Raw genomic sequence first — 57,671 nt, 5'->3', positions numbered from 1 at the left:
GCCGGTTCTCTGTACCGACCAGCCCGATCGCACGTAAGACCCCGGCGCTGATTGCCCGTGGTGTCCGCCATGCCGGCACCGTCACAAGGTCATTGGGTGCCAACGGCCCGCCCGACCATCCAACCGCAAGACCCAAGTAAACGATGGCTGTTTTCCGGGGCGCGAACAGGGCCCTCTCAAACGCTTTCCAACGGGCGTCGGTGCTTTGTGTCCTCAGCCACTCCTCGACCAGATTAACGATCTCCGTATCTTCTGCGGACAGTTCGCCCTGGACAGAGAGGACTGAATCCAGCCCCCATTGAACCGCAGCTTTGGGTTGTAGCGCAAACGCGGTAAAGGTCACTGCATCTTCGGGGGTTTGCGACGCGCGCAGCAGTTCAAGAAAGCTGCGGTAGCCGTCTTCATCGTCCGGGCTGCGATGCAGAAGTTCACCGCATTGAGGGACTTGGCCGAACAAATCGGTCAAACGGTCAAAGCGTATCGCGCGCGCCGGAGGCAATGTTTTTTCAGAATTCAGATCGTCCATTTAGGCCGTCATATGAGTTGCACCATAATCTTGTGAAATATAGTGCGATGAGTGCTGCCACAGGTCAATCTATTACTGTTGCTTCGACAGGCTGATTTAACTGGGTTTTTACGCTGCATGGCAGCATCTGGCGCGGCGTCTGCGACCGTGCTTGGTGGCCGTTTGGTCGCGATCAGCCTGTTGATGCAGTGCTCAACCTTCGCATGTAATGCGGGTCAGTTTGGTTTTATGATCGCATCGGCTGGCGCGTTCGTCTGGATCCAAGGCCGAACTCGAGCTCAAGTCCTTGTGCCTCCACACTTTCACTTAAAATCCGATCAATTCGTTTACCTTCTTTCTATAGCCAAACGCAATTCTTGTGATAAGATCACGCAACGTAAAGTGGTTGCCACTTTCAGAAGATTGCGCGTCGGGGGAAAATTATGGACATCGAAATGCTCCTTCAGAGTCGCGGGGAAGATGAGCCCAGCGGTGAAGATCTGGAGTATGATCCCGAGTTTACGGAGCTTGAGATTGTTGCCCAGCCGGGAGAGGAACGCCAGGTTGGCGATGAAATTCTCGCGGCCGAGGACCCGGACTACAAGGACGTGTCCGTAAAAGCCTTGAACATTCTGGAACGGAGCCATGATTTGCGCGCCGGAGTTTTCCTGGCTGAGGCGCAGTTGCGCCTTAACGGGTATGTCGGTTTCGCCAAGGCGACCTCGTATATCGCGGGCTGTCTGGAGCGGTATTGGGACACTTGCCATCCGCAGCTTGATGCCGATGACGACGATGACCCCACGATGCGGATCAACGCGGTTCTTGCGCTGACCGACGACAACCGGATCCTGCGCGGCGTGCGGCGTGCGCCGCTGACAAAAAGCAGAACGTTCGGCGCACTTTCCCTGCGCGACATTGCGGTTGCCGAGGGTGAGATAACGCCCACGTCCGACATGGATGTCGTGCCGGATGCGGGCCAGGTTTCAGCGGCATTTCAAGACACCAACGAGGACGAGCTGCGCGAAATCGCGGCTGCAGCGGCGCAGGCCCTGGCCGATATAACGGCGATCGACGCGGTGTTCGCCGAAAAGACGCCCGGTTCAGGGCCCGATCTGGACCCGCTTTTGAAATTCCTCAGGCAGGCGAACAGCAAGCTTTCCGCAGCATTAGGCGGTGAAGTCGAAGTGGCCGAGGAAGCAGAAGCCGACAGCAATCAAGGGGCCGGTGCGCGTGTCGGCGGTGGGCCTGTGGCTGGCGGTGGCGGGGGGATCAACTCTCCGACTGACGTGCAAAATGCGCTGGACCGGATCATCGGATATTATGAACGATGTGAGCCCTCTAGCCCCTTACCTTTGTTGCTTTTGCGGGCGAAAAAGCTTGTAAACGCAGATTTTTTGACCATCGTGAGGAACATGGCCCCGAGTGGCATAGAAAACGTAAACCTCATTGGTGGTTTGGAAGACGACGACGACTGATTTAGCTTTGACTCGCATTTCGAGATCATTGGAAAATATATTAATTTAACAGGAGACCAGACTGATGGCCGGGAGTTCACAGAAATTCATTGCGCGTAACCGCGCGCCACGTGTCCAAATCGAATATGATGTAGAATTGTACGGTGCGGAAAAGAAGGTTCAGCTGCCGTTTGTCATGGGTGTCATGTCCGACCTGGCCGGAAAATCCGAAGTCGCACAGCCTGCCGTTGCGGATCGAAAATTTCTCGAAATCGACGTCGATAACTTTAGCGACCGGATGAAGTCTATGGCACCGCGGACGGCGTTCACCGTGCCGAACACACTGACCGGCGAAGGCAACATGGCGGTCGATATCACGTTCCAGTCGATGGATGATTTCAGCCCGGCGGCGATTGCGAACAAGGTCGAACCGTTGAAGGAACTGCTGGATGCGCGCACGCAGCTGAGCAACCTGATGACCTATATGGACGGCAAGACCGGCGCAGAAGAGCTGATTGCGAAGATCACGCAGGACCCGACCCTACTAAAGACGCTCGCTGCCCAGCCGGCACCAAAAGCTGACAGCGAAAACCAGGAGTAAGAGATGGCCGAATCAGAAACAGAAGTCGCCTCTGGCGCAGGAGCAACGGCGTTCGGTTCCTCAGATTTTGAGAACCTGCTCAAGAAGGAATTCCGCCCCAAGTCGGACCAGGCAAAGACTGCAGTCGAACAGGCGGTAAAGACCCTTGCCGAGCAGGCCTTGGCAAACACCGCGCTGGTCAGTGACGATGCATTGCGGACCATCGAAAGCATCGTTGCTGCGATTGATAAGAAGCTGACGGAGCAGGTGAATTTGATCCTGCACCACGAAGAATTCCAGCAACTGGAATCGGCGTGGCGCGGTCTCCACTATCTCGTGAACAACTCCGAGACGGACGAGATGCTCAAGATCCGCGTCATGAACATCTCCAAAAAGGACATGCACAAGACGCTGCGCAAGTATAAGGGAACTGCCTGGGATCAATCGCCGATCTTCAAGAAGGTCTACGAAGAGGAATTCGGCCAGTTCGGCGGGGAGCCTTATGGCACCTTGGTCGCGGATTATCACTTTGACCACAGCCCGCCCGATGTCGAGCTTTTGGGCGAGATGGCCAAGATTGCCGCCGCCGCCCACGCGCCTTTGATCACAGGTGCAAATCCGACGCTGTTCCAGATGGACAGCTGGTCTGAGCTTGCCAACCCGCGTGACCTGACGAAGATTTTCCAGACCCCGGAATATGCATCGTGGCGGTCGCTGCGTGAAAGCGAGGATTCCAAATATGTCGGTCTGGCGATGCCCCGCTTCCTGGGCCGTTTGCCCTATGGGTCAAAGACCGATCCGGTCGAAGGTTTCGCCTTTGAAGAGGATACCGACGGGACGGATCACAGCAAGTATGGCTGGGTCAACGCCGCCTACGGCATGGCCGTTAACATCAACCGTTCGTTCAAGGAATATGGCTGGTGTTCGCGTATCCGCGGGATCGAAAGTGGTGGTGCGGTCGAAGGCCTGCCGACACACACGTTCCCCAGTGACGACGGGGGCGTGGATCAGAAATGCCCGACCGAAATCGCGATTTCGGATCGCCGTGAATCCGAGCTGGCCAAGAACGGCATGATGCCGTTGATTCACCGCAAGAACTCGGACATTGCGGCATTTATCGGGGCGCAATCGCTGCACAAGCCTGCGGAATACGATGATCCGGATGCGACAGCAAACGCGAACCTTGCGGCACGTCTGCCGTATCTGTTCGCCACCTGCCGCTTTGCGCATTATCTGAAATGTATCGTTCGCGACAAGGTCGGTTCTTACAAGTCGCGCGATGACATGCAGTCGTGGCTACAGGAATGGGTCAATCAATATGTTGACTTCAACTCTGCAACCTCACCGGAAGAAGTGAAGGCGCGACAGCCTCTCGCTGCTGCCGAAGTGGTGGTCGAAGAGGTCGAAGGCAACCCAGGTTATTATAGTTCAAAGTTTTTCCTGAAACCACATTACCAGTTGGAAGGTCTGTCCGTATCCTTGCGGCTCACTTCCAAGTTGCCTAGCGAGAAGGGGTAGAACCCCCGAATTTTAGACGAAAATCCAGTCACTTAACTCCATGAAAGGAATTTACCATGGCATTTGACGCATTTGCATACTTTAAAGGTTCAGACGTTGTAGGGGAAACCCAGGACGACGCGATGAAGAAGGAAAAAGCCTTCGAAATCATCAGCTTCGAAATTGGTGCTGAAAACAACATCAATATCGGGTCCATGACCTCTGGCGGTGGTGCCGGTAAGGCAACGTTCAAGGAATTCACCATCACCAAGAAGACAGACACGGCTTCTTGCGCGATGTTCTCCAAGTTGTGCGAGGGTGCACACTTTGATGATATGGTCGTCGAACTGCGCCGCTCGGGTGGTGCTGCCGGTGTGTCCGGTAAGACATTCCTGAAATGGGAATTCAAGCTGGTGATGATCCAGGACATCAGCTGGTCGGGTTCTGACGGCGATGACATCTGCGAAGAAACAGTTGTTCTTCAGTATGGTGCGATGAAAGTCACCTACACACCGCAGGACAAGCAGGGCAAAGACGGTACGCCAAAGACCGGCGAATGGAGCCGCGTTCTCAACAAAGCCAACCTGGCTGTCTGATACTGTCATCTTTGATGCCATGAAATCTGAACAAGCCTCTTAAGGGGCTTGTTCAGGCTTGCCCTATGCCCAAACAGGAGATTGACCGTGCAAGCTGATGACCTTTTGAAAGCCGGTGATCTGGATGGGGCATTGGCCGCTCTTCAGGACGACGTGCGCAAATCCTCTGCGAACCCTGCGCTGCGCATTTTTCTGTTCCAGTTGCTATGCGTCCGCGGCGATTGGAAACGTGCGATTGCACAGCTGAAATTATCCGCTGAACTGGATGCGCTGGCGACACCGATGGCGCAGACCTATCGCGAAGGGATTATCTGCGAAGTCTACCGCGAGAAAGTATTCGCCGGCGAAAAAGACCCTCTGATTTTTGGCGAACCGCAAGAGTGGATTGCGTTGATCCTGGAAGCCCTCAAATCGAATGCCGCAGGACGTCATGACGAGGCTGCAAAGACGCGGGATCTTGCCTTTGAGGCTGCACCTGCAACGTCAGGCAAGATCGACGGCGCAGCCTTCGAATGGATTGCCGATGCCGACATGCGGCTTGGCCCACTTTTGGAAATCGTTGTGAATGGCAAATACTACTGGATGCCGTTTACTGCGATCGCCCGGATTGAATTTGACGCGCCCGCCGATCTTCGGGATGCCGTCTGGACGCCGTGTACCTTGACGACAGCGAATGGCGGCGAGGTCGTCGGGTTGATCCCCACACGCTATGCCGGGACGCTTGAGCGCGGTGGGAATGCCGAAAAACTGGCCCGTGCCACCCAGTGGGAAGATCTGGGGGCCGATACATTTGCCGGGATCGGCCAACGTTTGTTCACGACCGATCTGGGCGATACCGCTTTGATGGATGTCCGTCTGCTCGAGTTCGACACCGCCGATACCCGAGCGTCCGATGCCGACGGGGCCTGATCATGTCCGATAAGATGATTGCCGAGCGCTTGCAGCCCTCTCTTCTGGACAGGCTGACGGATCATGAGCCATCAGATTTGAAGGAACGTCGCGAGACCCGCGTGATTGACCTGCGCCAGTTGCGCGACATCATCCAGCGCGATCTGTCGTGGCTGTTGAACACTGAAAATGGCAATTCACAGATCGATGCCGACCTTTATCCAAATATTGCGGCATCGACGTTGAACTATGGCGTTCAAAGCGTTTCAGGCGATTATTCGACAGCCGAAAGGGCGGAAATGATCCGGAAGTCGATACGCAGTGCCGTTCAGGTTTTCGAGCCGCGCATTCACCCCGGATCATTAGATGTGGAATTGCGCACGGGCCAGGACGAACGGCGATCGGTCGTTTCCTTTGATATTCGGGCGGATATGTGGGCGCAGCCGATGCCGATTGAATTATACTTGCGGACCCAGGTGGATGTGACCACGGGCGAGCTTCAGCTGGAAAGAGTTTCCTAGACATTCATGGATACCCGGATCTTAAAACACTACGAAGGCGAATTGGCATACATGCGCGACATGGGGGCCGAGTTTGCGCAGGCCTACCCCAAGATCGCCGCGCGATTGGGCATGGACGGCGTCGAAGTCGTCGACCCCTATGTTGAGCGATTGCTTGAAGGCGTCGCTTTTCTGTCTGCCCGTGTCCAGCTTGAGCTGGAATTGCAGTATCCGGCCCTAACGTCGCATCTGCTGGAAATTGTCTATCCCCACTATCTGTGCCCGTCGCCGTCCATGATGATCGCGAGCTTTGAACCTGACATGCAGAACGCGGCGCTTGCGGACGGATATACCATCCCGCGTCATTCCGAATTGCGCAGCGCCTTGGGCGAAGACGATAACACGGCCTGCGTTTTCCGGACTGCGGCTGACGTAAACCTGTGGCCGATCACGATCACCGAAGCCGAATATATCGATGGTCGAGGAGAGCTGGTCGCTGCTGGTGTATCGCGTGACACCGAGGCACGCGCCGGCATCCGGTTGCGGTTGAACCGGCACGGCGGGTTGCCGATTTCCGAACTGTCCATGGACAGTCTCGTGTTGTTCCTGAACGGTCAGGAGGGCAAGAACTGGGCCTTGCATGAATTGTTGAGCACCCAGGTCACCGGCCTTGTGGGGCGGTCGACGGACCGGCGGGCCGACTGGATATCAGAACTGCCCAACAGCGGTGTCATCCCAAGGGGCTACGAGCCTGAAGAGGCGCTTTTGCCGACGCCACAGCGCAGCTTTGATGGCTACAGGTTGCTTCAGGAATACTTTGCGATGCCCGAAAGGTTCCACTTTGTGGAGCTCAAGGGGCTGTCGATGGCGCTGTCGCGCTGCAAGGGGTCTGATGTCGATATCTACATCCTGCTCAGCGGCGGGGATCCTGATGTGGCACCCGGCGTGACGCCACAGGCCTTTACGTTGAACGCGGTGCCTGCAATCAACCTGTTCCACAAACGCTGCGACCGGGTTCATGTGACCAACTCGAAGGTTGACCACCATGTCGTCGCGGACCGCACCGCACCGCTCGACTATGAAATCTATGCGTTGGAGAGCGTCACTGGGGTTTCTGCGGATGGCGAAAAGGATGTGCCATTCAGACCGTTTTATTCTGCGACGGATCTGACCGCTGCGGGGGACACGCATGCCGCCTACTATACGCAAACCCGCAAGATGCGTCAGCGGTCCGAGAAAGAGCGGCTCAAGGGGGTTCGCACGTCCTATCTGGGGTCGGAAATTCATCTGTCGCTGGTCGATTCAAATCAGGCCCCCTATGATCCCAACCTTGACCAGTTGGCGATACAGGCGATGGTCACAAATCGCGACCTTCCCCTTTTGCTGCCCACCGGTGGCAACGACGTCTTTCACCTGCCTGTCGGGGGTCCGGTGGCCCATATCAAGACGCCCGTTGGTCCGACACGCCCGCGTCAGACTTTGGCCCAAGGCGACACGGCCTGGCGGCTGATTTCCCATCTCAGCCTGAATTACCTGAGTATTGCGGACAATAACGCGAAAGACAGCGCCGCTGCTTTGCGCGAACTTATCGGTATCTATACGCCTTCGGGAAACAAGGTCCTCGCGAAGCAGCTTGAGGGGCTTAACACTGTACACACGCGGCCCATCGTCCGGCGCATGGCAGACGAGGTGTTGTCGACCGCGGTGCGTGGGCTCGAGATTTCGATTACCTTTGACGAAAGCTTTTTTGAAGGGACCAGCGCCTATGCGCTTGGTGCCGTATTAGAACGATTTTTTCGAAAATATGTTTCCATCAACAGTTTTACTGAAACGGTGCTTGCCACCCAACAACGCGGAGAAATTACCCGATGGCGTCCGGAAACCGGTCTGGGGAGGATCCTCTAACCCCCCTTGAGAGGTTGGCGGACGCTCCGGAGCAATATCATATCTTTCACGCTTTCCGCGTGCTCGAAGCTGCGTTTCCCGATGCACCGCGTATCGGTGATGCACGTCGCCCCCGCGAAGATGCCATCCGTCACGGCCAGGAAGCCGAGCTGAAATTCCCGCCCTCGACATTGGCTGAATTTACGTCGCCAAAGAATGGCAAACCCGGGCGCTTGACCAATCGCTTTTTCGGTCTGTTCGGCCCGAATGGGCCTTTGCCGCTGCACTTGACGGAATACGCCCGCGAGCGGATGCGCAACCACCGCGACCCGACATTGGTGCGCTTTGCAGATATGTTGACGCACCGGATGACCACCTTGTTCTACCGTGCCTGGCGGTCTGGTCAGCCGGTGGCAAGTTTCGATCGTTCCGACAACGACGAACTCCAGAACAAGGTCGCCGCGATTGCCGGCTATCACGGTGCGCATCTGCGCAACAAAGACGAATTGCCCGATCTGGCAAAACGTCACTTTGCCGGTTTGCTTGCCCAAGGCCCGAAAAACGCCAGCGGTCTGCAATCTATCCTGCAAGCGTTCTTCGGGGCTCGTGTCGAGGTGCAGGAATTCGTGGGCTGTTGGCTAGAGCTTGAAAAAGGGGACCGCTGGCAGATGGGAGCCCCTGCACAGTTGGGGCGCACCGCGTCGATCGGGGATCGCGTGTGGACGCGGTCCGCCAAATTCCGGTTGCGCATCGGACCCCTGAGTTATGAGGATTACCAGCGGCTCTTGCCGGGGGGCAGTTCGCTTGGACGGCTGCGGGCGATTGTGCGCAACTATGTCGGGGATGCGCTGGATTGGGACGTCAATCTGGTGCTGCGCGCCCAAGACATACCGAAAGCGAAACTGGGAGAAACCGTAAGGCTGGGGCAAACCGGCTGGATCGGCGACAAAAAAATAACAAAAGACGCGGATGATCTCTTTCTGGAACCCAATTTTCAGAGCCATGCCGCACCAATAATTTGAAGGGACATATACAATGACAGAAATTAGCCGTGTCGCACTGTTCGGGAAACTCAACAGCCTTGGGTTCAAAGCAATCGAAGGGGCCACCGTGTTCTGCAAGATGCGCGGTAACCCCTATGTCGAAGTTGTCCACTGGATGCATCAAATCCTTAATAATCAAGACAGCGATATCCACCGCATCGTCCAACATTTCAATCTGGACGCGGGCAAGATCGCGACCGAGATGACCTCGGCGCTGGACAAGCTGCCGCGCGGGGCGTCGTCGGTCAGTGACCTTTCCAGCCATCTTGAGGATGTGATGGAGCGGGCTTGGGTCTGGGGGTCGCTGTTGTATTCGTCAAACCAGGTGCGCACGGGCCATTTGATCCTGGGCATGTTGGAGACCCCGAACCTCAAGAACATTCTGATGACGATCTCGCCGACCTTGGCAGGGATCAAGGCGGACGCGCTTGCAGATGATTTCCATGCCATCACGGATGGATCGCCCGAAGATGCGATGCGCCCGCAGGACGGGTCTGTCACCGGTGGCGGTGCCGAGCCAGGCGAGGCGAGCGGTGCCATGTCGCCGTCGCAGATGGGCAAACAAGAGGCGTTGGATCAGTTCTGCACCGACCTGACCGAACAGGCCCGCAACGGAGAGATTGACCCGATTGTTGGCCGTGACGAAGAAATCCGCCAGATCGTGGATGTTCTGATGCGACGTCGCCAAAACAACCCCATCCTGACCGGAGAGGCAGGTGTCGGCAAGACCGCCGTGGTCGAAGGTTTCGCCCTGCGCATCGCGCGCGGCGACGTGCCGCCTGCGCTGCGCGATGTGCGCCTGCTGGTGCTGGATGTCGGATTGTTGCAGGCGGGCGCGTCGATGAAAGGCGAATTTGAAAACCGCCTGCGTCAGGTCATTGACGAGGTTCAGGGATCGACCACGCCCATCGTCATGTTCGTGGACGAAACCCATACGCTTGTCGGGGCAGGGGGGGCCGCAGGCACGGGTGACGCGGCAAACCTGCTCAAACCCGCCCTTGCACGCGGGACGCTGCGTACGATCGGGGCCACCACTTGGGCCGAATACAAGAAATACATCGAAAAGGACCCCGCCTTGACCCGGCGTTTCCAAGTGGTTCATGTCGAAGAGCCTGATATTCCCAAGGCTGTCCTGATGATGCGCGGCATCGCGTCGATGCTGGAAAAACACCATAAGGTGCAAGTTCTTGATGAAGGTATCGAAGCGGCGGTCACGCTGTCGGCGCGTTACATCCCTGCGCGGCAGTTGCCGGACAAGTCAGTCAGCCTGCTTGATACCGCCTGTGCCCGCGTTGCCGTCAGCCAGCACGCAGTGCCAGCGCAGGTGGACGACAGCCAACGCCGCATTGAATCGCTCGCAACCGAGCTTGAGATTATCGGGCGGGACGAAACCGCAGGCTATGACGTGGGGGAACGCCGTGCCAATGTCCAGGAAGCGATGGCCGCCGAGAAGGAACGCCTTGTCGGTTTGAAAGCCAATTGGGAGATTGAAAAGACCCTCGTTGGCGAAATCATCGACCTGCGCGCCAAGCTGCGTGCCGGTGGGCAGCCGCTAGAGCAGACCCATACGCCCGAAGGTGCCGCAGCGAATGAAGTCGCGCAGCAAGAAGGCATCGAAGCAGGGTTGAGCGATGAAGAGCGGGAAACTGTCATGGCCGAACTAAAGGCCAAGAACGCCGCGTTGGAAGCACAGCAGGGTGATAGCCCGTTGATCATGCCCATTGTTGACCATCAGGCCGTTGCGTCCGTCGTTGGTGATTGGACGGGCATTCCCGTTGGCCGGATGTTGAAAGATGAGCTTGAGACTGTTCTGAACCTTGAGGAGCATCTGGCCAAGCGCGTCATCGGTCAGGACCACGCGATGAAGATGATCGCCAAACGCATCCAGACCAGCCGCGCCGGTCTGGACAATCCGTCCAAACCTATCGGTGTGTTCATGCTGGCGGGGACGTCCGGCGTCGGTAAGACCGAAACGGCGCTAGCCTTGGCCGAAGTGCTGTACGGGGGCGAACAGAACGTCATCACGATCAACATGTCCGAGTATCAAGAGGCCCATACCGTATCCTCGTTGAAAGGCGCGCCTCCGGGCTATGTCGGCTACGGCGAAGGGGGTGTTCTGACCGAAGCAGTGCGGCGCAAACCCTATTCTGTCGTTCTGTTGGACGAGGTCGAAAAAGCCCACCCCGATGTGCACGAGATCTTTTTTCAGGTCTTCGACAAGGGCGTGATGGAGGACGGCGAGGGCCGCGTCATCGACTTCAAGAACACCTTGATCCTGCTGACGTCGAACGCGGGTACTGATCTGATCATGGACATGTGCGCGGACCCGGAACTGTTGCCCGACCCCGAAGGCATGGCCAAGGCGCTGCGCGATCCCTTGCTCAAGGTGTTCCCGCCCGCGTTGCTGGGGCGTCTGGTTGCGATCCCCTATTACCCTCTTAGCCCTGATATGATCGGCAAGATCACGGTGCTGCAACTTAACCGCATCAAAAAGCGGGTGGAAGCGGCCCATGGCGTCCCGTTCGAATACTCGGATGCTGTCGTGGAAGAGATCGTGAACCGCTGCCAGGAACTGGAAAGCGGTGGCCGCATGATCGACGCGATCGTGACCAACACGATGCTTCCCGACATCTCGGCCGAGTTCCTGCGCCGAATGATGGAAGGCGGCACGATCGAGAAAGTCGCCATCGATGCCACGGATCACGAATTCACCTATCGTTTCGAATGAAGTCGAAGGCTGCGGTATGAATAAACGCAGGACTGCGGCGTGCTGAAAGGAGCGCGTTTCGACGAAGGGCGCACAGGTTCATTTTGCCTGTGCGCCGCTGCTAAAGGAATAACAGCGTGAGGCACATTAATGCCGGATTGGAACGCTGACGATGACGCACAAAGCAGTATGAAATTAGGAAGCATTGTTAAGACTGGCGTAGCATTTATTGACAGATGCAGACCGCGAAACCTACTATCGAAACCATAGACCCGTTGGGAATATGCAGAACGAAGACAAGAAATTTGTGTTGAAAATTTACGAAACCCCAGTGCCCGGTCGTGTCACCCAGAGATGACGACACAGGGGGTGCCTGCAAAGTTTGTTTTGCCGCAGGGACTGATTGAACTCTAGGCTTGGGATGCAGACGTGAATCTGTCCTGGAACAGCTTTTGAAAAATAAGATTGGAGGACGAATATGGTTGCCGACGGAAATAAGAAGATGAAGGCCAAGTTGGAAATCAGCCCTTATGTAGAGATGAAGAAAGACGTCATAAAATGGCTGGAGTCCGAACCAAAGGCCAAGAAGATATTCGGCAAGAAGATCGTCTACGAGGAAAGCCTGGAGCTTAACCCCAAAAAGTGGACCGAGCCCAAGTTGAAATCTGCGATGGCCGGGCTGGTGCGACCGGAACTGAAGCTGCTGGCGGTGCGTGCCGGGGCCATCATGAAGGACAGTGAAAAAGCCAAGTCGCCGAAGGAACACAACAAGATCATCACGGCGCTGGAACAAGCGCTGAAGAATGCGAACTCCGAAATTTCGGAAAAATGTTCGGACGCCTTGGAGGAACTGAGTTCGGGTAAAGGCGAAGCCAAGGCTGGTCTGGCAGTCGGCAAGAAGGCGATGTCGGAAATCAACTCTCTCGACATCGGGTCGGTGTTCAAGGATTTCATAGCGATTGCCATGGGTACTGCCGATGGCTGCGTGAAGGCCTTGGAAAAAGGGGACAAGACCAAGATCGGGAAACAATTTTCTGCCGCGCAAGCTGAGATCGAAAAGGCAATCAAGAACCTTGAGAGAGAGGGCAAGAAAGCTGACTCTGTGGCCAAGTTTTTGTTGAATTCCGGCAAGAAGCTTAAAGGCAACGACATCGGGTCATTGGACGCATTCAGTGGCAAGATCCGGGACAAGAAAGTGCACGGCCCCTTGGAAAAGCTGTCCAATGATATGGATACCCTGGAAAAAGAGTTGGATGCATATGCCAAGGACCTGAAAAAGGGTCAGATGGAAGTCGGCGACGCAAAGGCCTACGCCAAGAAGTTTGGAGCGATGAGCACCCTTCAGGGCACGGCCGACAGTGCCGTCAAGGCAATGAAAAGCCTCCAGGTTGAATTCAAGAAAGTCGAAAAAGATCTCAAGTAGGCCCCCGGCACACTTGACGGAGAATATATGACGGACACCACGAAAGACTTAAGTGCATCTGATGAAGCGACAGGGCATCGGGAACGGCTGCGCCAGTTCCTGGAACAGCCGCGCGTTCATCTGGGCATTCTGGCGCTGATCATTTTCAACGCCATCACGCTTGGCGTGGGCACGTCAAAATGGGCGCAGGCCCATATCGGCGATCTTCTTGTCTCGATCGACAAGGTCGTCTTGAGCATTTTTGTCATCGAACTGGTCCTAAAGCTATACGCCTATCGGCTAAGCTTCTTCCGCAATTCGTGGAATATATTCGACCTGCTTGTTGTCGGTGTCGGCTTGCTGCCGCAGACGGCGGGGCTGTCGGCGCTGCGTGGCCTGCGCGTGATCCGCGCGCTGCGCCTGCTGTCCGTTATCCCGCAGATGCGTGCCGTCGTTCAGGCGCTATTGGACGCATTGCCGGGTATGGGTGCCGTCATCGTCATGATCTCGATCGTGTTTTACGTCTTTGGCGTGATGGCGACAATCATGTACGGCGTGATGTTCGACGAATGGTTCGGCACGCTTGGGCGGTCACTCTATTCGCTGTTCCAGATCATGACCCTTGAATCCTGGTCCATGGGGATCGTGCGACCCGTCATGGAAGTCTATCCGACGGCATGGGTCTTTTTTGTACCGTTCATTGTCATCACCTCGTTTTCGGTGCTCAACCTTTTCATCGGTTTGCTGGTTAACACGATGCAATCCGCCGTGGAGGACGAAACGGAAGCCGAGTTCGAAAAGTTGCGCGAGTTGGTGCGCGAAGAAACAGATGAGGTTTCAACTCAGGTGCTTTCCCTTCACGAAGAGATCCGCGCCCTTCGCGACGAGTTGCGTGCCGAACGTGAGGGTAAATCGTGAGTAGCAGTCAAAAATTCATCGCCAGAAATCGCGCGCCGCGGGTTCAGATCGAATATGATGTTGAACTTTACGGTGCTGAAAAGAAGGTGCAATTGCCGTTCGTCATGGGGGTCGTGTCCGATCTGTCGGGCAAGTCCGCGACGCCACCCGTGGCGGACCGGAAGTTTCTGGAAATTGATGTCGATAATTTCAACGACCGGATGGCTGCCATTGCACCCAAAGCGCAGTTTTCCGTTGCGAATACGCTGACGGGCGAAGGCAACCTTGCCGTCGACCTGACCTTTACCAAGATGGAGGATTTTACGCCCGAAGCCATTGCCGAAAAGGTTGACGCCTTGCGCCCCCTTCTGGAGGCGAGGCGGAGGTTGTCTGATCTGACCACCTATATGGACGGGAAATCCGGTGCCGAGACGCTGATTGAAAAACTGCTCTCCGAGCCTGCACTGCTGGCTGCGGTCACCGGATCAAAGGAAGCGTCGGCGGATGTCGACGCCGCCTTGGATAGCTTGCGCGCAGCGCTGCCAGCGGAAACGCCAAAAGAAGACACGACCGATGCCACGCTCGCATCTTTGGCTGCGCAAGCACCTGTTGAACGGGCCGAAGATACATCCGTGTCCGACGTTTTGGGCAGCTTGCAGCCGCCACCCGAAACCCACGCAGTTGATGATCAGGCGTCGGCTCTTGAAGCCTTGCGGGCGGTACATGTCGTCGAGCAAGTTGAAACAGATACGGCTGACACTGTCCTGTCGGGAATTTCCCGGACTGAGGCTACCGATACCCCCGCGCCGAACGAAGCCGAAGCCGTCTTGTCCGGATTGGAACGTATCCAGGACGTGGCACCGGAAGACACCTCCGGTGACATTCTTGCCGGTATCCACCAGGTCGAAGATGCCCCCGCGCAAGACGACGTCGCAGATATTCTGGGGTCCCTGAACGAGGCACCCGAGGACACCGCACCGGAAGATACCGCTGACGACGTCCTGAGTGGCATCGCCCCCGTCACCCCCCTGCAAGAGACGGATACGACAGGGGATGTTCTGGCCGGGTTGGCTGATACGCCCATGCCTGACGTCGCACCTCAGGATCGCACGTCGGATATTCTTGCCAGTCTTGACCGTCAGGAAGATACCGTCGCTGCTAACGACACCGATGATATTTTGGCCAGCCTGGATGCCCCCGAGGAACAGGAGGCAGATGATGTGGCCGACGTCCTGGCAGGGATCGAAGCGGTCGCAATCGATGAAAGCGCTGGTGGTGGCCTCACCGATGACATCCTTGCGGGCATTGATACCGCAGCCTCAGACGAAGACGAGAATGCCGAGGCTCTGGACGATATTCTAGGTGACATCTCGGCACCCGACAGTGCGGATGCGCCCCCAGACACGTCAGCCGATGATATTCTTGCCGGGTTGGATGCACCCGAGCCGACCGCGGAATCGACGAATGATTTTGACGACGTTCTGGGTGGCATGGCCGACGCCCATATTGATGCCGTGATCGAGGGTGAGACTGCGGATGATATCCTTGCCAATCTGGATGCACCCACGCCAGCGCCAGCCGCTGAAGAAAACACGGATGATATTCTTGGTGATATCGCAGAAGTAGAAACGGCAGCGGAGGATGATGGCTTGTCCGATATCCTCGGCGGTCTGGAAACTCCAACTCCGGAGCCCAAGCAGGAGACCGATCTGGATGACGTCCTGTCCGGACTTGATGCGCCCCCGTCAGAAGACACGCATAGCGATGATCTTGACGACATCCTTGGCGGTCTCGACGCGACCGAGGACGCCAGCGAAGATACATCCCTTGATGATATCCTCGGTGATCTGGATTTGGCCGAGGAAACGGGTGCAACCGACGATCTTGACGACATCCTTGGCGGCCTAGACGCGACCGAGGACGCCAGTGAGGATACATCCCTCGATGATATCCTCGGCGATCTGGACGTGGCCGAGGAAGCGGGAGCCACCGATGATCTTGACGATATCCTTGGCGACCTCGACACGACAGAGGACGCCAGTGAGGATACGTCCCTTGATGATATCCTAGGTGATTTGGATGTGGCTGAGGAAGCGGAAGCAACCGACGATCTTGACGATATCCTTGGTGGGATCGACACCAGCGAGGACGCTAGCGAGGATACGTCCCTTGATGATCTATTGGGGGATATCGACACCCCGGAAGAACCCGAAGGGGCTGACGATCTGGATGACCTTCTGGCAGGGATTGGCGATGAAACGCCAACCGAAGAAACCGACGATCTGGATGCTCTTTTGGGCGGGCTGGATGAACCGGCAGATGCAGGTGGCGATGACCTGGATGATATGCTGACCGATCTTGGCGCGCCTTCCGCGGCCGTTGCCGATGATACTGCCGGAAAAAATGCGGCACCACGCGTAGCAAAGCAATCGCCTTTCGGCGTGATCACGGCTCCGCGGCCTGAGCGGGCAGACCTGAACCGCAAGAAATTCCGCATGGCCGTTTTCGGTGATTTCACCGGTCGTGCGGCAAAAGGACTGATGGAGACGGGGGACGCGTTGGCTGCCCGTCCGCCCATTGCGCTGGATATCGATACAATTGACGAGATTATCGAAGGCTTCGGCACGACCCTTGACCTCAAGATCGGCAAGGACGGCAGCGGGGTGGCGGTCAAGTTGAAAGAGCTTGACGATCTGCACCCGGACGAGATTTACGACAACGTCGGCATCTTCGATGAGATTTCAGGACTGCGCAAGCAACTTGGCGTGGGGTCCATGGCCGATCGCACGATCTCGCAACTGAAAACGTGGTCTGAAAACCACGCCACACCGATCAAGCTGCCGAAACGGTCGGCAAGTACGTCTGTCCCTGTGAACCTCAAGCTAAGCGATTTCCAGGCTTTGATCGGGGACACGGGGGGATCACTCACGCCGTCAGGCCCTGCCGATGATCTGATTGCGCAGGTTGTGGGGCCTCACATCGTCAAGGCCCCGGATGCGGGCGCTGCCGAGATGACAAAGGCCGTCGACGAGGCATTGAGTTCGGCCATGCGATTGGTGCTGCACCATCCGGACTTTCAAGCGATCGAGGCGCAATGGCGGTCGTTGGACATGCTTGCACGCCGCATCGAGACCGACAGCACGCTGGAGATCGTCCTCTACGATGTCTCTGCGGAAGAACTGGCGGCTGACTTGGCCGCGCAGGAAGATCTTTCCAAATCCGGGCTGTTCAAACTGGTCACGGACGTGGTGGACCCCGAAGAAGGCGCAGGCGGATTTTCCGCGCTGTTTGGCCTGTACACATTCGAGGAAACGCCACCCCACGCAGAACTGCTGGCGCGGATCGGTCAGATCGGTGCGCATGTCGATGCGCCGTTCTTTTCAGCCATCACACCGACCTATCTTGAGACTGCAAAAGAGGACCGGCACCCGTTGGTTGCAGAAGCCTGGGATACGTTGCGGGGGCTGCCGGAAGCCGCATATATCGCGCTTTCGTCGCCACGTTTCCTGTTGCGCCTGCCCTATGGGGCAAAGTCCGAACCGATTTATCCTTTTTCCTTTGAAGAGTTTACGTCGAAGGAAGGCCTGAAAGGCATGCTTTGGGCCAACCCTGTCGTTCTTGTCGCGATCCTGTTGGCTGGAACCCACAAGAAAGACGGCAAGGCGATGAACCTCGGCTCGTTGATGTCGCTTGGCGATTTGCCGTTCCACTATGTCACGGACCGGGATGGCGATCAGGTCGCGCTGCCCTGTACCGAACGCAACCTGACAAGCGACGCTGCTCAGATGACATTGGGCCGGGGGTATATGCCGGTGGTTTGGGTCAAAGGCCGAAACGAGATCAGGCTCGGGTCGTTCCGGTCGCTGGCCGGAGACATCATCGCCGGCCCCTGGGAGGCCGAAGTTCCGGCACAATCGCCGCGTCCAGGCGCGGGCACCATCAAACTCGAGGCGAATATCCCCGTCGCACAAGACAAGGATGGCTCGGGTGCGGATGACACATCTCTTGACGATTTGCTTTCCGACACTGAAACTGACGGCGTTCAAGCAGATGATGGCGACGACGATACATCGCTTGATGATCTGTTGGCCGGGTTCGATGCCGACGATACCGATGACGACGGCGGTGACATGGACGCCGATCTTGCTGCATTGCTGGAGGGATTATAGATGGACGGGACAATCAATACGCCAGAACCGGAGCGCGACGACGAGCCGGAGATTATCTTGCTGGCTATCGAAAAAAAGAAATATTACATGTATAAAGGTGACGACCATTTAAACCAACTGCTTCTCGCAGACGGGGTTTTTCCAAAACCCGTTCTGTGTGTCAGTTTTGATTCATTATTTGATGCCAGACGTATTATTGGCGACGGTTTTTCAGTTTCAAGTTGCTGGGCGATACACCCCGAAATCATTGAACGCCTTCGCAACGAAAAGTGTCTGCTTGAGACGGACGCGTAGCTGCGAAGTGCTAGGCAAGGAGTGCCGACATGTCGATTGATCTATTGAACAGGGCCGTGTGGATGGAGGGCGATTACGCCTCCAAGCCGGTGAACCTAAAGAATGCTCGGGTCGTTGAGGGGCTTAGCTTTCTGACGGAAACAACAATCGAGTTCTTGTCCTCCAACGATGCGCTTGATCTTCAGGATATTCTTGGAAAGACGATCTGCGTTGGTATCAAGGACGCCGACGAGAAAGACCGTTTTTTCACGGGAACGTGCACGTCGGTTGAATATGTCGGTCTTTATCAGGGGCTGTCCCATTTCGTTGCTGAAACACGCCCTTGGCTTTGGTTTCTGACACGGCGTCAGGAAAACCGGATTTTTCAGGACAAGACGGTCCTGGATATCATTCAGCAAGTTCTGGGAGACTACGGCTTTTGGACGATGGTGGAAAAGAAGACGACCGCCAAATACGAGAAACGTGTCTATTGCGTGCAATACGCTGAAACCGACTTTGACTTCATTTGCCGGTTGATGGAAGAAGAAGGCATTTATTACTATTTCGTGCAGGACGGCAAAACGCTCAAGATGGTTTTGGCCGACAGTATCAGCGCGCACAAGGCGACCCCCGGGAAATCGGAAATCGACTTTCATTTCAAGGAAGCGAAATACCGTCGCAGAGACGATCATATCTTTGACTGGAGCGAAGCCACCGGTGTGACAACCGGTAAGATAACGCTGAACGACTATGACTTTGAAAACCCCAAGGCCGATCAGAAGACTGCCAAGGCCATCGCCAAAGGGGATCATAGCCACAAATCATATGAACACTACCGGTATCCCGGTCACAGCCGGATCGCAGGGACCGGGGACCATCTGACCAAGGTTAGAATGGAAGCGGAGGCGGTAAAGCATAGGGTGTCACGCGGTGCCGGCAACGTCCGTACGATTGGCGTCGGCCAGACATTCAAGCTGAAAGAACATCCGCGCAAACATAACAACATGGAATATCTGCTTACGCGCGCCGTGCATCATTTGCAGATTGAAACGGATTACGAAGATCAGGAAAGCAAGAAGCCGCTTTTCGACAGCACGATCCCGGTGGATGAGGACAACAAGGACACCTATCGTGTTGTGTTTGATGTCATCCCCAAGACCGAACCGTTTCGCGCACCGCAAGTGACGCCATGGCCGAAACTTTTGGGGCTGCAAACTGCTATCGTCACCGGTCCGTCGGGCGAAGAGATCCACACCGATAAATACGGGCGCATCAAAGTGCAGTTCTATTGGGACCGCGTCGGCAAGAAAAATGAACTTAGCACATGTTGGGTGCGGTGTGTCATGCCCTGGACCGGCAAAGCCTGGGGTATGATTTCAATTCCGCGTATCGGCCAGGAAGTCGCCATCCAGTTCGAAGAAGGTGACCCTGACCGGCCGATCTGCACCGGCATGTTGTACAATGGCGATACAATGCCACCCTATGGTCTGCCTGCGAACATGACCCAAACGGGGATCAAGACGCGTTCCTCCAAGACGGGCGGGGAGCAGAACTATAACGAGCTGGTTTTCGAAGACAAAAAGGACGCTGAATTCATCCGGCTTCATTCGGAGAAAGATTACTTTCAAACGATCGAAAACAATGCCGAAATTAAAATCGGCCTTGATAAGATGGATCCTGGTGATCTGACGCAGACGATTTATCACACCAAGACCGAGACCATAAAGACCGGCGATCATATCTTTAAGGTCGAGACGGGCAATCAGAGCATCTTTATCAAGACCGATCACACGGAAACGATCGAAGGCAAGTCGACCGAGACGATCACCGGCGACACTGCCACGACGATCAAGACGGGAAACTATACCCAGACGATCAGCACCGGGAATGTTACCCGGGAAGTATCGAAGGGCAACGAGGACGTAACGGTGTCCATGGGGGACTATACCCTTGATACTTCAGCAGGTTCCGTCATTATCACAGCCGCGACAAAGATATCTCTTACGGTCGGGGGCAATTCCATTACCATCAGCCAATCAGGGATCGAGATTTCCGGGACCATGGTCACCGTCGAAGGTAAGGCAACCGCCGAAATGTCTTCTCCTGCGACCACTGTTTCAGGGAGCGGGATGCTGACTCTGGAAGGTGGCGTGGTCATGATCAATTGAGCGGGCACATGTCAGAACGATTTTCCAATCTTAAGAAAATACCGGAACAGCCTGCGGCACGGCTGTTGGCGGCTGCGAATGCAAAGCTGACAGCAGAGCTTTCGACCCCTGCCAGCGCATCCGTGCCGGTGGTTTTGGCCGAGTTGGAAAAGATGGGGGAGCATGTGGACATGATCCGCCTGTTGTCCGTGTCATTGCCCCCGCGTGAATGCGTCTGGTGGGCCTGCATTGCCGGTCGCGAACTGGTCGGGCCAGACGGGAAAAGCCCCTGTCTGACCACCGCCGAGGCATGGGTGTTTGAGCCAACCGACGACATCCGCATGCGCTTGCAGACGGTGCTTGAAACGGAATCGTCAGGGGACAAAGCCGCCCCTTGTGCAACGGCCGCGTTTTATGCGCCGGGCAACATGGGACCGGGCGAGATGAAAGACCATCCCGCCCCGATCGGCGTGGTCGCCGCATGTGCATTCGGCATCAACCTCAAGACATTGAAACTGGGGCCCGACCCTGAAACGCGTTTCAATCTTATCATTGACCGGGCTCTCGATATTGCGCGCGGCGGCAATGGCAAGGTAGAGTTGCGCAGCACGGCCCCCGAAAAAGGAGATGCATAATGGGAACACCTCAGGCACGCGTTGCGGACATGCACACCGGACCCTGCACGTTTGGATCCCCTTTGCCGATCATGCCGCCTTGTTGCGTTACAGTATTGGTTTGCAAGATGCCGGCGGCCCGGGTCACAGATTTATGCCTTGGGCTGATTGCGCCGCCTGCTGCGAATTTTCCGCCACACCCCATCGCCAAAGGTTCGGCGACGGTGTTGATCCAGAAGTTGCCTGCGGCGCGCATTGGTGACATGTGCTCGTTGGGGGGTGCAATCGTTGCGGGTGCACCGACGGTATTGACGGGTGGCTAATTACAGATGGCGGTAACACTAAGGTTTCAGTCGACGGGCAGTATCCCCGGCAATGGTGATCCAATCAACATGCAAGGTCCCAGCCTGACGATCGGGCGGGGCAACGAAAATGATCTGGTTCTGCCTGATCCCAACCGAGAATTGTCCAAAAGGCACTGCGCCATCGAGGACCATAACGGCAATGTCATCGTCGTCGACTTTTCGACGAACGGCACGTTTCTGAACTATGGCAAGCTGGCCTTGGGAAGCACGCCAACCCCCTTGAACGACGGGGATATCCTTTCGGTCGGGCCATACGAAATTTTGGTCAATATCGCCTCGAATTCCCAAGATGACATGATCGCGGCCCCTGTCGAAGATGTGCAGGTGTCGCATGGAATGGCGTCCGGCGCGCCGAGCGATTTTGATTTGATGAACGCTCCGGGTGACGGGGGTGATTTCCTTGACGACCTGCTGGGCGGGCGTGAAGTCGCCCCCAAAGGCCCGGCCGTCGTGAACAGGGACGAACCCGATGACGATGGCCTGCTGCCGCCGCTCGGCGACGATGACGATTTGCTTGGGCCCGCGGCTGATCCCTATGCCGGGCAGGGGGCCAGCATGGGCGCGCACAACGCAGCATCCCAAGACTACTTCAGTGCTGCGCGGCCGTCTTCCGGCGGATCGGCTATTCCGGACGACTGGGATGATGACTTCCTGTCGCCCATCGCGCCGGAACCGCGCGCGGATTCCGGTGGCAGCACCGGCAATCCGTTTGCATCGCCCACCCCTGCAACGCGGATCCCGGACGAACCAACCTTGCAGCCGGCCCCTGCACCCGTGCAGCCAGCGGTTCAGGCCAAAGCGCCCGTTGCAGTGGCAAGCGGCGTTGTGGGTGTCGCGCCGGCGCGGGGTTTCCTTGCAGCCCTGGGGGCCGACGATGTCGAGGTGCCTGACGCCGAATTGCCTGCCACCATGGTGCGGATGGGCAAGGTGTTGCGTGTCATGATCGAGGGCATGCGTGAAATCCTGATGACGCGCACGTCGTTCAAATCCGAATTTCGGATCGAACGTACGATGATCCAGATCGGTGGGAACAATCCGCTCAAATTCTCGATCAGCCCTGAACAGGCGATCGAAGCGATGGTCCGCCCCAAGGCCCAAGGATATCTGGATGCGATCGATGCGACCACAGAAGCCTTGAAGGATATCAAAGCCCATGAGGTGGCCGTGATCACCGGCATGGAAGCGGCCTTGAAGGGCATCCTGAAAAAACTGGATCCGGCGGTCCTAGAGACCAAGATAAACAATGAAAGCAACCTAAGCGGTATGCTGAAAAGCCGAAAAGCCCGGTATTGGGAAATCTATGAAACCATGTATTCGGAAATTTCTGACCAGGCCGAGAATGATTTCCAAGAGTTGTTTGCCAAGGAATTTGCACGCGCTTACCAGGACCAATTGGACAAATTGAAATGATGAACCACGAATGGGGGGCACATAATGTCTTGGGATAGCAAGGTTCTCTGGAATGAAGGACTGTTTCTTCAGCCCCATCACTTTCAACAGGCGGACAGGTACACCGAAAGCCTTGTTGCCGGTCTGGCACGCCGTATCGGCCCCTACATCTGGGGGGTAAACGCGCTTGAGATCGACGAAGAAGTGCTGAAATTCGGCCAGTTCGCGATCAAATCCTGCGCCGGGCTGACCCATGACGGTACCGTTTTCCGGGTGCCCAGTTCCGAAGACCATCCCCCCGCGCTTGACGTGCCCGAAGGGGTCAAGGACTGCATCATCTACCTGACCGTACCTCAGCGCCGGCAAGGCGCGCTTGAGGTCGACATGACCGGCGCAGAGCTTTCTGCCGCGCGGCTTCGCCCCGGTGAGATTGAGGTGACCGATGTCACCTCCACAGGCAAGAAAGCGGTTACCATGGGTGTCGGAAAACTGCGTTTGCAGTTCGCGCTTGCGGTTGATGACCTTGCTGATCGCCTGTGCATTCCGATCGCCAGAATTATCGAAGTCAAACCTGACAAAGAGGTCTTGCTAGACAAGTCCTTTATGGCGTCTTGCCTGGACTGCAATGCCGCCGGCCCCTTGAAGGATTTCATGCGCGAGCTGGACGGCTTGCTGGGCCACCGGAAAACCGCGCTTTCCGGGCGTCTGTCCGAAGGGGGCAGCACCAAGGGCGTCGCCGAGATTTCGGATTTCCTGTTGCTGATGTGCGTTAACCGGATGCAGCCATTGGTAAAGCATCTTTCGCAGATCGAAAATGTGCATCCTCAGGAATTTTATCGCGTCTGCCTGTGCCTTGCGGGTGAATTGGCCACGTTCATGGCCGCTGACAAAGCCGCGCCCGAATTTCCGCCCTATGCCCATGACAATCTGACCGTCACATTCAACCCGGTGATAAAGGTGCTGCGCCAGTACTTGTCTTCAGTGCTGGAACAGACGGCGGTATCGATCCCGCTGGATCCGCGCAAATACGGCATCAGCGTCGGCATCATCGCCGATCGCAAGCTGTTGTCGACCGCTGGTTTCGTGCTTGCCGTGCAGGCGGACATTCCTGCGGAAAACGTGCGGCGTCATTTCCAGAACCAGGCCAAGATCGGTCCGGTCGAAGAGATCAGGCAGTTGGTCAACTCTGCTTTGCCCGGCATCCCGCTGCGACCTTTGCCGGTTGCCCCGCGCCAAATTCCCTATCACGCGGGTGTGGTGTATTTTGAACTGGACGGGGACAGTGCCCATTGGGGTAAGATGTCGACATCCGGCGGCATCGCAGTTCACGTTTCAGGCGAATTTCCGGGCCTGAAGATGGAGCTTTGGGCCATTCGACAGGGTTAGGGCCCTCCTTGAGGCCCTAGATATTAGAGGACGAAACGCATGTCTGATAAAGATCCATTCGCCGAACCGGACGATGCTGACCGGACGATTATCCGTCCAAATCCCGGTGGGCGACGGGCCGTCCCTACGTCTCCGCAACCCTTTTCCCAACCCCAAGCGGCCCCGCAACAGCAGCGTCAGCCTGACGCTGCGGCACCGATGGGTATCCCGACCGGTTCCAGCGCGTCACGCGAAAGCGCCACGGAACCCAGTGTCGAACAGGGTATGACCGGCATGAACAAGATCAACGCGGCGGCGGCCACGTTGTTTTCCCTGGTGTCGCGTATCCGTAATCGCGCACAGCACATGGATCCGGAAAAGCTGCGGCGGTCCGTTGTTGCAGAGGTGCGGGAATTCGAAAATCGTGCGCTCAAGATCGGAATTGACGCACAGGACATCAAGATCGCCCGCTATGCCATCTGTGCGACCTTGGATGATGTGGTGCTGAACACACCGTGGGGGGGGCAGTCGATCTGGGCGCAGCAATCCATGGTTGGCACGTTCCACAAAGAAACTGTCGGGGGTGACCGGTTTTTCGACCTGCTTGCACGGCTGGAAAAAGAACCAAGTAACAATATTGACCTGCTTGAATTCCTTTACATGTGCCTGTCGCTCGGCTTTGAGGGTCGCTTGCGGGTCGAACAGGGCGGCTCGGACAAGCATCTGCAAATCCGCGCGGGGCTATCGCGCATCATCCGCGCGCAACGTGGACCTGTTGAAAAGGACATGTCGCCGCATTGGGAAGGTGTAGAGCAACCGCATAAGGTTCTTTCAATCTGGCGCCCACTTTGGATCACGACTGCCAGCGTCGCCATTTTACTGACCGCGATTTTCCTGACTTTCAGTTGGGTGCTGAACAGGTCCACGGATCGTGTCATGGGGCAGATGTCAGTCCTTGATTCAGGGCAGGTCGCGGAATTGATGCGTCGTGCGCCCCCGCCGCCGCCCCCACCTCCGCCGCCCGATGTTCAGCTAAACCGGGTAAAGGGTTTTCTACAGAAAGAGATTTCGGACGGAATCGTCGAAGTGTTCCAGGATCAACAGACGATCACCGTCCGACTGGCAGGCTCGAATATGTTCGGCTCTGGTTCGGACCGCCTGCAACCGGCGTTCGAAGAACCCTTGCGCAAGGTCGCGCAAGCGCTTGATGAAACCGAGGGCCCCGTCATCGTGGTCGGTCATTCGGACAACATTCCGATAAAGTCATCGCGCTTTCCATCGAATGAACGTCTCTCACTTGCGCGGGCCGAAGCCGTGATGCGCACGCTCGAGGGCAAACTTGCCAAGTCTGACCGCCTTGAGGCCGAGGGCCGCGCAGAGAAACAGCCGATCGCTGATAATAGCACCCGCGAAGGTCGCGCCAAAAACCGTCGAATCGAAATCGTTCTGGTGAGGAAAGATACAACATGATTCTGCACACCCTTCGCAAAATCCGTTCCGGCATTGTCATAACGATCCTGGTCGCCTTCGCGTTCTCGCTGATGATCTGGTTTCTGGGACCGCTTCTTGGTTTTGGCGACCTCCACCCGTGGGACAGCCCCGTCGCACGTCTGATCACGATCGGCATTATCGTGTTGCTGGCCCTGACGGCAATCTTGCTGATCATCATGCGCCGGACGAAACGCGAAAAGCAGATGGAAGAGGACATCGTCGAGTCGCTGGATGATGATGATGCCGACAGTGAAGAGGACGAACTGGTCAAAGCCGAGTTGCTGGAGCTGAAGGGCAAGCTGAAAGAGGCGCTTGGGGCCTTGCGGAAATCAAAGCTGGGTAAAAAATCGCTTTATGAACTGCCCTGGTACGTGATGATCGGACCCCCCGGTGCCGGCAAGACGACGGCGATTGTCAATTCCGGGCTGAACTTTCCCCTTGCCGATAGCGTCGGCAAGGCCAGCATCGGCGGCGTCGGTGGGACCCGAAATTGCGACTGGTGGTTTACCAACGACGCGGTTTTGATCGACACCGCCGGACGTTATACCACCCAGGACAGCGCAGAGGCGGAGGACAATGCAGGGTGGCAGGGGTTCCTGCGGCTTCTGAAAAAGCACCGCAAGCGGCAGCCGATCAACGGGGCCATCCTTGCTGTATCCCTGTCGGACCTGTCGTTGCAGGATGAAGCCACGCAAAAGGGGCACGCCGCTGCGATCCGCCGCCGGCTGCATGAATTGCGCGAAAAGCTGGGCGTGCGCTTTCCGGTTTATGTGCTGTTCACCAAGTCCGATCTGATAGCGGGCTTTTCCGAATTTTTCGACCATCTGGGCAAGGAAGAACGCGAACAGGTTTGGGGCTTTACTCTTCCGCTGTTGAAAAAGACCAAGGCCGAAGTGTCTCCGATTGCTGCCTTTGACGAAGAATTCAACCTCTTGCTGGGGCAGATCAACGCGCAATCTCTTGAACGGATGCAGCAGGAAACCGATCACCAGCGCCGTTCACTGATCGCGAGCTTTCCGTCGCAGGTGGCATCCGTCCGCACCACCGCAAATACGTTTCTGACCGAGGTGTTCCAGGACAACCGGTTTGAAAAACGCCACCTGCTGAGGGGCGTTTATTTCACGTCCGGCACCCAGGAAGGCACGCCGATCGACCGTCTGATGATGGGCATGGCACGTACCTTCGGAATCGGCCGTCAGGCCATCGGTTCCGGGCGCGGGACCGGCAGATCGTTCTTTCTGACGCGCCTGTTCGAAAAGGTCATGTTCCCCGAAGCGGGCCTTGTCAGCGCCGATGACAAGGTCGAACGCCGCTATCGTTGGACAAAACGCGTCGCCATTGCAGCCGCCCTTGTGGCCGGTATCGCCATGACGGGGCTGTGGGCCCGCAGCTATCTGGGGAATGCCGAGCTGTTGCAGCAGGCGTCCGAAAGCATTGACCAGTACCGCACCGCGGCCGCCCAAATTCCCGGTAGCCCGATTGCCGATAGCGATCTGCCCGGTATCGTGCCTGCCTTGAACATCTTGCGTGCCATGCCCGGTAATCCCGCGGCAGGTGATCCCCGTCCGAAGGGCGCGCTGACGTGGGGCCTGTATCAAGGCAAGGTGCTTGGAAACCAGGCCAGCCAATCCTACCGTGCGGCGCTGAACGAACATTTCCTGCCCCGCATGCTCTTGCGCCTTGAAGAGCAGATGCAGGCCAACATGAACAACCCCGACTTCCTGTATGAGAGCCTCAAGATCTATCTTATTCTGGGTCAGCAGGGACCGATGAACCAGGACCTGATCAAGGAATGGATGGCGCTTGATTGGTCTGTCGCCTTTCAGGGCAGTGGTCGTGATGAATTGCGCGCGGACCTGACGCGCCATTTGGATGCATTGCTGGATGCGCCGATTGACGAAATCGCTCTGAATGGTCCGCTGGTCGAACAGATCCAGGGTTTGCTGTCCGAAATGCCTCTGGCCCAACGGGTCTACAACGGGATCATCAACTCGCCCCGCGCCAAGGATTTGCCGCAATGGCGTTTGACGGACATTGGCGGCCCTGCAATCGGGCGCGTGATTGTACGGTCCTCGGGCAAGCCGCTGAACGAAGGCGTCGAAGGCATTTTCACCTATGACGGCTTCAACACCGTGTTCCTGGACGAGGCGCTTGGCGTCGCAACGCGTATTCAACGCGAAAGCTGGGTTTTGGGCGAACGCGGTGAAGCAGAGCAATCTGAAACTGCATTGGTCGCGATGAGCCGGGATGTGCTGGACCTTTATTACACCGACTATATCTCGCGCTATGATCAAATCCTTGGCGACATCGACATCATCCCCATGGAAAGCCTGAGCCACGCGGTCGAAGTGACGAATGTACTCTCTGGCCCAACGTCCCCCTTGGTGAATATTCTGAACGCGGTCTCGGATGAGACGAAGCTGACGGAAGACCGTGGCGGATTGGACGGTTCGGGCCTTGCCGAAGGGGCTGCAAGTGTCGGCGCGCTTGAACTTCAGTCCTCGTTGTCGAGCCGGAGCCAGCTGTTCATCAGTGCGCTCAGCAGTGGTGTCACGACCGACCAGGGCCCCGCGCCGAAAGAGCCGGGTTCCTTTGTCGAAGAGCGTTTTGCCTGGCTGCACGAGCTTGTCGCGGAAATCGACAACCAGCCCTCGCAGCTTGCAGAGTTGATGAGCCGCCTGACCCAGGTCTATCAGGAGCTGAACAAACTCAGCTTTGCTGGCGGGGTCGGGGCAGGGTCCGGTGACACGACCGCGATCGTGCGGTTCCAGGAACTGGCAAACCGCCTTCCGGGGCCGATCCAGCGGTGGTCGACACAGATTTCATCTGGATCGTCCGGCATCACGGCTGACGGGACGCGCGCATCGATAAATGCCAAATGGCAGTCACAAGTGCTGCCGTTTTGTACGCAGGCGCTGGATAACCGGTATCCGTTTTCTGGGGGGGCCAAGGCAGATGTGGCAATGGGCGACTTTGCCCGCCTGTTTGCGCCGAACGGCATGATTGACGGCTTTTTCAACGAAAACCTGCGGGACTATGTTGATACGCGGGCACGCCCCTGGGCATGGAAGCGGGTCAATGACACCGATCTTGGCATCAGCCCTGCGGTTCTGCAACAGCTGCAATATGCCGCCGAAATCCGTGACGCGTTCTTTTCGGGTGGGGAAACGCCAGCCGTGAAATTCCAGATCACGCCAGAGGCGCTTGATCCCAAAGCCCAGCAACTGGTCTTGGACATTGACGGTCAAGAGGTGGAGTTTGCCCATTCTGTAGCGCCCAAACCGTCGGCCATCACATGGCCCGGTGCAGTCGGGTCCGCGCGCATCATCTTGCAGCCTGTCATCAACAGCACGTCAAACGCGATCACGCGGGATGGTCCGTGGGCATGGTTCCGGCTGCTCAGCGCCGCAGAGGTGCGCCGGACGAACGTGTCCGATCGCAACCGCGTCATCTTTAACGTGGGCGGGCGGATCGCAATCTTTCAATTGCAGTCAGGTTCCGTCTTGAACCCGTTTGCCCTGACCGCGCTGAGCAAGTTCAGCTGCCCCAAGTCGTTTTGATGGCCGGCCAGTTCGGTGCCTTCGGTAAAATCCCTGCATTGGGGGATTTTCTTCGGCTTAATGTCACTGCAGGATTTGTGCAGCCTTGGGATGAATGGATGCAGGCGGGCATGCTTGGGTCGCGCGAAGCCCTGCAGGAGAGCTGGGACGACGCATATCTATCTGCGCCGATATGGCGGTTCACTTTGCCCCGCGGTGTTTCTGGATCATCCGGCATGATCGGGATTGTAATGGCGTCGGTAGACCGGGTCGGGCGGCAATATCCCTTGACGATAGCCGCGCCGGTCGAGGTTGCGAATATTGCCCTGTGCCATTTCGCGAACACGGCGGTGTTCGAGCAGTTGGAACAAATTGCGCTCGACATGCTTGATGACCACAGCACACGGGACATGCTGACAAGCGCGCTTGCGCTTGTTAATCCGATGCCGGCAATCTCTTCGGAACCGGCGGGCCTGCCCTATGCCGGATTGTTCCCGATCGAACATGTCCTGGCAGGGCAGGCGTTGGCAGCAAGGGTCGGTGGCACTGACGTCATCTGGTCGACCGCCATGGATCAAGACAATCGCCTGATGCTCACGCGTGGGCTGCCCGAGGGGCGCGAGATGCGCGCTCTGTTCGATTTGCACTCCCCCGTTTGGGGCAACGAAGATATGGCCGCACTCATATGACCCAAGTCCGATATTCCGCGACGACCCATTTGGGTTTGAAGCGTAAGGTAAACGAAGACAGCATCCTCGCCTTGCCTGATCAGCAGATCTGGGTGGTGGCTGACGGCATGGGGGGGCACGCCGGGGGCGATTTTGCCTCTCAGGCGGTCGTGGACAGTGTCGCCATGATCGATCCAACGTTGCCGCCTGTTGGCTTGCTGAATGCCCTGCGGGATACGCTGGCCCGATCCCACGAATTGATCCTGAGCGAGGCCGCGTCGCGTGGCGGGGTTACGATGGGGTCGACAGTTGTCACATTCGCCATCGCCGAGGGGCATTTTGCTACATTCTGGGCGGGCGATAGCCGTTTGTACCGTCTTCAGAACGGCGTGCTGGACATGCTGACGACCGATCATTCGGTGGTGGCCGACTTTGTTCTGGCAGGCCAGATGACGTGGGACGAAGCCGAACACCATCCGCAATCCAATGCGATTACCCATGCCGTCGGTGTCGGGGATAAACTGGAACTTGAAAAAATACGCGGTCAGGTTTTTTCCGGTGACCGCTTTTTATTATGTTCGGACGGGCTGACGAAATATGCTACATTTGATATTCTGACACGGTATTTGTCTCAGGAGCCGATCGAGACGATAGCAGAGCGGTTGCAGCAATTGGCACTGGATGGGGGAGGGGCCGATAACATCTCGATCATCGTAATCGACATTATTTAAGACCACAGTTTTAACTCCACGGGTCGCAGGGCGTGACGGGCTTTGGTGGTCCCCCTCGGTTTCACATCAAGATTTCATAGGCCGGCATTTATGGAAAAACGCATTATCCCAATCATCCTTGGTGCTATGGCGCTGATCTTTATCGGATTGGGCGTGCTGATTTATTTCCAGCTGCGCCCGCCGCAGGAAATCAGATACGAAGCGGACGGTGATGCGGAATTTTCCGCGTCCGCCATCGACAGCGGTGCCCGGATCGAAATCGAAGTTCTGCGGTCACAGATCGACGCGTTGACAGAAGCCGTTCAGAACCTTGAAAAGGAACTTGGGCGGGTCGCATCCTCTTCCCGTGCGCCGATCAGCACTGAACCTATGTCTCAGGAACGGGGCGAATTTCAGAACGACGGTGGCAATGACATCATTGACGCCTATGCCCAAGTGGTTTTGATCGCTGGCCGCCGGGAATTGAACGCCGGTTTGCAGATCGCGTCTCCTTCCTATCTCGAGGGGGTCTTTGGCAAGCCTCGTGATGTGCTGACGTCGGACTGCCAGGGGATGACGAACAAGCGGCTGGCGTCCAAGCTTCAGACGGAACAGGTGGGTCCCGTGCGGGTGCGTATGCTGACACCAGCAATTGAATCCCTTCGCACCGTCTTTGCCAAGATCGAAGCAACCGACCCCGATCTTTACGCCCGGATCAACACGGCCGGCGCGCTTTGTGTCAGGCATATTCGGGGTGCCCCCGGCCGTACGTCGACCCACGCATTCGGTTTGTCGCTTGATCTGAATATTGACGGAAAGCTTGACCAGCTGGGGGATGGCCGAACACAGTTGGGCCTGACCATTCTGGCCGATTTCTTCCGCACGGAAGGCTGGTATTGGGGCGCAGGTTTTTCCCGCGAAGACAGCATGCATTTCGAGGTAAGCCGCAATCTTGTCGAGAAATGGGTTGCCGAAGGCAAGCTGTAGCATATCGGTTTTCCATGCGAACTGCCGCTTTGAAAAATGGGCAATGGCCGGTTATTGCGCGGCAGGGGGATAGCGTTTGCCCTTAGAAGTGCGTTGGCCGCAAAAGAACAGTGCCCGATCCGGCCAAGCTATTCGGCGGCCTGAGCAAGTTGGGGCGGTTGCGTCGAAGGATACAGATAATCGCGGGTCAGGGGGACGGCATCCTGACGGCGCGATAGCTGGAACTGAAAGACGGTTTGGCGTCCGTACCGGAAAGTCTGTTCGGAAGCGGCAAGATAGAACCGCCACATGCGAACAAACCTTTCATCATAAATGCTGGCTGCCTTTTTGCTGTTCGCCTGAAATCTGTCGTACCAATGGCGAAGCGTTGTCGCATAATGCTGTCGCCAGCATTCGACATCATCCAGCCAAAGGTTTGCGTTCTCGATGGGGGCCAACACTTCGGACATGGCCGGAATATATCCGCCCGGAAAGATGTACCGAGAAATCCAGGGGTTTGTCGCGTCGGGCGGGGCACTTCGCCCGATGGTGTGGATCAGCGCGACCCCATCAGGCGACAGCAGGTTCCGCACAGTTTCAAAGTAGGTGCCATAATGCGGAAGGCCGACATGTTCGAACATGCCGACTGACACAATCCGGTCGAACGGGCCGCTGACATGACGGTAGTCGCGCAACTGAAAGATGACGCGATCCGCAAGCCCCTCCGCATGGGCGCGCTCTGTCGCGATGCGGTGCTGTTCCTTTGACAGTGTCACGCCCAGAACATTGACCCCGTAGTCACGCGCGAGGCCAAGCGCCATGCCCCCCCAGCCGCAGCCGATATCGAGAACCCGCATTCCTGGCTCCAAAAGCAGCTTGCCCGCGATATGTGCCTTCTTTTGTGCTTGCGCCTGATCCAGCGAGTCATCGGGGTGTTTGAAATAGGCGCAGGAATATTGCCGGTCCTGATCCAGAAAAAGATCGTAAAGCGCGCTGGACAGATCATAATGATGCGCGACATTCCGTTTGGAGACCGATGCGAAATTGTTCTGGTCAAATCGCCGTCGCAGCATTCGAATGGCTCTGACAACGCGGATCCAAGATGAGGATGCCTGCGCGTCAAAATTGCGGACCGCAATTTCGAGGAGACCATGCAGATCATCGCCGTCAATCTTGATATCGCCGTTCATATAGCCTTCGCCAAGGGCAAGTTCGGGGTTCCAGACCAAATGCGAAATGATGCCAGGATGCGTCAGCCGGACGGTAACGGGGCGGCCACTGCCATCGCCAATGCGAACGGTTTTCCGGTCCGGCAAATGCAGCGTGATGTTCCCTTCGCGAAGAAGGATCCTCAGGTTTCTGACAAGTAGGTGTTGAAGCACAGCATTATCCTTCACCGGGGTCCCTTTTTGCTAACGCAAGCAATCGGGATGCCAATTGATCAAAGTCAATGTGGCCTTGGGTAGGTTGCAGGCTGTTATGTCGGAGATTTTATTCTCTGCACGACTTCGGAGTTTGCGTGGTTGGGGTATCATGCGTCCAGGGCGGTGGCCCATTCGGCATTTTTCCGCTGTTTTCCCTTGGTTGGACAGAGTTTCGTAACCCGATTGATCTAGCGCAAGGAGGTCTCGAATTTTTCCTGAATTCTGATTGCGAATTCAGCATTTTCAAACTCTGGGGGAGGATCAAAAGCATGCATAAATTCAACACAGACATGGAGACGCAATCAACAGGTAACGTAGGCTACAGGCACCGGATAACGCCGAAGCATTCGGGTTATGACTGTGCATCCGTCAGCCGCCTGCCGGCACGCAGCTTTGATGTCGAAATCCATGATGCGTTTGGCCCCGACCCCGTCACGGTCTTGCAGTGCTTTATCGCCCTTGGCCTGTCAGATGGAGAGATTGCCAGATACGTCGGATTGCCCGAGGCGCGCGTGAACAGCATTGCGCGTCCGCTCCGCGCCCCGGACATTGGCAAATATCTAGAGTAATGCATTTCCACCGCGCGGCGGCCGTAGGGCTGTCGCGCCTTTTAGCATGCCTCGTGGTTTGTCTGAGGTGCCCAAATCATAGGGTAAGCTCAGGCACCTGCCCGCACACCTGGCATTGAAACCAATCAACCAGCCGTCTTGGCAATGACAGTTCTGTGCGTGATCTCATTGCCCGTCCGCGCATCAACCAGCTTTGGTTCAATGGGGTCGTTCGTTTCCCGGGATATCAACGTCACCGACGACCCGTTCTCGGCCGGGACATGGGCATTGGCCCACTCGATCATCGTGACCAATATGGGATAAAGCGCCTTGCCACTGTCGGTCAGCAGGTACTCGTGGCGCAGAGGACGTTCCTGATAGGCCACACGTTTCAGCACGCCATCCGCTTCCAGCTTGCGCAGCCGGTCAGCAAGGACATGGCGGGTGATGCCCAGACGTTCCTGCATCTGATCAAATCGCCGGATGCCCAGAAAGCATTCGCGGATCACAAGCATGGTCCAACGATCTCCAATCACGGACAGGCCGCGTGCGACGGGGCAGGATTCGGTGTTCAGATCATTCCATTTCATATCGGTCTTATATCAGCGATTGACAGGTTCGAAAAGGGAACTTACCCATAAAGAGTTCCTAAAAAGAACCTACTGCACCTGAGGGGCAGTGCGACCGTCCAATCAAGCAGGGACAAGATGACGTGACCACGATTAACACGCGGAAAACCCGCAGCTATGCCTATGTGACCGAACCCCTGGATGCAGAGGCGGCGATGCGCCTGTCTGGGCTTGATTACATGCGTGCGCTAAACTCGGGGGCGGTAACGGCCCAGCCGTCAATGATCGTGACAATGGGCATCTCCGACCCGATGGATCTTGATTACGGCAAAGCAGCGTTCGAGGCGGATCCTGCCGATTTCTTGCTAAATCCGATGGGCACGCTGCATGGGGGATTTGCAGCGACGCTTCTGGACACTGTGCTGGGTGTCTGCGTCCATACAACACTTGACGCTGGTATTGGTTTCACGACGGCAGAGCTGAAGGTGAATTACACCCGTGCGATCCTGCCGACGACGGGTCGTTTGCGGGCAGAGGCAACGATCGTTCATCGCGGGCGGCAGATGGCGACGTCCGAAGCGCGGGTTGTCGGGCTGGAGGATGGCAAGCTTTACGCGCACGGGTCCACCACCTGTCTGATATTCCCGCTGAAACAGAAGAAGGCGTAAGAAAATGACTGTTGCGCCCCCCCTGAATATCGCTGCTCCCGTTGACGCCGCATCCTCTGCCCGCGCCACACGCACCAAGGTTCTGCTGACAGCCCCGATCGGGCCGACGCTGGCAAAGCTGGCTGCGCCCAACGTTTTGGCCATGCTGGTGCAGGCGGCCCAAAGCATTGCCGAAGCCTATTTCGCCAGCCTTTTGGGTGTCACGGTGCTGGCGGGTCTGGCGCTGGTCTTTCCGCTCATGATGCTGACCCAGATGCTGGCGGCAGGCGCGATGGGTGGCGCGATTTCAGCTGCCGTCGCGCGGGCGCTTGGTGCATCGAACCCCGCACGGGCCGCCACGCTCACCTTTACGGCGTGGATCATCGTGGCATGTTTCGCGCTTTTAATGGCTGTCACGATGGCGCTTTTCGGACGGGCAATTTTTAGTACGCTGGGTGGCGGAGAGGCTGCGGTAGACGCCGCTGTGACCTATTCAATCGTCTTCTTTCCCGGGTGTTTCACCATCTGGCTATGCCATTCCTCGTTAAGCGTCATTCGCGGGACAGGTGATATGCGGATGCCGTCGCTCCTGCTTTTGCTGGTTTCTATCGTCTCGATCCCGCTGTCGGGTGGCTTTGCCCTGGGGTGGGGGCCGCTTCCGGCGCTCGGGATCGCGGGCTTGCCCTTGGGGCTGATCCTTGCTTACGGCCTTGGTGCCCTGATCGCTGTCAGCTACATCGCAACTGGCAGGACCGGGCTTGCCTTCAAAGGCGCGTTTGCCCGGGTTGATCTTGGCATGTTCCGCGACATCATGCACGTCGGAGCCATCGCGTCGGTCAACACGCTGCTGACGGTTCTGACGATCGTGATGATGGTCGGCATGGTCGGGCAATACGGCGAAGCAGCGCTGGCAGGGTATGGCCTTGGCGCGCGGCTCGAATTCCTGATGATCCCGGTCATCTTCGGGATTGGTGCCGCCATGACTGCCATGGTCGGTGTGAATGTCGGTGCAGGCCAGAAAGATCGTGCACTTCGGATCGCGTGGACGGGATCATTGACGGGTGCCGCGATCATCGGCTGTATCGGATTGATCCTGTCGGTGTTTCCCGACCTGTGGCTGGGCATGTTCCTAAACCCCTCCGACACAGCGACATTGGAAGCGGGACGGGCTTATTTCCGGATCGTTGCACCTTTTTATGCCTTCTTCGGCCTTGGCCTTGCGCTGTATTTCGCATCCCAAGGGGCCGCAAAGATGCTTTGGCCCCTGATTGGTAGTCTGTTTCGCATTGGTCTGGCCGTTGGCGGCGGGTTGATCCTCACTTCTACGACTTCGATGGGGGTGAACGGGGTGTTCGCGGCAATCGGGATTGCGATGATGGCCTACGGGCTTGTGATCGGGGTCGCGATTCTGCACACGCGGTGGGCTTAGGGTGGGCTTAGGGTGGGCGCTGGTCGGATCGTGTGACCAAAATTTTTTCCAAACTTCCCCAGCATTTTTAAAGTGCGCAAGCATCGGCTCTTTCACAAGCGCCGCGGCCAGAAGATCACGGTTTGGGAATGATGTTGTCGGCGCGCAAGCGGTCGAACAGATCAAAGAACGCGCTGTCCGTGGCAACATATCCGGTGAACCCCAATGCGCGGCTTTTGCTCATGTCGGTCACGACCTCGATCGGGCGGCCCAGATCGGCGTCCGTGTGCCAGGCAGAGGCAAGCCGCGACAGATCGCTTTTCGCCAGCCCGTGTTGTTTCGCGATCTCGGCCCAGACGGGGGCATCGTCCTGCATCTGCTCTACCAAGGGACGCTCCACACCATCAAAATCCTCTACCTCGACGCCAAAGTAGTCACCGATCCGGTGCCACATCCAGTTCCAGCGGAAGACATCGCCATTGACGATGTTGAAATCTTCGTTGCGCGCGGCTGGCGTTGTGGACGCCCAGATCACCTGATCCGCCAGTTGGCGCGCATCGGTCATGTCGGTCAGCGACTCCCACTGCACCTGTGAGCCCGGAAACCGGAAGGGCCGCCCGGTCGCCTTGCACAGTTCGGCATAGACGGCCAGCGTCGTGCCCATGTTCATCGCGTTCCCGACGGCCTTGCCGATCACGGTATGCGGGCGATGGATGCTGTAGCCGAAACCGTCGCGCTCAGCGGCTGCAAATACCTCGTCCTCTTGCGCATAATAAAAGTTCGCAACGTCCAGCCGCCCTTGGTCCTCGCGGAACGGCGTCTTTGGCAGGGTCCCTTTGCCATAGGCCTCGAATGGCCCGAGGTAGTGTTTGAGCCCCGTCACGAGGGCCACGTGTTCCACGCTGCCCGCCTCGCGGACGGCGTCCAGCAGATTGCGGACCATGGTATCGTTCACGCGGATATTTTCGGCCTCAGTATCCTGACGCAGCCACGTCGTGAGAAAGACGTGGGTCGGCGCGTGCCCCTTTAGGGCCTGTGCCAGTGCCTTCGGGTCCAGCAGATCGGCAGCGACGGGTGTGACGCCGTCGTGGTCCTGTGGTGTGCGTGCCAGGCCGAGAACGGTGCAGCCGTGCGAGACCAGTTTGTCCGCGATCGCGCTGCCCTGGATGCCGGTCGCGCCGACGACGAGTGCTGCCTTGGTCATATGTTTTCTCCTGTGGTTACACGGTGTGGAAGGCACCTAGCCACCGATGTCTGCGTTTGCTAGACGGCACCAAAACGGAACGTAGTCACCTAAAGGAGACCATCTTGCAAGACGATGACTGGCGCGAAGATTGCGCGCCGCGCCGCGTGATGGAGATTTTTGCGACGAAGTGGACCAGCATGATCCTGCATACCCTGCAGGCCCGTCATGCGGGTGCTGCGCGCAGCGGTGCGTTGCATCGCAGCCTGCCGGGGCTGTCGAAAAAGATGTTCGTCCAGACCTTGCGTGACATGGAAACCGGCGGCTTGATCGACCGTCGGGTCGACAGCACTGTCCCGCCGGCGGTGACCTATGCACTCACGCCGCTGGGTCTGCGGTTCGTCGGGCTCGTGGATTTGGTCTATGATTGGGGACGGGACAACGCCGATGCTCTTGACGCGCTTCAGCCGCGCGAAGGGTCCCGCCGGGTCCGCAGTGCCGCAGCGACCAAGTCCGCAGAATAGCCGTCTCAACGCGCTTTACCGCCTTGATTTTGTGCGCACATGTCCACAGCGCGCAACAAGGCGGGGCGGGCGCATCTAAACACAGTCATCCGGTTGTGATCCAGCGACATAGCTGTCAGTTGTTCTCGCAAAGGGAGATTGACGATGAATGGCAAACTCACACGCGCGACAGAGATCGACCGGGTTTCGGAACTCTTGGGGCTTCCTGAAGAAATCAACGATATAGATTCTTTGAATTCCGAAGTGGCAAAGGGTCTTCCGGTGAAATCCGTAGAAAAGATTTTGGATGTTCTGGCTTCGACACCTGCCATGAATATCATTCCGGACAGAGCCTATCGCCGCGCGAAAAGTGAAAAGCGTGCCATCAGCGTCGTCAACAGTCAGATACTTTATGATTTTGCCCGCGCTTATGTGGTTGCAGACAGGGTTCACAATGGCAACGGCGCACTGGTGATGCGATTTCTTGAAAAGCCGCATCAGGACTTTGGAGGGACAGCGCCAATGGCATTGGCAATTTCAAGCCCTGCCGGTGCAGACGCCGTGATTGATCTGCTCAACAGCTGACATCAGCGGATTAGACAAGGCTGATGGGACGAATGTTCGGGATGGTGCCTTTAATCGGTCGCGGTTTCAGGTCGAAGCGAACCATGACCGGCACAGTATAGCGAAACCGGGGATGAGAGCATCCTTGTGGTTTGGGCGCTCATTTGATCTTTACTTTTGGTCCATATGGACTAATTAGTAGATCAGGAGAAGCCCTATGCAAATTGTCGCTAACACCCGTAAACCCGCTGACATCAATGCGGTCGCGCTGAAAGCCTATGCCCGGATCGCCGAGACTTGGGGGTTGTCCTTGAACGAGGCTGCCAGCCTTGCAGATATGTCGGCCAGCACCTGGAAGCGCGCAAGAAAGCCAGGCTTTACCGGCGACTTGACCAAGGACCAGCTTCTGCGCCTCTCGGCACTTGTCGGCATTTACAAATCACTCGAACTCTATTTCTCAGAGCCTCTTGCGAGAACATGGCCGACCCGCGCGAACACTGGGCCGCTTTTTGGCGGGGGACGTCCCGTTGACTCCGCGATTGATGGTGGCCTGCCGCAGATCCTGAACATTCGGACCTATCTGGATGCATTGCGAGGCGGCGCGTGAAGACGACCGAGATTTCGGACAGAAGTCTTGTTCGACTTGTGCCTGCGACCTACCATAAATCACCCGTCCTGCGCGGATTGGTCGAGACGGACGAGGAAGCGCAGCTTCTTGCCGAAATCGAAGGCATGACAAGCGCGCGCTTGAACGCAGAGCGCGGCAAAAGCCTGCATCTTGACCCACGTGAGCTTGCCTGGCATCGCCGCATGGCCGATCTGCGCGTGTATGGCGAAACCCATGTGAACGCCGCCTTTACCTATACGCGTGCTGGCGGGAACCGGTTCAATGGGGCGGATCGCGGCGCGTGGTATTGCGCCTGGGACGCCATGGTGTCTGTCGCTGAGGTCGCGTTTCATCGCACACGAGAGTTGGAATACACCGGGCTGTTTCAGGACCATGCCCGCTACGTTGAACTGCATGCGGATTTCATCGGTAGCTTCAACGATATCACCGATGATAAAGGGCACGCGGCGCTGCATCCGGATCCTGCTGTCGGCTATCCCGAGGGGCAAGCCCTTGCCCAAAGTCTGCGCCGGACGGGATCGCGTGGTCTGATCTATCCGTCCGTCCGCGCGCCCGAAGGCAACTGCCTTGTGTGTTTCGAACCGCAGGCGGTTCAGAATGTCCGACCGGGCGCTTCTTGGGATTTGGTCTGGGCGGGAACGCCGGACTATTCGATCCGGCAGGTCGCCTGACGGCCTCGCGCCGAAGATGCCGACCCCGTATGATTCTCCCTTTGACCGACGCTTAAGTGGCCTTCGGGGCTGCGTGGCACCCCTGCAACCTTTCGCTAATCAAGGGTTTTTCTATACTTGATCCTTTTAGTCAACTTTGGTAGCTCACTCTCAAACAAGGTAGCCAACCGCTTTGCGACCAGCCCCCGAACAACAGCCCGAAATGGGCATTTACGAGGGCCAAATGACACAAACGAAATTCCCACAGTCTCTGCGGAGCCATTCCACAAGTCGCAAGATCAACCTGATCACGGCCGCCGCACTTGGTGCGACGTCGCCTGTAGCACTTTATCCGCAGTCCACGACCGAACCGCTTTTGCTGCCGGGGATCGAGGTGGAAACATCCGAACCCGCCGCCGTGCAGCCCAAGCCAACACCGTCCAAGAAACGTACCGCTGCCAAGCCAGCGGTGCGCACAGCGCCGGCCCCAACGCCCGTCGCCGCGCCAGCCCCCGTTACGCCAAGCGCCCCTGCAGGGCCGGTTGCGGGTGAAAACGGTCTCTCCCCCTTCGCCAACCCCGATGCGGGCTATCAGGCGGTTCGGTCAGGCAATTCGCTTTTGACGCAACCCTTGGTCGATACGCCGCGCACCGTGACCGCCGTGACGCAAGACGTGCTGCGCGACAAGAACGCGACGTCCGTGCGCGAACTGGCCCGCACCACCCCCGGTATCACGTTGGGCACCGGCGAAGGCGGCAACGCATTCGGCGACGTGCTTTTCATCCGCGGTTTCCGGTCATCGAACGACGTTTTCATTGATGGCATGCGCGACTCTGGCGTGGCCGTACGCGAAACCTTCATGGCCGAGCAGGTGGAGATTACCAAAGGCCCGTCCGGGTCGATCGGCGGGCGCTCTACCGCGGGCGGCGCGGTCAATCTGGTGACGAAACAGGCGCAAGATACCGATTTCGTCAAAAGCACGACGACCTTTGGCACTGCCGATCTGGCCCGTCAGGAGCTGGACTGGAACAAGGTCTGGAATGACCGCTTCAAGACGCGCATCGGTTCTGTTGCCCAGGTCAGCGGTGTGGCGGGGCGCGACGACAGCAAGGACGACCGTCTGGGCCTGTCCCTTGCCGCCGAATACAAGGCGACAGACAAGCTGACCTTTGACATCGAAGCCTATCAGCTGCGGATGAAGCAGATGCCCGATTGGGGTGTGCCATGGGACGGCACCAACAACGTGCCGTTCACTGAACCGGGTGCAGGCCGTCTCACGCTGGATCGGTCGACATTCTATGGCGATACCGATCGCGATTTTCAGGACGCCACCCAAAGCGTCGCCACCGTCGGGGCGACCTATGGAATTGCGCCCGGCATGACCTTTACCAACAGGACGCGGATCAGCAAAACCGAGAATGACTATATCGTGTCCGCCCCTGAACGCCCCGACACAACCGATCCCGACCCGAAGAACTGGACGCTGACAGCGTCGCCCAAAAGCCGCTATCAGGTGAATGATGTCATCGCCAACACAAGCGAGCTGTCCTTCGGCTTTGACACGGGCACTGCGCGCCATGAAGTCGTGGCCGGTTTTGCCCTGTCCCGCGAAGAGATCAGCCAGCAAGGCTATGTCGGTCTGTCTTCGGAAGTGGGCGGGGGCACGGCAACGGATCGTCTTGAGGGGTGTTCGATCTCGATCTACAATCCTGACACCAGCGGCTGTTCGACGGCGGTACCGGTTCTGAATCCGGACGCCACCCTGACCAAGGTCACGACCAAATCGCTGTACTTGAATGACACGATCACCTTCAATCCGCAATGGCAGCTGAACCTTGGGGCGCGGGTGGATGATTATAGCATCAGCCGCACCGGCACAGCCGCAGGGTCGACCACGCTGACCCGTGATGATGTGATGTTCAACTGGAATGCGGGCATCGTCTGGAAGCCGCGCGACAACGGCACGGTCTATCTGTCCTATGCCACATCCAGCAACCCTGTCGGGGATGAACTGGACGCCGGTGGCGGCAGCTACAACGGGCTGGATACCGCGAATGCCATCCTGTCACCCGAAGAGAACACCGCGATCGAACTTGGCACCAAGTGGCAGTTCGGCGACCTGATGGCGACGGCCGCCGTCTTCCAGACCCAGAAAGACAAGGCCCGCGAAAGTTCGGGCGGGCGCGGCCAGCCGGTCGTGACCACGGATACGGGCGAATACCGCGTCCGGGGGATCGAACTGGGCTTTGGTGGTAACGTGACGGACAAGCTGAGCGTGTTCGGGGGGGCCACGTGGATGGACAGCGAGATTTTGAAAAGCAGCGTCGCCAGCAATGTCGGTGCCGAATTTGCCAACATCGCCCACGAGCAGTTCAACCTGCTTGCCCGATACGACTATAACGACAAGTGGAGCTTTGGCGGGCAGGCGACGTGGCGTGGCAAAGTCAGGGGCGGGACATTCGCCGCGACCAACAGCAACGAATTGCCAAGCTACTGGCGCTTTGATCTGATGGCCGATTACCACATCACGGATGACGCCTCGGTCAGCTTGCGCATCGATAACGTGCTGGACGAAACCTACTATGATGCGCTGTACCGGTCGGGCACGCCCTTTGTGTATGTCGCGCCGGGCCGGTCTGCGTCGATCTCTGTCAGCATGAAGTTCTAAACCTCCAGGTCAGGCGGCCGATGGTGCCGCCTGACACCTTCTCCCGAAAGGATACAGCCATGTTGGTCTGCGTCGAAAATATACTGTCCCCTGACGAGGTCTCCAGGATCATGGCTGTGCTTGGCGATGCTGCGTGGGCTGACGGTCGCGCGACCGCGGGCACCCAATCCGCGCAAACCAAGCGGAACCAGCAGATCCCCCTGGACAGCCCCGTCCTGCCCGATCTGCAAACGCTGGTGTTGCAGCGGTTGATGTCCAACCCGACCTGGGTGTCTGCCGCACTGCCGCTGCATGTGCTGCCACCGATGTTCAACCGTTACGAGACCACCGAAACTTTCGGCGTGCATGTCGACAATGCGATCCGCGTCAATCCGCAGACAGGCCAGCGGCTGCGCACCGATCTGTCCTGCACGCTGTTTCTGAACGACCCCGAAGACTATGACGGCGGCGAGTTGGTGATCGAGGATAATTACGGCACCCAATCGGTCAAGCTGCCTGCGGGGCACTGTGTGCTCTATCCCTCTACGTCGTTGCATCAGGTCACGCCGGTGACACGTGGCGCGCGGGTGGCGTCGTTTTTCTGGGTCCAGTCAATGATCCGCGACGGGGGCCAGCGCGAGATCCTGTTCGACCTTGATCAATCCATTCAGGACTTGTCCGCGGCCGAGGGGCTCAACGCCCCCACGGCCGTTCGATTGACGGGCATCTATCACAACCTCATCCGGCAATGGGCAGAGACGTAAAATGAAATACCAAACCATCCTTGTCACAGCGGCCCTTGTCGCGGCCCCGGAAATTGCATCAGCGGACACGGCGTCGGTCAATGTCGCCCTGATCAATGCGGCTGAACAGTGGTTCGGGCCCGCGCTGGCAGAGCCGATGCGCGTCGCGGCGCAAAGTGGTGGCCATTCGCCGCTGGCCATGTTCATGGGGGCCGATATCGTGGTCAAAGCCGTGATGTTCGGTCTGGCGATCGCATCGGTCCTGGGCTGGACTGTCTGGGCGGGCAAGCTGTTGCAGGTCAAATGGGCGAACGGCCGGCTGCGCCGCTCTTACAAACGGTTGGCGAAACAGGGCGCGCTGGAAGGCACAGATGCGGCGATCTATGCGGGACCGGTGCGCGTCATGGTGCAGGCAGCGCAGGCCGAAGTCGCGCGATCCGGCGGAATGAACAAGGCTGGCATCAAGGAACGGGTCGCGTCAGAGCTTTCGCGGATCGAAACAGGAGCTGCGCGGTCCATGCAATCGGGTGCGATGGTGCTTGGGTCCATCGGATCCACGGCACCGTTTATCGGATTGTTCGGCACGGTCTGGGGCATCATGAACAGCTTTATCGGCATCGCGGAAAGTGGCAGTACCAGCCTGTCCGTTGTGGCCCCCGGTATCGCCGAGGCGCTGCTGGCCACGGCCATCGGTCTGGTCGCCGCGATTCCGGCAGTGCTGCTGTACAACCACGTCACCCGCATCGTGTCCGGCTACCGCGCCCGGATCGGTGATGTCGCGGCATTGGTCGAACGCTGTCTGTCGCGCGATCTGGATCGTGCGGATACTGCGGTACCTGTTCCGGCCAGCCTTTCGCGTCTTGCGGCGGAGTGATCTGATGGCTGTACGACTTTCAGACGGTGGCGACGACCTTGCCCCCAATGCCGATATCAACATCACCCCGTTCATCGACGTGATGCTGGTGCTGCTGATCATCTTCATGGTCGCAGCCCCGCTGTCCACGGTCGATGTGAACGTAGAACTTCCCGTCGCTACGGGCACCCCCGCACCGCGCCCCGAGGAGCCCGTATTCGTGACGATACATCAGGACCTTAGCCTGAGCGTGGGAGAAGGGGACGTGTCGCTGGAGGACCTGAACATGCAGTTGGGTATGTTGACCAAGTTGAATTTAGATACGCGTATCTACATCAACGCCGACCGCTCGGTTCCTTATGGCGAAGTGATGGCCGTGATGAACAGGATGCGCAGTGAAGGCTATCTCAAGATTGGATTGGTCGGCCTCGAGGATGAGGGCAGCCCGTCACCTGCGGCACCTCTGGCTGAAACGCCTGCCAAGGGTGCCTCTGAATGAGCTTTGCCTACGCGCCTTCTTCCGGCATGGGTCTGTACCTTGGTGCTGGCCTCAGCATCGGCGTGCATGGAGCCTTGGTCGCCTTGTGGCTGACCCAGGCTGCCGCGCTTGAGCCGCCAAAGGAGACCGGCATTCAAGGGCGCGAACTGATTGATCTGGCCGAAGTCGAAATGATCATCGCCGCACCGGAAACCAACCTGCCCGACGGGGCCCCCGCCGAGGACAGCAAGGCCACATTGGACAGCCCCGCCGAGCGCGAAGAGGCGAAGGCGTCGAACGATCCGATTTTGGCGCAGGTGCCGCGCGCGCCGGATGATCCCGAGTTGCAATTCAAAATCGCCAACCCCGACCAAGAGGTCGAAACCGAAAAGGACGCCACCGAAGTTCCGAGCGAAATCCAGGAAGAGACCCAAACCGAAAACGCCCCGCAAAGCACTGCCGCCGCGCCCGAGGCCAGCGCAGGTCAGGATGAGAAATCCCAGACTGCGGCCAAGAAACAGGGGCTGACCGATGCAGAACGGGCTGAGATTACCGATTGGCAAAAGTCATTGGTTCTGGCCCTGAACGCTGGCAAGGATTATCCGCGCCGCGCGCGCGAAGCCCGCGCCGAAGGCACCACGACGGTTGCTTTTACCGTGGATCACTATGGTCAGATCAAAGCGCGCGAGGTGTCGAAATCCTCCGGCTGGCCGGTTCTCGACAAAGCCGCGCTTGATATTTTCGACCGGCAGAAAACGCTGCCAGCGCCCCCGGCTGCAATGGGGGCGGGACCTTTCAACCTCGCCATCCCGATCAGCTACCGGTTCCGCTGAATCCCGTCAGAAGATCCGGCGTGATATCGGCAACGGTCGCACAGCCGCACAGGGCCATCGTCACCTCAAGCTCGTCGCGCAGGCGGCGAAGCACCTGGCTGGCCCCGCGCGGCCCATCGACGATCAACCCGTGCATGACGGGGCGTCCGACCAGAACCGCTTGGGCCCCCAGGGCGAGCGCTTTGAACACATCGCTGCCCCGCCGGATGCCGCCATCGACATAGACCGGCACAGCACCTGCCACGGCATCCACCACTGCCGCCAGTTGGGTGATTGGCGCAGGCACGGTATCCAGCACGCGGCCCCCGTGGTTCGAGACGATGATGCCCTGCGCGCCCAGGTCGATCAGGCGCGTTGCATCCGCAGGGCGCAGGCATCCCTTTACGATCACCGGAACCGGGCTGTCGGCAATCAGCCGTGCCAGATCATCGGCGGTCGGGGCAAACACCATCATCCCGTCGAAAACCACGCTTTGCCCGTCGCGCAGGTGCGGGCGCGGCGGTTGCGGCAGAACATCCAGCATCACGGGACGGACATCATCGGGCAGGGTGAACCCGGCAGCAACCTCGCGGTCGCGCAACCCATTGATCGGCGCATCAAGCGTGACGACCAGAGCGTCGGCACCACAGTCAACGGCACGGGTCACCAGCGCCATCGTCGCCTCGTGATCGGCTTGCATATAAAGCTGAAACCAGCGACGGCCCGGGATGGTGGCAATGTCCTCTGGCGGGGTGCTGGTTTGACAGCTTAGCACCATCGTCGCGTCCTGGGCCGCAGCGGCCATCGCCGTTGCACTTTCGCCCTGCGGGTGGAAAAGATTCTGGAACGCCATGGGTGCGACCATGATGGGATGCGGGGCCTGTTTTCCCAATATGGTTGTCCGGGTATGTCCGCCGGCACACGGCGACAGAAGTTTTGGCAACAACCCGATCCGACCAAACGCAGCGCGGTTTTCGGTCACGCTCTGCCCGGCCTCCGCACCGCCCTCAAGGTAGGCAAGAAGATCTGCGGACAACCGACCGGCGGCGTCGATTTCGAAATCTGAAAGGGTCACTGGCATGCCGTCAGGATCGCGCAAATCAGCACTCTCCACAAGCGACAACAGCCGTTAAATCGCGCTATCTTCTGCCAGCGGCAAGGTCAGTTTGATCGACATGCCCGATGGGTTGTCCAGTATCTCGAGGCTGCCATCGTGGTTGCCAAGCACGCGTGCCGCAATGGGCAGTCCCAGCCCGCTGCCGGGTCCCCCTCCGGCCTGGCTGAACCGGCTCAGGGCCTGGATGTGCTTGTCCGCGGGAATACCTACGCCGTCATCGGTGACCAGAATAATCGCGTTGGATTGATCCACTGACAGGTCCAGTGTGATGCACGACACCTGCGCGCCGCCATGGATGATGGAATTGGTCAGCAGGTTAAGGACAGCTTCGTGCAGCATCACTTCGTCGCCCTGAACGGTGACATCGGCAGAGGGCAGGACATAAGTCAGTCGCACCTCGTGATCGGGGAATTGCTGATTGAACGCCGTCCCGACATTGCGGATGAACGCCTTGAGATCGACAGGCAAACCGGCGCGCAGGATATCCGTTCCGCTTGCCCGCTCGAACGACAGCAGCTTGTTCGTAAGATCACTGGCGTCTCTTGCGGCTTGAACCAGTTCTGCACTGCGTTCTTTCACGGCTTTGGCGTTCGGCGCGTTCTGAACCGCCTCGGCAAGGGCCAGAACACCGGCGACGGGGTTCCTAAGCTGATGGGCGGCGTTTGAAATGAATTCGTCCTTTGAGCTGATCCGGCGCGAGACGCGGTGGAGCAGTGCGTTCAGGGTCGTGACCAGACCTTGCGCTTCGGCGGGGACGGGGCGGCGGATCGGTTCAAGTTCGCTGGGCGTGCGCTTGGCGATGGCTTGTTCAAGGTCAAGCAGCGGGCGCAGGCCCAGCCCGACGCCAAACCAGACCACCACCGCGACGCTTGTCACCAAAAGAGCGATCACGGCGAAGGAGCGCGACAGCACATCGCGCACGAAGCTGTTGCGCACATCCGCATTCTGCCAGACGGTGATGTTGAACACGCCCGCCACACCGCTGACGACTGTACCGTCCTGAAAGCGCAGGACGCGGACGTTTTCCCCCTGATAGCTGCCATTGTAATAGTAGGGATCGGTAATTTCCTTGGGCGCTGACGGCGGCATCATCGGTGGTGTGGAATAGCCAGTGACGAATACGCCGTCAGGGGCATAGACGTGATAGAATATGGCCCCGCCCGAGGTATCGTTCAAAAGCCGTCGGGTCGACGGGCTGATCGCGTCGCCATCGGACACCGCCACGTCCCGCGATATGGCAAGCGCAGCCGACAGCAACCCGCGATCAAAGATGCTTTCGGCGCGGATGGTGGTATTGTGGAATTGCCAGATTGCAGCCACGAGGGAGATTACCAGAAGCGGCGGCAAAATGATCAGGATCAATCGCGCCCGCAGCGAATTCGGTTTCATGGGTCTGCCTTGGCAGACATCTGATAGCCAAGGCCGCGGCGTGTCTGGATCACGATCCCATGCGGCTTCAGCCTGCCGCGCAGGCGCGAAATATAGACCTCGACCACGGTTTCCTCGATATCGGCCCCGATCCCGTAGACATGGTCCAGCACGGCACTTTTCGACACAAGGCGCCCGTCTGCGGCCAAGAGACATTCAAATACGGACATTTCACGCCGCGGCAGATCAAGCTCGGTCTGCTGGTCGAACAATTGTCGCGCAACCGGATCGAAGTGCAAGGCACCGACGGCGCGCAATTGCTGCTGCGGAATGGCCCGCCTGCGCAGCAACGCGCGCACCCGCGCCTCGAGCTCGGCCATCTCGAAGGGTTTGATCAGGTAGTCATCCGCCCCCGCATCCAGACCCGCAACACAGTCATCGGTATCCGCCCGTGCCGTCAGCAGAATGACCGGGCGCGCATCATTGCGTTTGCGCATCTGTGCCAGAAGCGTAAGCCCGTCCGTCCCCGGCAAGTTGATGTCGAGGATCACGAGGTCGGCACCGTCATCTTTCAGGTAATCCTGTGCCGCGTCGCCGTTATGCAGCGTATCGACAGCATGGCCTGCGTCCTCAAGCCGGTAGGTGATGCCTTTGGCTAGGCTCTGATTATCTTCGACCAAAGTGATCCGCATTCAAGTTTATTCCGTCCATGCAAGTCTGATGCAAGGTTCGCAGGTCAGATGGGGGAGATCAACTGGGGTCGGACGCCCCTGCATGATTCTATTTTGGCCCCTTTGGGAGAGGGGGTTGTAAAAACCGGGAGGACTATATGTCTACTATCAAAACCACGCGCCGCGTGGCCATGGGCCTTGTGGCCGCGGCCGCTGCAACATTCGGGCTTCAGGCAAATGCCGAGAGCCACGGGATCGATCTGGCGGGAAAGACCGTCGAATGGATCATCCCCTTCTCCGAAACAGGCGGATCGGCAAAATGGGCCAATTTCTACGCACCCCTGCTGTCCGAGGCCCTGCCGGGCCAGCCCACAGTCGTCGTGAAATTCATGCCAGGTGCCGGATCGACCAAAGGGGCCAACTATTTTCAGGAGCAGACATACGAAGACGGCACGCTGATCTTCGGGTCGTCCGGGTCCACGCAATTCCCGTACCTTCTGGGTGATCCGCGCGTGAAATTCGAATACTCCGACTGGAATGTCGTGCTGGCCTCGGGCACAGGTGGCGTTGCCTATCTGCCGCCAGAGCTTGCTGCAAAGATGGATGGCATGAATGCCGCCGGCCTGCGGGACACGGATTTCATCTATGGCAACCAAGGTGCGACCCGTCTTGATCTGGTCCCGACTTTGGCATGGGAAATGCTGGGCCTGAACGTCGAAAGCGTGATGGGCATCAAGGGGCGCGGTGACGGCCGTCTGATGTTTGAACGCGGCGAAGCGAACATTGATTACCAAACCTCGTCCTCCTACCTGTCCGGTGTAACGCCGCTGGTCGAGGCAGGCACGGCCGTGCCGATGATGACCTGGGGGTCCTTGAACGACGCGGGTGATATCGTGCGTGATCCGACCTTCCCTGACATTCCGACGTTCAAGGAAGTCTGCGAAGCCACGGAAGGTTGCGAAACCTCGGGCGAGAAATGGGATGCATGGAAAGCCTTCTTTATCGCCGGTTTCCCCGCCCAAAAGATGGTATTTCTGCCACAAGGTGCGCCGGCCGATGCCATCGCGACCTATACGGCGGCATTCGAAGCCGTAAAGGCACGTGCCGATTTTGCCGAAATCTCGGGCAAGCGTCTGGGTAAATATCCGCAGATGACCGGCAAAGCGGCCAAGACGACCATGGACAGCGGTACCAAGGTCAGCCCCGAAGCCAAGGCGTTCATCGTGAACTGGCTGCAGGAAAAATACGGCGTTTCGCTGAACTAAGCTTTCCTTTTTGAACGCCCCGCCAGCCGTGGCGGGGCGTTTTCCCAAGGAAAGTGGGAGGATCATTTCATGGAAGTCATCATGGAGGCGCTGCCTGCATTCGGCGACGCGTGGGCGCTGATACTGCAACCTGTCGTTTTGGGATATCTGGTGATGGGTGTCCTTATGGGCCTTTGCATCGGCGTGTTCCCCGGTCTGGGCGGCATCGCAGGACTGTCGTTGCTGCTGCCGTTCATGTTCGGGATGGACCCGATCCTGGGGCTGGCCTTGATGATCGGTATGGTCGCGGTGGTGCCAACGTCTGACACTTTTGCGTCGGTCCTGATGGGGATACCGGGCTCATCGGCCAGCCAGGCTACGGTGCTCGACGGCTTTCCGATGGCCAAGAACGGAATGGCCGCGCGCGCGCTTTCTGCCGCCTTCGCCTCGTCCTTGTTCGGCGGGTTGGTCGGTGCCAGCTTTCTGACCATCTTCATCCTGATCGCGCGACCGATCGTGCTGGAATTCCGCACGCCGGAATTGTTGATGATCACCATTTTCGGCTTGTCCATGGTCGGTATTCTCGCGGGTCGCGTCGCAATCAAGGGGATCGTTGCGGCAGGCCTTGGCATGCTAATCGGCACCATCGGAGAGGGGGCATCGTCAGGCGATTTGCGCATGTCGTCGTATGACTACCCCTATCTGACCGATGGTCTGAAACTGGTCATCGTGGGCCTTGGCATCTTTGCCATCCCCGAAATCATTTCCCTGCTGCGCCAGGACCGCGCCATCAGTCAGGAACCCCAGATCGGGGGCGGCTGGATCGACGGCGTGCGCGACTGGTTCGCCAACATCTGGCTGTCGGTGCGCTGTTCCATCATCGGGGTGATCGTCGGTGTTATTCCGGGCCTTGGCGGGTCTGTCGTCGACTGGATCGCCTATGGCCATGCGGTGCAAACCACGAAAGACAAATCAAACTTTGGCAAAGGTGAAGTGCGCGGCGTAATCGGGCCGGAAAGCTCGAACAACGCCAAGGAGGGCGGCGGACTGGTGCCGACGCTGCTGTTCGGCATTCCCGGATCGGGGTCGATGGCGATCTTCATCGGGGCGATTGCGTTGCTTGGCTCGGGCCAGATCGAAGTCGGACCGGCTATGTTGAAGAACAACCTTGATATCACCTATGCGATCGTGTGGTTGCTGGCCCTGGCCAATGTGGTGGGTACGGTCATCTGCATTGCCGCCTCCGGCGGGATCGCCAAACTGACAACGATCCGCTTCGTGCTTCTGGCACCGTTCCTGTTCATGATCATCAGCTTTGCCGCCTTCCAGTCGGGTCAGAACCTGATGGATCTGGTGGCCCTGTTCGCGATCGGATTTCTGGGCATCCTGATGCGCCGCTTTGACTGGTCGCGTCCGGCTTTCCTGATCGGTTTCGTGCTGTCGACTCCGGCAGAAACCTATGCCAACCAGGCGGTCCAGATTGCGCAATCGCAGTTCCGCAAAAGCTTTGGCGACGGGATCGATTACATCTTTTCGCCGATTGTCATCATCTTGCTGATCATCACAGTGATTTCAGTCGTGCTGGGGTTGCGGCAGGCGAAACACATGATGGCCGAAGGCGACGTGCAGGCCGGATCAAAGCGCGCGCCACTCGTATTCATGCTGCTGGTCACCGCTTTCATCGTTTACGCCCTGCTTGATGCAAGTGCTATCCCCAGCTACAGCCGCGACCGGACCTTCCCGATCTTCGTTTCAAGCGTTTGTCTGGTGGGATGTGCTTTCCTGATCTTGCAGATGATGCTAAAGCCCGAAAACGATACGATCTTTGCCGACCGTGAAATGGACGGAGAAGATGCCAGTGCAACTCATGGACTTTGGTCGACACTGGGCTGGTTTGCAGCCTTGCTGTTGTTGACATCCTTGCTGGGCTTCATCCTTGCGCTGGCGATCTTCCTGTTCAGCTTCATGGTCATCCGCGCACGGATGAGCCTGATATTCGCGGCAGGGTACACCGCCGCTGGTATCGCTTTCATCTGCGGCATGGCATGGATGCTTAACCGCGATTTCCCGCCAGGGCTTTTGCAAGAATTTTTCACTTTACCATGGCCTTTCACATGACCCAGACAGCAATTCCATATCTCTTCATGCGCGGCGGGACGTCTCGCGGTCCTTACCTTAACCGCGCCGACCTGCCCGGGGACCTAGACGTCTTGGCAAAAGTGCTGATCGCCATGGTTGGCTCCGGTCATCCGCTAAACATCGACGGCATCGGCGGCGGTGCAGCGGTGACGACCAAGGTCGCGATGCTGTCCAGATCAGAGGATGATTGGGCCGATGTGGACTACTTCTTTGCCCAGGTCAGCGTCGAGGACCGCCTGGTCGATTTCAAACCCACCTGTGGCAACATCCTATCGGGCGTCGGCCCTGCTGCCATCGAAATGGGTCTGGTCCCGGCCCAGGACGGCGAAACGCAGGTGAACATCCGTGCGGTCAATACCGAAGCCCGCGTCACGGCCATCGTGCAGACGCCAGAACGCGTCGTGAGCTATGAAGGTGACGCGCAGATCGACGGAGTGCCCGGCACTTCCGCCCCCGTGGCCCTGCAATTCATGGAAACTGTGGGGGGCGTCACCGGTGCGTTCCTGCCGACCGGAAATCTGGTTGATGTCATCGACGGGATCGAGGTCACCTGCATGGACGTGGCCATGCCGATGGTCATCGCAAAGGCCAGCAGCTTTGGCCTGACGGGTTATGAAACAGCCGCCGAACTGGATGAAAACCGCGATTTCTTTGCCCGCATGGAAGCGCTGCGCCTCAAGGCTGGGGCGCTGATGGGGATGGGCGATGTGTCCAAGTCCGTGACGCCGAAATTCGGCCTGCTGGCCCCCGCGACCCAAGGCGGCACAATCGCCACGCGCTATTTCATGCCATGGCAGACCCATCCCACCATGGCCGTCACAGGCGCACAGTGCCTTGCATCCTGTGTGCTGACGCCGGGAACCGTGGCTGATGGTCTGGCGGCGAAACCGGCCGCAGTGCCGGCGAATGTCACGTTGGAACATGCCTCCGGTACCATCGACGTGCTGGTGGATTACGCGCAAACTGAAGACGGTTTTCAGATCAAATCAGCTGGTCTGGTGCGCACTGCACGAAAGCTTGCCGCAGGAGAGGTGTTTATCCCTGCATCGGTTTGGTCCGGGTTTTGATCCGATTGATAAAGGGACGTTACGACCGCCTATGAAAGTTCATATTCTCGACGATTGGTTCGATACCCTTCGGGCCTTGCCGTGTTTTGACAAACTGGCCGGTCACGATGTCACCGTCTGGACGGACCACGAACCCGATCCGGCAAAGCTGGCCGCGCGCGTGCAAAAGGCAGAGGCGTTGGTGCTGTTTCGTGAACGCACGATGGTCGGAGAGGACCTGCTGTCGCGTTTGCCGAACCTCAAGCTGATTTCACAACGCAGCGTTTATCCTCATGTCGATGTTGCGGCCTGTACCGCGCATAATGTGCTGCTCAGCTCGAACATGCAGTCGGATACTCCGTCCTATGCAGCGGCCGAACATACACTGGCGTTGATATTGGCCAGCTTTCGCCAGATCCCGCAGCAGGTGGCGTCGATCAAGGCGGGCCAGTGGCAGGCGGGCGTCGGCCGCACGCTGCGCGGCAGAACGCTTGGGCTTTATGGCTATGGGCGCATTGCAGGCGCTGTTGCCGAATATGCCAAGGCTCTGGGGCTGAAGGTGCAATGGTGGGGGTCCGAGGCGGGGCGCGCCCGTGCGCAGGCGGCAGGTGAAACGGTTGCCCCATCGCGCGAGGCGTTTTTCGCGGGTTCGGATATCGTCAGCGTGCATGTCCGGATGAAGCCGGAGACGCGCGGGCTGATCACCGCGGCAGATCTGGCGCAGATGCAGCCTGGGGCGTTGTTCGTGAATACGTCACGCTCGGGCTTGGTTGAGACAGACGCGCTTGAGGCCGAAGTCGCGCGCGGGAGCCTGCATGCGGCGGTCGATGTGTTTGACCACGAGCCTTTGACGGACACTTCGCACATCCTGCTGACCCACCCCAATGTGCTGGCGACCCCGCATATCGGCTTTGTCACGGAAGACGAATTTGACCTCCAATTCTCGGATATCTTCGATCAGATCAACGCATATGCCTCAGGCGCACCGATCCATATGATCAATCCCGAGGTCTATCCATAGTCCTGCTGCGCTGCCGCGACGAAGCCTTCGTTTATCGCGCGCGCCACGAAATCATCCAGCGCGGTGATTCTGGGGTCGTCGTGCCGGGGCAAGACCATTGCTTGCCGGACCGACGTCAGGACATCGGGTAAAATGCGTATGTCAGGCGACTGTGCGAAGGCCCCTTCAAGCGAGGCACGCACCCCTGCCACCACGTCACAACGGCCGGCCTGAAATTCGGCAAAGCTTTCGGGCGGCGTGCCGCAACGTTCCAGCGTGGCGTGGCGCAGTGTCTTGGTCAGATGCATGTCATAGGCCGAACCGGTAGAGGTCAGAACCCGCACGCCGGTCTTGTCTACGTCTTCCACGCTTTCGAATTTCGCTGCGGCGCGGACTGCGTAGGTCGCCTCAATCACGATATAGGGCTGGGTGAACGCGATCTTTTGGGCGCGCATGGGGTCAATCGCGAGAAAGCCGATATCCCATCTGTCGTGGTCTGCATCGTCAAAAACCTTGCCTGCACCGCTGTAAACGATCGGCTCCATCCGGGCACCAATTTCATCTGCCAGCCGTTGGGCGAGGGCGGGGCTGACGCCCGTAAGGCCATTGGCGCTTTGCTGTACCAACGCACGATTGCCGGTGTTGATGGCCACCCGCAAGACGCCATCGCGCGCCAAGGATTTCAAGTCTTCCAGCATGTTCAGTCCCCTGTATTTGGCACTTTGGCCGTAAGGAGGCGCGCAAAAAGCGGTGCGCCCAAGATTACCACAAATATGCGCAGCACGTGATGTGCCACCACGAAAGCCATATCCGCCCCCACGATCAAGGCCAGAACGGTCAGTTCGGCCTGGCCGCCCGGCGCAAAGGCAAGGATGGTCTCCATTGGCGGGGCGAACCCGGCAAGGTGGATCGTCTCTGCAAAGACCACGGTGAGCATCAGCAGGATGACGCAAAAGCCCAGCCCTGCCGTGACGGTCTTGCGTACTTCGGCCATGGTGACCCCGGCGTATTTGCAACCCACGCTCATGCCGATGAAGAACTGCGCGGCCCATATTGCCTCCGCAGGGGGGCGGTGTTGCAAGATACCTGCCAACGCCAGCGCCGCAGCCAGCAGGAGCGGCCCAAGGATGGTTGCGCCGAACATGCCCGCGCGTTTGGCGATCTGCCATCCGGCAAGCCCGCAAAATACCATCAGACCTAGCTGCGAGGCCCCGATCGTCGCTGCCGGTGCGCCCGGTGGGTTGGTCAGATCGGCATTCCATATCCACGAGAGCAAGAAGGGCAGGGCGACGACGATCACCATGACCCGCGTCGCATGGATGAGCGACAAGGTCCGGACATCGCCGCCCGCTTCCTCTCCGAACACCAGCATGTCCTGCAGGCCGCCGGGCATAGAGGCATAGTAACTGGTGGCAAAATCGAACCCCCAAAGCCGCTGAAAATAGACAACGCCCAACAGGCCGATACAGCTGGTCATGACGGGGATCATCAGCAGGGTCGGCCACATCCCCCCCATTGAAACAAGCAAGGTCGTTGTAAATGTCGCACCCACGGCGACGCCAAGAATGGTACGCATCGCTTCGTTGACCAGCTTGATCCCGCGCATGGGCAGCCCCGCAAGCGCCGCAATCAGGCAGGCAAAGATGGGCCCCAGCAGCCAGGGCAGGGGCAGGTGCAGAAGTTTGAAGGCAAGAACACCGAACCCTGCCACGGCAAAGGCATAAATCTGGGCTTTCATCAGCGCATCACCTTGAGCCTGTGGCGCAGGGATGTCTGCAAATGCGCATCGGCAGCTTCGCCTGCGGCTTTCTGGTCGCCGGCACGTATCGCCGCGATGATCTGCGCATGCTGGCTGCTGACGGTCTTGATCCGCACCTCGTCATCCAGCGTGGTTGGGCCAAGCAACATCAAGGCGTTGTTCAGCGCCCGGGCCGAATCCACCAGGAAACGGTTGCGGGTCGCCAGATAGATGCAGCGGTGAAAATCCTGATTAAGCGCTGCAGCGCGCAGTGAGTCATGACCAGCAGCTTCAATCTGGGCATTGAGGTCTTCCATCACATCGATTTCAGCGGTGCTGGCGTGTTTTGCGGCCATTTCGGCAGCCGTGCGTTCCAGCACCAGACGCATCTCGTACAGTTCGACCACTTCGGGCGTCGATAACGTGCGGATCACCGCCCCCAGACGGGCGCGATGCTCGACGATGCCGTCGCTCTCAAGCTTGCGCAGCGCTTCGCGGACCGGCGTGCGGGACAAGGACAGTTTGCTTGCCACATCGACTTCGCGCAGGCGGTCGCCGGGACGGAATTGCCCGGTTCTGATGGCTTCGTGCAGGCGGTGATAGGCGACTTCACCCTGAGACATGTCTTGCAATTCGTGGTCGGGCATTTTAGGGAGGTCCAAATTGTATCCGCTTGGATACAATGTCACCATTCAAAGGAAAAGCCAATGTCAAAATCAGTTTTAGTCGTCGGAACAGGCAACGCAGCCCTTTGTGCTGCGATCGCAGCGCTGGAAAAGGGTGCGCAGGTGACGTTGCTGGAAAAGGCAGACGAAGCTTTGGCAGGGGGCAATACGAAATACACCGCTGGGGCCATGCGCTTTGCCTACGACGGTGCCGAAGATCTGATGCCGCTTCTGCGCAACCCCGATGATCCACGCTTGGAAAATACCGATTTCGGCAGCTACGATGTCGCCAAGTTCGGCAGCGACCTTTTGGGTTTCAACGACGGGCGTCCGCTGTCGGATGAACAGGATGCACTGATTACGACATCGGGCGAGACGATGCGCTGGCTGGCCTCGCATGACGTGAAATTTGAACCGATCTACAGCCGTCAAAGCTTTGAGAAAGACGGGCGGCACGTCTTTTGGGGCGGGCTGACGCTGGCCGCCGAGAATGAAGGGGTCGGCCTTTTTGACATGGAACTTGCCGCGGTGGAGCGCTTGGGCGGAACCGTGCGCTACAACAGCGCCGTGACCGGCCTGATCATGGAGGGCGACCGTGTCGCCGGCGTCCGCGTGGGCGATGAGGAGCTGCGGGCCGATGCGGTCATCCTTGCCTCCGGCGGATTTGAGGCGAACGAAGAGTTGCGCATCAAACACATGGGCCCCAACTGGAAAGCCGCCAAAGTGCGTGGCACCCCGCATAACACTGGCGACGGACTGACCATGGCGATTGCCGCCGGTGCCCAGGAATACGGCCTTTATGCGGGTTGCCATGCCACCCCGATGGACCTGCATATGGCGGATTTCGGCGGCCTTGATCTGCCCCCCGGCGAGCGCAAGAACTATCGCAAGATTTCCTATTTCCTTGGTGTGATGCTGAATGCCGAGGGGCATCGCTTTGTCGATGAGGGGGCAAATTTCCGCAACTACACCTATGCCCAATACGGGGCCGCGATCCTCGAGCAGCCCGGTCAGTTCGCGTGGCAGGTGTTCGACAGCAAGGTGTTCGATCTGCTCTATGCCGAATACCGCTTTCACGACGCCCATTTCGTCGAAGCGGACACATTGGAGGAACTCGTGCCTCAGATGACGGGTGTTGATCAGTCGGCAGCAACAGCGACGCTGGCAGCCTATAATGACGCCGTTGATGTGGATGTTGCGTTTGATCCGACGGTTCTGGACCACAAGGCAACCGTTGGTCTGATGCCCCCCAAATCGAACTGGGCACAGAAAATCGACCTAGGGCCATACCGTGCCTATCCCGTCACAGGGGGCATTACATTCACCTACGGCGGACTTAAAGTCGATGCAGACGGCAGTGTCATCTCGAAAGACGGG

Annotated in this window: 50 protein-coding genes (1 of these 50 cut by a window edge); 40 read left to right on the top strand and 10 right to left on the bottom strand. The window is 58.1% G+C overall.

Annotation, left to right across the window (positions count from 1 at the left end; translation table 11 throughout):
- Positions 1 to 526: the 5' portion of a DUF6931 family protein gene (locus RGAI101_RS18905; RefSeq protein ID WP_008229575.1), read on the bottom strand. Its footprint begins 56 nt before the window's first position; only the first 526 of its 582 coding nucleotides appear in the window; its start codon is at positions 524 to 526; the stop codon falls past the left edge of the window.
- Between the two features lie 422 nt (positions 527 to 948).
- Here RGAI101_RS18905 and tssA point away from each other — a divergent pair, with 422 nt between their 5' ends.
- From tssA to RGAI101_RS18790, 23 genes are all read left to right on the top strand, one after another.
- A complete protein-coding gene (tssA, locus tag RGAI101_RS18900; RefSeq protein ID WP_008229663.1) occupies positions 949 to 1,980 on the top strand; it encodes a type VI secretion system protein TssA in 1,032 nt (343 codons plus the stop codon).
- A 64-nt stretch (positions 1,981 to 2,044) separates the two neighbouring features.
- Positions 2,045 to 2,560 carry a type VI secretion system contractile sheath small subunit gene (gene tssB / locus RGAI101_RS18895; RefSeq protein ID WP_008229674.1) on the top strand — a complete coding sequence of 172 codons (516 nt, stop codon included), beginning with the start codon at positions 2,045 to 2,047 and terminating at the stop codon, positions 2,558 to 2,560.
- A gap of 3 nt (positions 2,561 to 2,563) precedes the next feature.
- Positions 2,564 to 4,057 carry a type VI secretion system contractile sheath large subunit gene (tssC, locus tag RGAI101_RS18890; protein WP_008229706.1) on the top strand — a complete coding sequence of 498 codons (1,494 nt, stop codon included), beginning with the start codon at positions 2,564 to 2,566 and terminating at the stop codon, positions 4,055 to 4,057.
- Between the two features lie 56 nt (positions 4,058 to 4,113).
- The gene (locus tag RGAI101_RS18885) at positions 4,114 to 4,632 is read left to right on the top strand and encodes an Hcp family type VI secretion system effector (RefSeq protein WP_008229608.1); all 519 of its coding nucleotides are present in this window, start codon (positions 4,114 to 4,116) and stop codon (positions 4,630 to 4,632) included.
- An 87-nt stretch (positions 4,633 to 4,719) separates the two neighbouring features.
- Positions 4,720 to 5,541 carry a type VI secretion system accessory protein TagJ gene (locus tag RGAI101_RS18880; RefSeq protein ID WP_037230094.1) on the top strand — a complete coding sequence of 274 codons (822 nt, stop codon included), beginning with the start codon at positions 4,720 to 4,722 and terminating at the stop codon, positions 5,539 to 5,541.
- A 2-nt stretch (positions 5,542 to 5,543) separates the two neighbouring features.
- Positions 5,544 to 6,041 carry a type VI secretion system baseplate subunit TssE gene (gene tssE, locus RGAI101_RS18875; RefSeq protein ID WP_008229551.1) on the top strand — a complete coding sequence of 166 codons (498 nt, stop codon included), beginning with the start codon at positions 5,544 to 5,546 and terminating at the stop codon, positions 6,039 to 6,041.
- A 6-nt stretch (positions 6,042 to 6,047) separates the two neighbouring features.
- A complete protein-coding gene (gene tssF, locus RGAI101_RS18870) occupies positions 6,048 to 7,925 on the top strand; it encodes a type VI secretion system baseplate subunit TssF (protein WP_008229623.1) in 1,878 nt (625 codons plus the stop codon).
- Entirely contained in the window at positions 7,889 to 8,926 is a 1,038-nt protein-coding gene (gene tssG, locus RGAI101_RS18865; protein ID WP_037230093.1) for a type VI secretion system baseplate subunit TssG, read from the top strand. Before tssF ends, tssG begins: the two co-directional genes overlap by 37 nt.
- Positions 8,927 to 8,939: 13 nt before the next feature.
- Positions 8,940 to 11,675: a type VI secretion system ATPase TssH gene (tssH, locus tag RGAI101_RS18860; RefSeq protein WP_008229803.1), complete on the top strand. Its 2,736-nt coding sequence runs from the start codon at positions 8,940 to 8,942 to the stop codon at positions 11,673 to 11,675.
- A 481-nt stretch (positions 11,676 to 12,156) separates the two neighbouring features.
- On the top strand, positions 12,157 to 13,077 hold the full coding sequence (locus RGAI101_RS18855; protein WP_157044751.1) for a hypothetical protein: 921 nt from the start codon (positions 12,157 to 12,159) through the stop codon (positions 13,075 to 13,077).
- A 27-nt stretch (positions 13,078 to 13,104) separates the two neighbouring features.
- Positions 13,105 to 13,974, top strand: coding sequence for an ion transporter (locus tag RGAI101_RS18850; RefSeq protein WP_008229686.1), 870 nt, complete (start codon positions 13,105 to 13,107; stop codon positions 13,972 to 13,974).
- Positions 13,971 to 18,122: a type VI secretion system contractile sheath small subunit gene (gene tssB / locus RGAI101_RS22640; protein ID WP_008229541.1), complete on the top strand. Its 4,152-nt coding sequence runs from the start codon at positions 13,971 to 13,973 to the stop codon at positions 18,120 to 18,122. Before RGAI101_RS18850 ends, tssB (RGAI101_RS22640) begins: the two co-directional genes overlap by 4 nt.
- The gene (locus tag RGAI101_RS18840) at positions 18,123 to 18,416 is read left to right on the top strand and encodes a hypothetical protein (RefSeq protein ID WP_037230091.1); all 294 of its coding nucleotides are present in this window, start codon (positions 18,123 to 18,125) and stop codon (positions 18,414 to 18,416) included.
- A gap of 29 nt (positions 18,417 to 18,445) precedes the next feature.
- Positions 18,446 to 20,563 carry a type VI secretion system Vgr family protein gene (locus RGAI101_RS18835; RefSeq protein ID WP_008229807.1) on the top strand — a complete coding sequence of 706 codons (2,118 nt, stop codon included), beginning with the start codon at positions 18,446 to 18,448 and terminating at the stop codon, positions 20,561 to 20,563.
- A gap of 8 nt (positions 20,564 to 20,571) precedes the next feature.
- Entirely contained in the window at positions 20,572 to 21,177 is a 606-nt protein-coding gene (locus RGAI101_RS18830) for a DUF6931 family protein (protein ID WP_008229789.1), read from the top strand.
- On the top strand, positions 21,177 to 21,479 hold the full coding sequence (locus tag RGAI101_RS21695) for a PAAR domain-containing protein (protein WP_037230088.1): 303 nt from the start codon (positions 21,177 to 21,179) through the stop codon (positions 21,477 to 21,479). Before RGAI101_RS18830 ends, RGAI101_RS21695 begins: the two co-directional genes overlap by 1 nt.
- Positions 21,480 to 21,485: 6 nt before the next feature.
- The gene (gene tagH, locus RGAI101_RS18820) at positions 21,486 to 22,931 is read left to right on the top strand and encodes a type VI secretion system-associated FHA domain protein TagH (protein WP_008229651.1); all 1,446 of its coding nucleotides are present in this window, start codon (positions 21,486 to 21,488) and stop codon (positions 22,929 to 22,931) included.
- Between the two features lie 24 nt (positions 22,932 to 22,955).
- Entirely contained in the window at positions 22,956 to 24,296 is a 1,341-nt protein-coding gene (gene tssK, locus RGAI101_RS18815) for a type VI secretion system baseplate subunit TssK (RefSeq protein ID WP_008229584.1), read from the top strand.
- Positions 24,297 to 24,335: 39 nt separating this feature from the next.
- Positions 24,336 to 25,745: a type IVB secretion system protein IcmH/DotU gene (gene icmH, locus RGAI101_RS18810; protein WP_037230085.1), complete on the top strand. Its 1,410-nt coding sequence runs from the start codon at positions 24,336 to 24,338 to the stop codon at positions 25,743 to 25,745.
- Positions 25,742 to 29,326 (top strand): type VI secretion system membrane subunit TssM, encoded by a 3,585-nt coding sequence (gene tssM / locus RGAI101_RS18805; protein ID WP_008229856.1) that lies wholly within the window; start codon positions 25,742 to 25,744, stop codon positions 29,324 to 29,326. Before icmH ends, tssM begins: the two co-directional genes overlap by 4 nt.
- Positions 29,326 to 29,994 carry a type VI secretion system-associated protein TagF gene (tagF, locus tag RGAI101_RS18800; protein WP_008229833.1) on the top strand — a complete coding sequence of 223 codons (669 nt, stop codon included), beginning with the start codon at positions 29,326 to 29,328 and terminating at the stop codon, positions 29,992 to 29,994. Before tssM ends, tagF begins: the two co-directional genes overlap by 1 nt.
- Entirely contained in the window at positions 29,991 to 30,704 is a 714-nt protein-coding gene (locus tag RGAI101_RS18795; protein ID WP_008229636.1) for a PP2C family protein-serine/threonine phosphatase, read from the top strand. Before tagF ends, RGAI101_RS18795 begins: the two co-directional genes overlap by 4 nt.
- A gap of 90 nt (positions 30,705 to 30,794) precedes the next feature.
- The gene (locus RGAI101_RS18790; protein ID WP_008229683.1) at positions 30,795 to 31,670 is read left to right on the top strand and encodes a M15 family metallopeptidase; all 876 of its coding nucleotides are present in this window, start codon (positions 30,795 to 30,797) and stop codon (positions 31,668 to 31,670) included.
- A gap of 128 nt (positions 31,671 to 31,798) precedes the next feature.
- Here the strand turns inward: RGAI101_RS18790 and RGAI101_RS18785 are convergent, their stop codons facing one another.
- Positions 31,799 to 33,031: an SAM-dependent methyltransferase gene (locus RGAI101_RS18785; protein WP_157044750.1), complete on the bottom strand. Its 1,233-nt coding sequence runs from the start codon at positions 33,029 to 33,031 to the stop codon at positions 31,799 to 31,801.
- A gap of 311 nt (positions 33,032 to 33,342) precedes the next feature.
- Between RGAI101_RS18785 and RGAI101_RS18780 the strand changes: the two genes are divergently transcribed.
- Positions 33,343 to 33,642, top strand: a complete 300-nt coding sequence (locus RGAI101_RS18780; protein WP_008229635.1) for a hypothetical protein — start codon at positions 33,343 to 33,345, stop codon at positions 33,640 to 33,642.
- A 125-nt stretch (positions 33,643 to 33,767) separates the two neighbouring features.
- Here the strand turns inward: RGAI101_RS18780 and RGAI101_RS18775 are convergent, their stop codons facing one another.
- Positions 33,768 to 34,211 carry a winged helix-turn-helix transcriptional regulator gene (locus RGAI101_RS18775; protein WP_008229845.1) on the bottom strand — a complete coding sequence of 148 codons (444 nt, stop codon included), beginning with the start codon at positions 34,209 to 34,211 and terminating at the stop codon, positions 33,768 to 33,770.
- 122 nt (positions 34,212 to 34,333) lie between these two features.
- Here RGAI101_RS18775 and RGAI101_RS18770 point away from each other — a divergent pair, with 122 nt between their 5' ends.
- Both RGAI101_RS18770 and RGAI101_RS18765 read left to right on the top strand, forming a co-directional pair.
- On the top strand, positions 34,334 to 34,858 hold the full coding sequence (locus tag RGAI101_RS18770) for a PaaI family thioesterase (protein ID WP_008229568.1): 525 nt from the start codon (positions 34,334 to 34,336) through the stop codon (positions 34,856 to 34,858).
- A 4-nt stretch (positions 34,859 to 34,862) separates the two neighbouring features.
- Positions 34,863 to 36,266, top strand: coding sequence for an MATE family efflux transporter (locus RGAI101_RS18765; protein WP_008229489.1), 1,404 nt, complete (start codon positions 34,863 to 34,865; stop codon positions 36,264 to 36,266).
- A gap of 115 nt (positions 36,267 to 36,381) precedes the next feature.
- On the opposite strand, the gene RGAI101_RS18760 is transcribed toward RGAI101_RS18765, so the two are convergent.
- A complete protein-coding gene (locus RGAI101_RS18760; RefSeq protein WP_008229594.1) occupies positions 36,382 to 37,449 on the bottom strand; it encodes an SDR family oxidoreductase in 1,068 nt (355 codons plus the stop codon).
- Positions 37,450 to 37,553: 104 nt separating this feature from the next.
- On the opposite strand from RGAI101_RS18760, the gene RGAI101_RS18755 reads away from it, so the two are divergent.
- The 9 genes from RGAI101_RS18755 to RGAI101_RS18715 all read left to right on the top strand — a co-directional run bounded on the left by RGAI101_RS18755 (position 37,554) and on the right by RGAI101_RS18715 (position 45,327).
- Complete coding sequence (locus tag RGAI101_RS18755; RefSeq protein ID WP_008229805.1) at positions 37,554 to 37,952, top strand: winged helix-turn-helix transcriptional regulator; 399 nt, start codon at positions 37,554 to 37,556, stop codon at positions 37,950 to 37,952.
- 144 nt (positions 37,953 to 38,096) lie between these two features.
- Positions 38,097 to 38,516 (top strand): antitoxin Xre/MbcA/ParS toxin-binding domain-containing protein, encoded by a 420-nt coding sequence (locus RGAI101_RS18750; protein WP_008229649.1) that lies wholly within the window; start codon positions 38,097 to 38,099, stop codon positions 38,514 to 38,516.
- Between the two features lie 196 nt (positions 38,517 to 38,712).
- Positions 38,713 to 39,102 carry an antitoxin Xre-like helix-turn-helix domain-containing protein gene (locus RGAI101_RS18745; protein ID WP_008229831.1) on the top strand — a complete coding sequence of 130 codons (390 nt, stop codon included), beginning with the start codon at positions 38,713 to 38,715 and terminating at the stop codon, positions 39,100 to 39,102.
- The gene (locus RGAI101_RS18740; protein WP_008229764.1) at positions 39,099 to 39,794 is read left to right on the top strand and encodes an RES family NAD+ phosphorylase; all 696 of its coding nucleotides are present in this window, start codon (positions 39,099 to 39,101) and stop codon (positions 39,792 to 39,794) included. Before RGAI101_RS18745 ends, RGAI101_RS18740 begins: the two co-directional genes overlap by 4 nt.
- A gap of 223 nt (positions 39,795 to 40,017) precedes the next feature.
- Positions 40,018 to 42,441 carry a TonB-dependent receptor gene (locus RGAI101_RS18735; RefSeq protein ID WP_254655314.1) on the top strand — a complete coding sequence of 808 codons (2,424 nt, stop codon included), beginning with the start codon at positions 40,018 to 40,020 and terminating at the stop codon, positions 42,439 to 42,441.
- Between the two features lie 59 nt (positions 42,442 to 42,500).
- On the top strand, positions 42,501 to 43,184 hold the full coding sequence (locus tag RGAI101_RS18730) for a Fe2+-dependent dioxygenase (protein ID WP_037230081.1): 684 nt from the start codon (positions 42,501 to 42,503) through the stop codon (positions 43,182 to 43,184).
- A 1-nt stretch (position 43,185) separates the two neighbouring features.
- Positions 43,186 to 44,037 carry a tonB-system energizer ExbB gene (exbB, locus tag RGAI101_RS18725; protein WP_008229556.1) on the top strand — a complete coding sequence of 284 codons (852 nt, stop codon included), beginning with the start codon at positions 43,186 to 43,188 and terminating at the stop codon, positions 44,035 to 44,037.
- Between the two features lie 4 nt (positions 44,038 to 44,041).
- Positions 44,042 to 44,515 (top strand): TonB system transport protein ExbD, encoded by a 474-nt coding sequence (gene exbD / locus RGAI101_RS18720; protein WP_008229781.1) that lies wholly within the window; start codon positions 44,042 to 44,044, stop codon positions 44,513 to 44,515.
- Positions 44,512 to 45,327, top strand: a complete 816-nt coding sequence (locus RGAI101_RS18715; RefSeq protein ID WP_008229673.1) for an energy transducer TonB — start codon at positions 44,512 to 44,514, stop codon at positions 45,325 to 45,327. Before exbD ends, RGAI101_RS18715 begins: the two co-directional genes overlap by 4 nt.
- On the opposite strand, the gene RGAI101_RS18710 is transcribed toward RGAI101_RS18715, so the two are convergent.
- The 3 genes from RGAI101_RS18710 to RGAI101_RS18700 are packed head-to-tail and all read right to left on the bottom strand — an operon-like array spanning position 45,308 to position 48,483.
- Entirely contained in the window at positions 45,308 to 46,405 is a 1,098-nt protein-coding gene (locus tag RGAI101_RS18710) for an alpha-hydroxy acid oxidase (protein ID WP_254655313.1), read from the bottom strand. The genes RGAI101_RS18715 and RGAI101_RS18710 overlap by 20 nt on opposite strands.
- 30 nt (positions 46,406 to 46,435) lie before the next feature.
- A complete protein-coding gene (locus RGAI101_RS18705) occupies positions 46,436 to 47,812 on the bottom strand; it encodes a sensor histidine kinase (protein WP_008229495.1) in 1,377 nt (458 codons plus the stop codon).
- On the bottom strand, positions 47,809 to 48,483 hold the full coding sequence (locus tag RGAI101_RS18700; protein WP_008229624.1) for a response regulator transcription factor: 675 nt from the start codon (positions 48,481 to 48,483) through the stop codon (positions 47,809 to 47,811). The genes RGAI101_RS18705 and RGAI101_RS18700 overlap by 4 nt, the downstream gene beginning before the upstream one ends.
- Positions 48,484 to 48,620: 137 nt before the next feature.
- Here RGAI101_RS18700 and RGAI101_RS18695 point away from each other — a divergent pair, with 137 nt between their 5' ends.
- The 4 genes from RGAI101_RS18695 to RGAI101_RS18680 all read left to right on the top strand — a co-directional run bounded on the left by RGAI101_RS18695 (position 48,621) and on the right by RGAI101_RS18680 (position 53,912).
- Positions 48,621 to 49,727 carry a tricarboxylate transporter gene (locus RGAI101_RS18695; protein ID WP_157044749.1) on the top strand — a complete coding sequence of 369 codons (1,107 nt, stop codon included), beginning with the start codon at positions 48,621 to 48,623 and terminating at the stop codon, positions 49,725 to 49,727.
- 69 nt (positions 49,728 to 49,796) lie between these two features.
- Positions 49,797 to 51,824 carry a tripartite tricarboxylate transporter permease gene (locus RGAI101_RS18690; RefSeq protein WP_008229498.1) on the top strand — a complete coding sequence of 676 codons (2,028 nt, stop codon included), beginning with the start codon at positions 49,797 to 49,799 and terminating at the stop codon, positions 51,822 to 51,824.
- A complete protein-coding gene (locus RGAI101_RS18685) occupies positions 51,821 to 52,912 on the top strand; it encodes a 4-oxalomesaconate tautomerase (protein WP_037230180.1) in 1,092 nt (363 codons plus the stop codon). Before RGAI101_RS18690 ends, RGAI101_RS18685 begins: the two co-directional genes overlap by 4 nt.
- Before the next feature lie 31 nt (positions 52,913 to 52,943).
- Positions 52,944 to 53,912, top strand: a complete 969-nt coding sequence (locus RGAI101_RS18680; RefSeq protein WP_008229865.1) for a D-2-hydroxyacid dehydrogenase family protein — start codon at positions 52,944 to 52,946, stop codon at positions 53,910 to 53,912.
- On the opposite strand, the gene RGAI101_RS18675 is transcribed toward RGAI101_RS18680, so the two are convergent.
- Genes RGAI101_RS18675 through RGAI101_RS18665 form a run of 3 tightly spaced genes read right to left on the bottom strand, consistent with a single transcriptional unit; the run spans position 53,903 to position 56,276 of the window.
- Positions 53,903 to 54,589: a transporter substrate-binding domain-containing protein gene (locus RGAI101_RS18675; protein ID WP_008229533.1), complete on the bottom strand. Its 687-nt coding sequence runs from the start codon at positions 54,587 to 54,589 to the stop codon at positions 53,903 to 53,905. The two genes, RGAI101_RS18680 and RGAI101_RS18675, sit on opposite strands and share 10 nt — an antisense overlap.
- Before the next feature lie 2 nt (positions 54,590 to 54,591).
- The gene (locus tag RGAI101_RS18670) at positions 54,592 to 55,629 is read right to left on the bottom strand and encodes an AbrB family transcriptional regulator (RefSeq protein ID WP_008229808.1); all 1,038 of its coding nucleotides are present in this window, start codon (positions 55,627 to 55,629) and stop codon (positions 54,592 to 54,594) included.
- Positions 55,629 to 56,276: a GntR family transcriptional regulator gene (locus RGAI101_RS18665; protein ID WP_008229720.1), complete on the bottom strand. Its 648-nt coding sequence runs from the start codon at positions 56,274 to 56,276 to the stop codon at positions 55,629 to 55,631. The genes RGAI101_RS18670 and RGAI101_RS18665 overlap by 1 nt, the downstream gene beginning before the upstream one ends.
- Before the next feature lie 60 nt (positions 56,277 to 56,336).
- Between RGAI101_RS18665 and tcuA the strand changes: the two genes are divergently transcribed.
- On the top strand, positions 56,337 to 57,671 hold a 1,335-nt coding region (gene tcuA, locus RGAI101_RS18660; RefSeq protein ID WP_037230079.1), incomplete at its 3' end, for an FAD-dependent tricarballylate dehydrogenase TcuA.

Source organism: Roseobacter sp. GAI101 (genome assembly GCF_000156335.1).
In the GTDB taxonomy this organism is placed as follows: Bacteria; Pseudomonadota; Alphaproteobacteria; order Rhodobacterales; family Rhodobacteraceae; genus Sulfitobacter.
The sequence above is the reverse complement of the archived record's forward strand: the minus strand, read 5'-3'. Positions and strand labels throughout refer to the sequence as shown.

Bases quoted from the DNA above. Each gene is read 5' to 3' on its own strand.
- tssA (WP_008229663.1), top strand. From the start codon at position 949: ATGGACATCGAAATGCTCCTTCAGAGTCGCGGGGAAGATGAGCCCAGC.
- tssB (WP_008229674.1), top strand. From the start codon at position 2,045: ATGGCCGGGAGTTCACAGAAATTCATTGCGCGTAACCGCGCGCCACGT.
- tssC (WP_008229706.1), top strand. From the start codon at position 2,564: ATGGCCGAATCAGAAACAGAAGTCGCCTCTGGCGCAGGAGCAACGGCG.
- RGAI101_RS18885 (WP_008229608.1), top strand. From the start codon at position 4,114: ATGGCATTTGACGCATTTGCATACTTTAAAGGTTCAGACGTTGTAGGG.
- tssE (WP_008229551.1), top strand. From the start codon at position 5,544: ATGTCCGATAAGATGATTGCCGAGCGCTTGCAGCCCTCTCTTCTGGAC.
- tssF (WP_008229623.1), top strand. From the start codon at position 6,048: ATGGATACCCGGATCTTAAAACACTACGAAGGCGAATTGGCATACATG.
- tssG (WP_037230093.1), top strand. From the start codon at position 7,889: ATGGCGTCCGGAAACCGGTCTGGGGAGGATCCTCTAACCCCCCTTGAG.
- tssH (WP_008229803.1), top strand. From the start codon at position 8,940: ATGACAGAAATTAGCCGTGTCGCACTGTTCGGGAAACTCAACAGCCTT.
- RGAI101_RS18855 (WP_157044751.1), top strand. From the start codon at position 12,157: ATGAAGGCCAAGTTGGAAATCAGCCCTTATGTAGAGATGAAGAAAGAC.
- RGAI101_RS18850 (WP_008229686.1), top strand. From the start codon at position 13,105: ATGACGGACACCACGAAAGACTTAAGTGCATCTGATGAAGCGACAGGG.
- RGAI101_RS18840 (WP_037230091.1), top strand. From the start codon at position 18,123: ATGGACGGGACAATCAATACGCCAGAACCGGAGCGCGACGACGAGCCG.
- RGAI101_RS18835 (WP_008229807.1), top strand. From the start codon at position 18,446: ATGTCGATTGATCTATTGAACAGGGCCGTGTGGATGGAGGGCGATTAC.
- RGAI101_RS18830 (WP_008229789.1), top strand. From the start codon at position 20,572: ATGTCAGAACGATTTTCCAATCTTAAGAAAATACCGGAACAGCCTGCG.
- RGAI101_RS21695 (WP_037230088.1), top strand. From the start codon at position 21,177: ATGGGAACACCTCAGGCACGCGTTGCGGACATGCACACCGGACCCTGC.
- tagH (WP_008229651.1), top strand. From the start codon at position 21,486: ATGGCGGTAACACTAAGGTTTCAGTCGACGGGCAGTATCCCCGGCAAT.
- tssK (WP_008229584.1), top strand. From the start codon at position 22,956: ATGTCTTGGGATAGCAAGGTTCTCTGGAATGAAGGACTGTTTCTTCAG.
- icmH (WP_037230085.1), top strand. From the start codon at position 24,336: ATGTCTGATAAAGATCCATTCGCCGAACCGGACGATGCTGACCGGACG.
- tssM (WP_008229856.1), top strand. From the start codon at position 25,742: ATGATTCTGCACACCCTTCGCAAAATCCGTTCCGGCATTGTCATAACG.
- tagF (WP_008229833.1), top strand. From the start codon at position 29,326: ATGGCCGGCCAGTTCGGTGCCTTCGGTAAAATCCCTGCATTGGGGGAT.
- RGAI101_RS18795 (WP_008229636.1), top strand. From the start codon at position 29,991: ATGACCCAAGTCCGATATTCCGCGACGACCCATTTGGGTTTGAAGCGT.
- RGAI101_RS18790 (WP_008229683.1), top strand. From the start codon at position 30,795: ATGGAAAAACGCATTATCCCAATCATCCTTGGTGCTATGGCGCTGATC.
- RGAI101_RS18780 (WP_008229635.1), top strand. From the start codon at position 33,343: ATGCATAAATTCAACACAGACATGGAGACGCAATCAACAGGTAACGTA.
- RGAI101_RS18775 (WP_008229845.1), bottom strand. From the start codon at position 34,211: ATGAAATGGAATGATCTGAACACCGAATCCTGCCCCGTCGCACGCGGC.
- RGAI101_RS18765 (WP_008229489.1), top strand. From the start codon at position 34,863: ATGACTGTTGCGCCCCCCCTGAATATCGCTGCTCCCGTTGACGCCGCA.
- RGAI101_RS18760 (WP_008229594.1), bottom strand. From the start codon at position 37,449: ATGACCAAGGCAGCACTCGTCGTCGGCGCGACCGGCATCCAGGGCAGC.
- RGAI101_RS18750 (WP_008229649.1), top strand. From the start codon at position 38,097: ATGAATGGCAAACTCACACGCGCGACAGAGATCGACCGGGTTTCGGAA.
- RGAI101_RS18745 (WP_008229831.1), top strand. From the start codon at position 38,713: ATGCAAATTGTCGCTAACACCCGTAAACCCGCTGACATCAATGCGGTC.
- RGAI101_RS18735 (WP_254655314.1), top strand. From the start codon at position 40,018: ATGACACAAACGAAATTCCCACAGTCTCTGCGGAGCCATTCCACAAGT.
- RGAI101_RS18730 (WP_037230081.1), top strand. From the start codon at position 42,501: ATGTTGGTCTGCGTCGAAAATATACTGTCCCCTGACGAGGTCTCCAGG.
- exbB (WP_008229556.1), top strand. From the start codon at position 43,186: ATGAAATACCAAACCATCCTTGTCACAGCGGCCCTTGTCGCGGCCCCG.
- exbD (WP_008229781.1), top strand. From the start codon at position 44,042: ATGGCTGTACGACTTTCAGACGGTGGCGACGACCTTGCCCCCAATGCC.
- RGAI101_RS18715 (WP_008229673.1), top strand. From the start codon at position 44,512: ATGAGCTTTGCCTACGCGCCTTCTTCCGGCATGGGTCTGTACCTTGGT.
- RGAI101_RS18705 (WP_008229495.1), bottom strand. From the start codon at position 47,812: ATGAAACCGAATTCGCTGCGGGCGCGATTGATCCTGATCATTTTGCCG.
- RGAI101_RS18700 (WP_008229624.1), bottom strand. From the start codon at position 48,483: ATGCGGATCACTTTGGTCGAAGATAATCAGAGCCTAGCCAAAGGCATC.
- RGAI101_RS18695 (WP_157044749.1), top strand. From the start codon at position 48,621: ATGTCTACTATCAAAACCACGCGCCGCGTGGCCATGGGCCTTGTGGCC.
- RGAI101_RS18690 (WP_008229498.1), top strand. From the start codon at position 49,797: ATGGAAGTCATCATGGAGGCGCTGCCTGCATTCGGCGACGCGTGGGCG.
- RGAI101_RS18685 (WP_037230180.1), top strand. From the start codon at position 51,821: ATGACCCAGACAGCAATTCCATATCTCTTCATGCGCGGCGGGACGTCT.
- RGAI101_RS18680 (WP_008229865.1), top strand. From the start codon at position 52,944: ATGAAAGTTCATATTCTCGACGATTGGTTCGATACCCTTCGGGCCTTG.
- RGAI101_RS18675 (WP_008229533.1), bottom strand. From the start codon at position 54,589: ATGCTGGAAGACTTGAAATCCTTGGCGCGCGATGGCGTCTTGCGGGTG.
- RGAI101_RS18670 (WP_008229808.1), bottom strand. From the start codon at position 55,629: ATGAAAGCCCAGATTTATGCCTTTGCCGTGGCAGGGTTCGGTGTTCTT.
- RGAI101_RS18665 (WP_008229720.1), bottom strand. From the start codon at position 56,276: ATGCCCGACCACGAATTGCAAGACATGTCTCAGGGTGAAGTCGCCTAT.